Raw genomic sequence first — 48896 nt, forward strand, 5'->3', positions numbered from 1 at the left:
TCTGGTAATTGGGAAGATTCTGTTTTAAGAAGACTATGAATACCTTTACGTTCTCCTACACAGACGAGTCTGTCACATTACGCTTGGCTTCTACTCAGAAAGGCTTTTTACAGCGTTTGCTGCCTTCGAAAACTACAGATTTAAATCAGCTTTCATCAATCGACAGAAGATTGGCCTTTGCAATCGCCGATCTACGAGCACTAGGAGAAGAGTTAAAACAGAATCCAATCATCGGTAGCCATACCATCGAAATGACACACCAGCTTGCAGCGGCAGTTGATGCGGAAACAGCTCAGATTCTCGGTTTGCCTCCATTAACCGACTTAACACTACGCACTGACGTTGAAGGTGTGCTTGGCACGCCTAGCTTTCGATTACGTGCGCAATGGTTTAGAGATGGTCGTGCTCGTTCCCCAGCACGAACAGGCTCGATACTGGCCACAGATAAAGGTGCACAACGTTTACCTTTATGGATGTTGGATGCTGTTGAATTGGTCGATAATTTTCATCAATCAAACGATGACACCGCCCACTGGGAAGCACTCGCCAGATTTCGTAAGGCATTAGAACCTGGTGTCGAATTAGTTGGACAAACTCAGTCCGCACGTCTGTCTATGACTGATTTTCTTTCTGGACTTGAGGTTTCTCTGGCAGACAGTCTCTCAATTTCGATCGCAGAATCAGGTCAAGATTTTGAAATATTGCCTTTTTCTTCAGACGATCTAAACGAGCAAATTCATCCTTCAGAAACAATGGCGGAATTAAGAGGCACTGATCTTCACACTTTTCAGCAACGTGTTCGTGAACGTGGCGCACTAAATGCCTATCGTTTAGGTCCTGGACGATTTCTTGTGATGGATCGTGCAGTCATACCTGCATTAAAGGCAATGACGAGAGCGCAAAAGTCTCCTCCTAATGAACGGCTTGCTTTTATGCGCAATCCACGACCTCACATTACTGAAGCAGTCGAAGAGCATCTTCGTCAACAGACAAATTTTGATGATTTACCACCAATCGTCCAAGAAGAAACTATCGACAATGCAGTTAAAAATCTTTTAATCGAAACTGAAGAATTCATGCAATTCTCAGATCGAGTCACAGGTTCCGAGGTTTATACAGGCAATCCTGTTGAAGAATTCACATCAAGCGGTACGACTTGGTTACCCGAAACTTTTACCCATGAAGTTAAAGAGCTCCTTGAGTCAAAATCTGTAGAAGAACTTGAAGCGATCCAAGAAAACATTGAGGACATGATCGGTGCTGGAACACAAACCGTATCGATTGATCAACATGAAGTACCTGCTACAACTGAAACCATCGATGCCATCGACGAAATCATACAAAGAAAACACATTGTAGATCTTCCGATTTCAAGCGAAGACGTAGCAGAAAACCCCGTATTTGCAGGTCCAGTGATTCTATCGACGGCAGACAATTACACCGAAGTGCTTTGGCGACCCAAACGAGGCCCACGAAATACCTCGCTTGCATCAACAATACCTTCCACGATTCGCACCCGACTCAAGGATCATCAAGTTGAAAGCTTAGACATCAAAATCAAGGCTTGGAAATTAGGCATGCCTGGCATTCTAAATGCTGATGAGCAAGGCCTTGGGAAGACATTACAGACGATCGCGTTTCTAGTCTGGCTTAATGAACATATGAAGCGTGACGCTAATGCGAAAAAAGGACCGTTCCTCATTGTGGCCCCAACGTCATTATTAGAGAACTGGGAGCAAGAGGTTAAACAGCATGTTGAACAACCGGGGCTCGGTCATTTAATCCGTCTATATGGCACATATACAGCTGGACGCCGATTTGCAGGCGCAGCAGGATGGGACACAAAAAACGGAGAGGCACGATTAGATTTCTCTGATATAGAGCGAGCACTCGCTTCGGGGGCAGGACATTTAACTTGGATTTTGACAACTTACCAAACACTGACAAATTATCAACACTCTCTTGGAAAAATCCCTTTTACTACAGCCGTTTTTGATGAGATCCAAAACATTAAAAACCCAGGCACACTGGCAGCCAATGCAGCCAGAGCAATGAACGCAGATTTTCGGATTGGTTTAACTGGCACTCCCATCGAAAACAAAACCACAGATCTCTGGGCAATCATGGATCAGCTCACACCCGGCGCACTTGGTTCAATGTCTGAGTTCCGCGAAAAGTATGGCACACCTAATGAACGCAATATGCTTGAGCTCTACAATCGCGTTTTTTGCGCACAAAATGATCTATCGCCATTGGCTTTCCGTCGATTAAAAGAAACCGTTGCAACTGATTTACCAGAAAAACGACGATACTTGCATCCCCGTTTGATGCCACAAGAGCAAGCCAAAAATTATGAAGAAGCAAGGATAAAACTTGAAAGTGGCGGCACAAGTGCTGCTCTAAAAATGCTACATCACATTAGAACAGTCTCACTTCACCCAGCACTTGACGGTCATATTAGCGATGATGCATTTATTCAAGCATCAGGTCGACTTGAGGCTACATTTGAGGTTTTGAGAAAAATTCAATCTTCTGGTGAACGAGCTTTGGTTTTCATTGAGAGTCGCCAAATGCAGCATCGTTTCATTGAACTCGTTAAAGGTGAGTTTGGGCTGGAGAATGTAGATTTAATTAATGGCGACACACCGATTTTAAAACGACAAGCAATTGTCAATCGATTTCAAAAACACTTGGAAGATGACCAAGGATTCGATCTTTTGGTACTTGGTCCCAAAGCTGCTGGTACAGGACTCACATTGACGGCCGCGACACACGTCATACATCTGTCACGCTGGTGGAATCCAGCTGTTGAAGAGCAATGTAATGACCGCGTACATCGTATTGGTCAAAAACGTGCTGTATCCGTGCATATACCACTTGCGATTCATTCGAACTATCAAGAACATTCTTTCGACATCCTTTTACAGAGCTTGATGCAACGTAAACGCCAATTAGCAACTTCCGCACTTTGGCCTATGGGTGATACTTCGGAGGATTCTGAACAGCTTCAAAAAATGTTGATATCTGAAGCACAAAAAGAAAGTGGCAACATCATAAGCTCAACAATGAAAGCACTTTTCGAACGAGATAAATTACTCGCGGAAGGACCAAACACTGATGGTTCTTGGAAATATCAATAATTTCTTATTTTAAAGCTCAATTATAAGGAAATTTATGCAACTCCTAATTTCCAGGCAGTAGTTTAGGATCCCCCCCTACATCTCACTAGTTGTCCGCTGTTTTAATTTCTCACTTACACTACTTGCAGGGGCGGTTGCTACGCGTTGGCCTCAGCGCGGCTGGCAAAGGACCCTCGTTGACCGCCTAACTTACCGGACAACTAGCCCGCAAATTTCACCACAAATAGGATCGGCGCAGTCATTTTTCCCGTAAAATCAAATTGTTAAGAAAAGATTTAGGGAGACTGCGCCGATGCCAAATTGTACCGTAAATAAACTCGACTTTGGTCGTCTGCAAAGACGTGTGATTGAAGCCGATTTTCAAGGAGGCGCCCTGAGTTCTGATGGTGGTGCCATACTGCTACGTCAGGTTGATCAACGCATCGGTCTATCAGCTGCAATTGCCGATGCACTTCGTGATCGCCGGGACCCCACCCGCATTACGCACACCCATCAAGATTTAGTCGCGCAGCGCCTGTATGCGCTGGCTCTAGGTCATGAAGACCTCAATGATCACGACCAGCTTCGCAATGATCCTCTGATACAAACCGCAGTTGGCCGGGTTGAACAATTAGCCAGTAGTCCAACGCTATGCCGCTTTGAAGCCAGCGTGACCCGTGAGGAGATCATTGCTTTGAACCAGGTGCTGGTAGAGCAGTTCATCGCTTCTTTCACCCAACGTCCAAATCAGTTGATTCTGGATATTGATGCATCTGACATTCCGTTACATGGGAATCAGGAAATGCGACAGTTTCACGGATACTACGATCACTACTGCTATTTGCCTCTGTATATTTATTGTGGTGATGCACTCCTGACTTGCGTGCTTAGAAACAGTCGCATCGATGGGGCCAAACATGCAGCCGCTATCATCAAACTACTGGTCACCCGTTTGCGTCAGCAATGGCCTGATGCACAAATCATTGTGCGAGGGGATTCCGGTTTCTGCCGGCAATTGCGGATCAATTGGTGTGAGCGCAATCAAGTACATTACGTCATTGGTCTGGCTCGTAATGCTCGGTTGCAAGAGGCCGTAAGCCATTGGGAGCGAAGATTAAGGATTCGTCACCAACATACAGGCTGTAAGCAACGTGTTATCTACGAGTTGACCTATGGCGCTCGGGCTTGGAAAAAAGAGTGCCGTGTCATTACACGTCTGGAATATGGTCATCAAGGCAATAATCCAAGATACATTGTGACGAACCTCAGAGCTTGCCCGGTCTGGATCTATGACACGCTGTACTGCAAACGAGGTGAGGCAGAAAACCGAATTAAAGAAACACAATTGGATCTGTTTGGCACACGCACCAGCTGCCACCGCTTCATCGCCAACTGGTTCCGAATCATGCTCTCTGCGCTTGCTTACACGCTGATGCAACGCCTAAAAGAGTTGGCGCTAACTGGCACAAAACTGACCAATGCGACAACCTCAACCATTCGGGTTCGACATCTCAAAATTGGTGCTGCCGTGGTTCGCAACACCCGTCGAATACGCATCATGTTTGCGTCACATCACCCGCTGCAAGACATTCTTGTGCGTGCTGTTCGAGCCCTGTCCCCCTAATCTCAAAAAGAGTGTTTCCCGGGCACGATGACGCTGCCGGGGTAAGGGGAAATTGCGCTTATAAATCGCGAAACTCAATCAAATAACACGCAAACAACACCGAAATACTGAATCGTACGAAAAGCTCAAAGCAAAGCACTACAAATCACAGATTCAGGCTACATGATGAAATTTGCGGGCTAGCCTGTGATAATGGGCTGCAATTGGGCTGTGACGAGTATCGTCGGCTCAATGAGAAGGGGCATTAAGCTCTGCATTACCTCCTTTAGCGACGCAACTCGACAGCGACACGCTCGCCATAAAACGCAACCACATCGGAAAAATGGATGGATGAATTGGCATTTTCTACAAGAGCGACGCAGGGCTTGAGGTTATTGGGCAATGAAAGCTTTGAGTGCTTTGCTACACATTATTTCAAACCACATGGTTCAGGCTTATGCCGACACACAGAGCCCTTAATCAAAGCTCTCGTCGACTAATCGCCAATACGTATCTGTTTTCTTGTTGTTTTTATTAAGAATTGAATTATAAAAATTATAGTGATCCAGAGCGGTTTTCCCAGCAGTATTTCGCAATCTTGGATTGGCTCCCATATCCAACAAATAGGCAACAACTGAATCTTGTCCTAACTTCGCAGCGATCATTAACGCACTATCGCCGTCTTTATTTCTTGCATCAAGTTCAGATCCAGCTTCAATTAATTTTTCAATGATTTCAATATTGGGGATAAGAGAAACAGCAAGCGTTAATGCACTATCGCCATCTTTATTTTTCGCATTAACTGTGGATCCCGCTTCAAGTAGCTTATTAATAATTTCAAGTCTTGGATTAAGATGCGCAGCAACCATCAGTGCTGTCCAGCCTTCTTCAGTTCTTGCATGAATATTTGCCCCCTCTTCCAATAATACATCGATAGGTTTTGAGCTATAGCCCCTCTCAGCTACCGTCATAAGTGGAGTTATCCCTGCACCACCGTAAAAACCAAAATCCTTTCTTGCATTAACACTAGCACCAGCAGATATAAGCTCTTTGGCAATATCGAAGTTTTCATTAATCAATGCTGTTTCGAGAACAGAATGTCCCGATGTTTCCTCAGCATGTATATCTGCTCCAGCAGCTATTAATGACTTTATTAATTGAGGAGGTGATCCAAAACGAGAAGCCAATAATAGTGGCGTCATATGATCTAAAGTTTTTTTATTGACATTTCCTCCTTCGGCAACATAACTTTTAATCAAATCGCTGTTAGGATTTGTTCTAATTGAAGCTAGAAAACTTACCCAAGCGCCGGCGCCCTCAGGTTTTGACTTGTTTTCGTATTTAATAAGCTCTTCAACAATATCGGAATTTCTATTAGAAACAATTGCACGTTCTAATGGTGTTTCATTATATTTATTTTTCCTATCAAAAATTGCACCAGCTTGCAATAACGCTCTAATCACATCTAAATTTTCATTTATTCTTGTCGCTTTTATTAAAGCTGAACTATCGTACTTATTAGTAGCATTAACTTCCGCTCCAGCTTCAAGTAAAACTTGAATAACTTCAGCACTACGATTATAAAACGCTGCCTCCATGAGTGGAGTACTTCCATCTTCTCTGGTGGCATTAACATTGGCACCAGCGTCGAGCAATGCTTTGATAACCTCTGGAAATTGTGCCTCGCGTACAGCGTGATGTAAGGGCGTCCAATTGAAACGATCTACAGCATTAACATCAGCGCCCGCTGCAATTCGCTCCTGAACATCGGATAAGGTCCACGACGAATCAAAGGGTAAGAGCGTGCTTGCGTACGCAATTGCCCACATTACGCTAGCAACCAACATGAGCAGCAGTCTTTTCGCAAAACCGAACACTTTCATCACTATTTTCACCGTAGGAAAACTTTGCGTTTACAGTCTAGCATCAGGCGTAATACGTTTCTTATCTTTGATTCAGGTGATAGTCGTGAATAAAGAGGTCACTCCGTGTTCATTACCACTTACATGCCTCACGCAGCGGTTTAACTGCCTCGTTGAGACCACTAATATCAAAAGTAACTGTTATTGGTGACTCACTAAATGGCGTCGCTTGTACCAACAGTGTTTTTCCATCGAGGAGACGTTTAATGAAAGGAATGGCCCTGTTGCCTCGCCACAGTCCAAGTGCCTTGCTATCTGTGGAAGCGTTCGTATTTTGAGTGAATGCCTTTTGCTTGTCCACCCGAAACGTAACCCGTCCATAACCTTGTATATCGGCCATGTGATGTCCATTAAAAACGATGAATGCCGCTGTAGTATTTTGCATACAACGTAGAATGAGGACTGGTTTGTATGAATCACGGAAACGGCCGCTGATTGGCTCTAATGCATTTGTTAAAAGAGTAACGAAAGGTGAATCATCGATCTCTGATTTAGAAATATCAATTCTCCAATTCGACGGAGTCGGCTCATAATCAACTCCTTCGTCCCCGCTGTCTTGATTAAGTTTTTCCTGTAGATCAGACCCTAAGCGATCAAAGCATTCAAGACGTTGCTGACCATCACTAATCTGCGAACAAGACAGAACCTCTTTTTGTAGCGGATTCGCCACCACCAGCACCGGGAACAATGATATACAGGCCAAAAAAGTAGATATTTTCATCACATCTTCCAACAATCATCAGGCTACGAATTTCATTTTTTTTAAAATCGAAATTGCTTTATTCAAAACCCTTTCCAATCACTTTACTTCAAAGTTTTACGCGTATCGCTTAGCCACCATTTTTCATGAAACTCATTGAAGTCCTTCAATTGCTTTTCAAGAACACCCAGAAATCCTCCTCTCCATGTACTGAAAGCAGATGTGCCATCTAGATTTTTGATGTTTGATGGCATGTTATTGATTGTGTAGTTTGGATTCTGAATACCGTATTCTTGACCAAGGGTTTTAAAATAATCACCCTCCATATAAAACCTTTGATCACCTTTAAAAGCCAAAACAACTCGTGACAATGATCTATCTTTCATCTCTGATGCAAAGGTTAATAAAACACGGGTGACATCAAGCATGCTGTTATTGCCACCGACTTCACGAATATCAAATACGACGGTTGTCGGATTGACAAGCCATTGATGATACGCAACAACATCAACGCCTTTGTTTCTCGGTGTTGTCTGAATTGCTTTTGCTACATATTTATATGCAGAAAAATAATTAAAAGCAATAAGCGATACAACAACCACCACAACAATCGCCAAACTTCGTTTATATTTCATCATCACTTCTCAAGCTTCGGCAACCCATCAATAATTTTCACCGTCTCCACACTTACAGTCACGATACGTTTAATCAAATCCACGATATAACGGGGATCGTCAGACCATTCATTAGGGTCGTTGATGATCCCGGTGTCACGATCTTTAGTGTACTGATAACGCTCTAAAATCCATTCAAGTGCCGACTTCCCATTAACAATGTAACGATGCGCTTCTTCCGGAATGCCCTCAAGGCGTAGATGGCTGTTCACCTGAATAATAGAGCGATCGGGGTCTCTGGCAGATCCTGCAAAACGCATCTTCTCGACGGTATAGAAGTTTTCCATCATGTCGAACTGATCACTGAATTCTTCAAGATCATAAGGCTTGACGGTCTCGAATCCCGTATGCAGCTGACCCAAACGCTTACCTGCTTCAGAAAACACCCAAAAGTCCTTCGTGAAAGGAACACGTGGCCAGTCTTTCTTTAAATCCGCCGCATAGCGCTTGCGGTAGTCTTTTGAGTGCAACACACCGTAGACGTAATAGAAGATGTCCTCTTTTCCAATACGCTTGTCACTGTAATGTTGACGGAAATCCGCCAAGGCCTCGTCTGTAATGGCATCACGTCGTACGTATCCGTCCTGAACATGCTGATCATCCATCACATCAAGAAGGCTTGCGTGAGCAGACTCAGGAAGCTTTTCGTAAAAATAGAGCGGATAACATTGACCGCCGGTCAATATATTAAGATCAGGGATGACATTAGACATCAGACATACAAATGGTGCAGTTGCGCCAGTTGTAATTGTTTGAATCACCAAGTTTTGGTGTGCAGGTGTCGGCCAAAGACGTGCTTTGTAATACTCGTTAAATTCTGTGGAATAGTACAGATAAGAGCCGGAAAACGGTCTGTAAAGAGATTTGACAATGTTGGCTCCATCAAAGACTGCATGCTGCTGTCTTGCTAACTGTTTGTAGAGCCCACGTGTCCACTTTATACGTGTTTTATCAGTGGATGCTTTTTTCTTAGCAATGTCTTCTCGTTGTGCGGATTTCAGGCTTGGCGAACTGAGTTCAGGACTAATCCTATCCACCTCGGCGTTATAAAACGCCACCATCTTTTCAATTCGTTTAGTCAGTGCCGTTTTATTGAAATCGTAGACCCACGGATCACGACTTGTTTCAACACCTCGTTGGCGCAATGAAAAAACCTCACCCTCTCCACCATGCAAAGGCTTCAACTCATAAAAATCTTCACTGCGCTGATTGATCCAGTCGTAATGCTTGTTCGGCTCGAGCTGTTCCCAATCGAGCTTTCTATAACTACCCGCCTTGTCGATGATGTCAAGCTTTTCACGGGTGGATAAATAGTCCCCAATGTCGTGATAGTAGATCTTGCCCGGGCCTTGGTGATCAGCAGATTTAACGAGTAATGTAATCGCAATTGGAGCGCGTGATCCACTACCAAAAACCTTGCCACCTTCCATTCGAGACAATTCACCCGAAGTGCGTTGATTCCCCCGCAAGTTAAATACATAAACCGCAGAAAACTCTTCCTCAAAGCACTTGCGAACACCGGCGGCCACGTTACTGTCGAGCCAGCCGCCGTTCGTAACATAAGCCACTACACCTTGTTCAGCAATACGATCAGATGCCCAACGGATTGCTCGGATGTAAGAGTCGTACAGACTGTTTTTGTTGGTTGACTCTGAGAAGTGTGCGTAGGTGTCACTAATACGACCATCCAACCTAGGATACTTAGCACCACCTTGTGCCACGGAATACGGTGGGTTGCCCACAATGACCCGAATCGGTGCTTTTGCCTGTCGCTCAATACGTTCGGTATTACCCACTAATAAGAACTCATTGGCCACTGGCCGATCTTCCAAGAGCATGAAGGTGTCTGTCAGCACAATACCGGGGAACTCAGCTTCTTGTGGCGGCGTTTCAAAACGGGCGCGGTATGCGCTCTCAATATTGACGGACGCAACGTAATAGGCGAGTAACACAATCTCGTTAGCATGCAGCTCCGATTCATACTTTCGCTTGAGGTCTTTCTGAGTGATCAGTTCTTCGTTTTGTAGTAAGCGTGTGATGAAAGTCCCTGTGCCAGTAAAGGGGTCGAGCAAATGCACATTCTCGGCACTCAAGTTGGTCTCAAAGTGTTCCTGCAGGATGTCGTTTGCCGATTGCAAGATGAAGTCAACGATCTCAACGGGTGTATAGACAATCCCAAGGTCTTTGGCCACATCTTCAAAGGCGGTCGCAAAGAAGCTGTCGTATAGGCTGCGAATCAGCTCTTGACGGGACTTCTCGCTTTTAGCCAGATCTGCGCGTCGTGCAATGCTTTCATAAAACTCAGACAGCCCTTCGGTTTCCGAATCCACGCCAAAGCGATCTAATTGTGTCAGGATGGCATCCATGGCCTGAGACACGGGATTGCGCTCCTGTAAGGCATCAACCGGGAACAATGAGTCAAAGACAGGCTTGGTAATCAAATGTTGCGCCAGCAGCTCAACGGCTTGTTTCTCATCGACCGCAGGGCTGATATTGTTTTGCAGACTCTTTAAGAAAGTCGCAAATGTTTCTTTGGCATGTGGATCATCCAATAATGCGTGAATACGCTCCACAACGCGTTTGGCGATGCGTGCAACGTCTTTTGCCCAATCGTGCCAATAAGCCGTGTCACCAAGCTTTTTCGGGATTGCGGTATACACCGCTTCAGAAATCTCACCGATTGGAAGCGGCGGTAGATCCAGTTCGAGCTGAACACCTGTGGGCTTTTCATCTCCGCTACCGCCTGAATCGCCTCCTCCGTCAATAACTTGAATCTTGTTACGAAACTCAGCTTCATCAACCAATGATTCATCGTGAGCACGCAAGGCTTTGATGATTTTCCAGATACCTTGAAACTGAGGATCGCTGTTAATGTAATTGTCGTAATCCGTCAGTTTGTCTTGTGGAATGCCAACCGGCAGGATGATGTAACCGTATTGTTTGTCGCTACCACTACCAGCAGGCGGTTTGCGCATCACGCGACCCACCGACTGTACGATGTCGACCACCGAGTTTCGAGTGTCAAAAAAGATCACGCCATCTAGCGCAGGAACGTCGATTCCTTCTGAGAGACAACGAGCGTTTGACAGCACCCGGCAATAATCATCGGTATCTTCTTTCAGCCAAGCGAGTTTGCGTTGACGGATTAAGGCGTTCATACCACCATCGACGTGATCAAACTCACACGTCAGCAATGACTTTTGTTTGGTTTCTTCTTTGTACAGATCGACGATCTTTGGAAATGTGTCGGTCAGCGTTTTAGAGTTTTTAATTGAACTAGAAAACGCGATTGCCCGACGCATAGGCTGCTGATCAAAGAGAGGTGCATCTTCTTCACCTTCGTCACTAATGAGTTTGACGTCGGTCTTTGAAAGTCCTTTGTAAGAACCAAAGATCTTAGAGATAAATCGTGTATCGACAGCCTTGGGCAATCCGTCATCGAGTTGTGCACCGTACACGTTGGCTGTATGCGCCATACGTGACTCATTGACGGCAACGAGCAACACCCGGTAATCACACAACAGGCCATCACGCACTGCCTGACCAAACCCTAAGCGGTGAAACTGCGGACCATACCGAGTTTCATCGTCCATGGAATACAAAACAGCATCTTTGTCGGCTGCTTTCGTTTTAGAAGCATCTGCAAAGATTCGTGGGGTTGCAGTCATGTACAAGCGCTTTTGTGCTCGAACATGCTCATTGGAGTGCACTTTAACAAACTCGGAATCTTCTTCGCCGTCAAGCGTCAGCCCCGTTGTACGGTGTGCCTCGTCACAGATGATGAGATCAAATTCATCAAGACCAAGTTCCTGTGCTTTCCCAACCTGACTAATCGATTGGTACGTACAGAAAATCACCGTTCGTTTTGTGCTGTCATACTCGTGTAGTTTTGCCACAGCTCGCATGATGGCATCTGGATCGGTCGTCGCAGGAAATGGCAGATCGTGCGTGCGAGAGTCTTCGTTGTCACGCCCAACCTTGGTGTCAGAGCAGACAACAATGGGGTTAAAGGGAGACCGAGCGTCAATCGTCCATTCGCGCAGTGATTGCGCCACCAGCGAGATTGAAGGTGCTAAAAACAGCACCCGACCACCTTCAGGTACCAACTCTTCCATGATGCGCAGTGCAGTGTAGGTCTTACCTGTTCCGCAGGCCATAATCAGTTTGCCGCGATCATGAGTCTCAAAGCCATCTATGACATCATCAAGCGCAGAAACCTGATGGGGACGAAGCTCTTTCTTATACGACCGAAGTTTCATGCCTTCCGGTTCTCTGATCACATACTGCGACCAGTCAATCGGACTTTCTTGCAAATCGAATTCAGACAGCTTCTCAACAGGAATGACTTGATTGTCGAGCGTATCTTCCGCGTGCTTGCTCCAACGGTCAGTTGTCGTGACGATGATTCTGTTCGCAAAGGACTTCTGCCCTTCATCCGTCTCAAAACGTCTGCCTGATGCCGCAAGAAATGAATCAATGTCTGCTCTAGATACTGAATGCTCAGGCAGGTAGAACTTGCATTGAAAAGCCCAATAATCGCCCGTTCCTGCGACCCGAGCGACCAAATCAATTCCTGTATCGGCTCCCCACCGATCCGGCCACTCTGACCACAACCAAACATCGCTAAAGTTGTACTGAGGATCTGTACGTAAAAAGTTAGCAATCAGTCGCTCAAACAGATCCCCTAAATCACGGTTGTTATGTGCAGCATCACGAAACGACTGGAGGACATCTTGAAGGGTTTTATTTGACGTGGTGTGCTCTGACATAACAAGTTTCCGTGGGCATAAATCGATTCAAATCGCCCCACAACCTGCACTCCGACGAAGCACAAGCCTTGGCATTCAAGCTAACCATCAATAGGTAACTGGCAAATGGTGTGGCGCTGGGTCAGTTTACATTCAGATAGGTCTTATTAGGAGCGCCCAAGGGATACTTTGATCAAACCCTCTCAGCCGATACGTTCAAACCGACGTCAACTTCGGATGTCACTGCCGAAAACAAGTGGAACAACTCAGTCGCTGGCATATCTGAGATAGATCTTTTATGGTGATACAGACCACCATCTACCACCTGGTTGAACACCTTACCTCCGGCGTATATCTATTGCCAACGACGGCCACAATGAATGTGAGTGGAATGTTAGAGAAACTCGCCAATTTTCCCGCAGTTCAGCGCAAACATTGGGCAACATTCACCGATTGTCACGTGAGCTGCGGTTGAAAGATAAGCGCCGAGTGAGTGGAACAATTCGCCCACCGGTATATCTCGGCATGATCTTTTCCGACGATTCAGATCACCTGCTACCACCTGGCCGAATACCCTACCTCCGGCCAGTATCTTTATCCCCACCAGCCCGTTGTGAATGTGAGTGAAGTATTGCCGAAACTCGAGCTATTTCCCGCAGTTTCAGGTGAGTATTGGTCAGCATTCAACGTGTTTCACGTGAGCATGCGGTGAAACATGAGCGCCGAGGGAGTGGAACAATTCGCCCGTCGGTGTATCTGGCCATGATCTTTTCAGGCCATACAGACCACCTGCCATCACCTGACTGAACGCCCTACCTACGACGAGTATCTTTTATCCCCGTCGGTCCATTGGGAGTATGAGTGAAGTGTCGCCGATGTTCGCGCAGTTTCCCGCAGTTCTGCGCAAACATTGGGCAACATTCACCGATTGTCACGTGAGCTGCGGTTGAAAGATAAGCGCCGAGTGAGTGGAATAGTTCTGCCGACGGTGTATCTGCCCATAATCATTCCGGGCGGTACGAACCACGTGCCATCACCTGGTCGAACACCCTACCTACAACCAGTATATTTTCCCGACGGCACATCCAAGCGGTCAACTTTATCCCGTTCAAAAACCGGTCAATACAACTCAAAATAATTAAGGTAGCAAGGTTCATAAAAGAGTTTTAATCCCGTTCGTAAAGCCCGGTCAGTACCGCATGTCCGAGTTTATCTTACAATCACCACAGAAAACAGGCACGCCCACGGTGAATTGATTCTACCGACGCTGTATCTAGGCATAATCTTTTCTGATGATCCAGATCACCAATCATCACTTGGTCGAATCCCTTACCGCCGGCGAGTATCTTTTGCGCCGTCGGCCTGTTGTGAGTGTGAGTGAAGTGCCGCCGAGACTCGCGCAGTTTCCCGCAGTTCTGCGTGAGTATTGGCCGGCACTCACCGAGTTTCACATGAGTATCCGGTGAAAGTTGAGCATCAAATGAGTGGAATAATTCTGCCGCCGGTGTATCTGACGATGATCTTTTCGGACGATACAGGTCACCTGCCATCACTATCGCCTTCAAAATCCAATGGATGTAACTGAAGTTTAAAACTTAAACTTCAAAACACCTTAATCTTGTTCGTAAAAACTGGCAATGTAATGTCCTAAGGTTTATATTATAAACACTAAGAAAATAAGGATATCTGAAGCGAATCAGCTTTAGCAGCGATAGATCAGGCGATGATATTTTGAAAAATTCTATAATGCCCAGTAATTAATTCGATCAGAGCAACCTAGTTGGAGTCACACTACAAAGACACTACTGAACGTCAATCTCTTTTGAGAGAGTTACCCGATGTATCAAAACAGATTAAAAATCTGAGTATGTCTTTGCAATAATTTCAAAAAATCGAGCGTGGGTTGTTTATTTTTCTGGTGAACAAATTTGAAAACGAAAAGAAAAACGCAAAAGGTGAATGAAATGATGACAAATGAGCAAGTCAGAGAGCATCTGAACATCGTGAACGCAGAACTTGAACGTATCAAGCAAATGGCAGCAGCAAACAAAAATGACAAAACAATGCTCAGTCAAATTCTTAACCCAATTGAAGCACTAGAAAAGCACTACAAACTTCCCTTTGATCTATACCCATATCAAATGGAAAATCTTGAGTTTTACACCAATAATCGCAAGGCTGGCATGTTTTGGGAGCCGGGCACAGGTAAGACCGCACAAGCTGTTGCTTCAGCCCTAATCTGGCTCGGTGAGCGAGAATACGACAAGGTGGTGGTGATTATGCCCCCAATCCTGATCGACCAATGGAGAGTGTTTTTAGAGTCGGTAGAAGGGATTGAACCTGAAGATATTTTGATGTATCGAGGAACAGTTAAACAACGTGAGAATTTGAAGCTAGGCAAACACAAATTTACCTTAGTAAGTTCAGCAATCTTCAGAATCGAAAACGAAAAATTCAACGCCGCTTTCGATTCAAATACTTATGTGATTCGGGATGAAGCTCATGACATTAAGAATATGCAAACGCAGAACTTCAAGAAGTTTAAAGCCTTTGTTGCGGACAAAGCTGTGAACCTTTTAACAGGTACACCTTTGTCCGACCCCGAAGATGCTTATGCTTACATGAATTTATTAGCGCCAGAAATTTACAGAACCAAGTCCAGATTTATGAACGTTCACGCAGGACGCAGAGACTTTTTTAATAAGGTTTTGGAATGGGATAATTTGGATATGCTTAGAGACAATATGGGTATGGTTTCAACTCGGGTTTTGTTCAAGGACGTACACGATATTAAGGAAGTGTTCACACCAATTCCTTACACCTTGAATAATAAACACTGGGAACTATATCGTCGAGTAGCAGAAGATGAACTCTTGAGAATTGATGAATCCAAAATTGATGCAACTTCGACTCAGGCTTTGTACCACACGTTGCAGCAGATTATTTGTAATTTTGAATACTTTGGAAATGGTAAGTCCACATGCTTTGATGTGATTGATCAAGTCTTAGATGAAATCAATGGGCGCAAACTCGTGATTTTCGGGTATTATCGTCGAACCAACGAAGCACTGCTAGAGCATTTAAAGAAGTACAACGCCGTTGCCGCTTATGGGGCGCAAACACCTGTGCAGAACAGAACTGCGGCTGAAACTTTCCAGAAAGACCCTGATTGCCGTATTATGATTGTTCAGCCATCATCAGGGGGTGTAGGACTTGATGGTTTACAAACCGTCTGTCATGACGGACTCTTTCTTGAATTTCCTTCCATGCGGGAATTCAAACAAGCTTATGCGAGATTACTAAGAACCGGTCAGAAAAACGTGGTTAATATTCGGATTGCTTATGCGCTGGGAACCTTACAGGTGACTCAGTTTGCTAACCTGATGCACAAGGATAGGGTTGTTAATCTAGTAGTACGCAGCAAGGAGGACTTACGTAAGGCTATTTTTGGTGAACTACTGGATACCGCAAAAAGCAAATCCGAATAAGATTCTTAATTCAGAAATTAAAGTTTGTTTGAAAAGCTTTACAACTACAGTAAATCCACACTGACCTTTTCTAGCAACACAGACCATCTGCCACTATCTGGCTAGATCCCCTATCGCCACCGAGTATCTTTTGGCCTGCGACGGTCACTACGAATGTGAGTGGAGTATGACCGAAACTCGATCTATTTCCCGCAGTTTCAGGTGAATGTTGGCCAGCGGTCATCGATTTTCACTTGAGTTCCGGTCGAAGGTTGAGCGCGGAGGGAGTGGAACTATTCTGCCGCCGGTGTATCTGGCGTTGATCTTTTCCGGCCATACAGACCACCTGCCTTCACCTGGTTGAATCTGCAACCACCGGCGAGTATCTTTTGCCGCCGACGGCAAGCCCAACCAGCCACCCAATCCCGTTCGTGAAATCCGGTCAATACAACACCGCACATGGTGGGGAAATCCTTCCCCAATTTCACCCAATCCCGTTCGTGAAATCCGGTCAATACAACACCGCACATGGTGGGGAAATCCTTCCCCAATTTCACCCAATCCCGTTCGTGAAATCCGGTCAATACAACTCTATCCTCTGAGACCCGCATCCTGTAAGGCTTTGCAGGGCCATTATCGGCGCTGATGGCCGTTTGTGCAACATTGCACTGCAACATAGGTGCGATTTTGGCATTTTTCCCTTTAAAATCAATGAGCGGCGCTCTTGCTGTATCTTTATCCAGTGTTTTTGCCAATTTCGGTATGAAATATCCCTTCCGAGTTGGCCGCTGGCCACCGACCAATGATACCCGAGGGTTGAGAATTGAGTGCAGTGCCGCCAAAACTCGAGCTATTTCCCGCAGTCCCAGGTGAGTATTGACCAGCATTCACTGATTTTCACATGAGTATGGGTTGAAAGATGAGCACCGAGTGAGTGGAATGATTCTGCCGGCGGTGTATCTGACGATGATCTTTTCCGGCCATACAGATCACCTGCTACCACTTGGTCGAACAGCCTATCTACGACGAGTATCTTTATTCCCGCCAGTCCGCTGCGAATGTGAGTGAAGTATTGCCGAAACTCGAGCTATTCCCCGCAGTTTTAGGTGAATATTGACCAGCACTCATCAACTTTCGCGTGAGTTTCGGTTGAAAGATGAGTGCCTAGTGAGTGGAACTATTCAACCGTTGGTGTATCTGGCGATGATCTTTTCTGAAGGTCCAGACCACCGGCAACCACCTGGCCGAACACCCTATCTACAACCAGTATATTTTCCCGACGGCAAATCCAAGCAGTCAACCCTATCCCGTTCAAAATCCGGTCAGTACAACAATAAGCATTTACTAAAATAAATAACGCGCTTAAGTCTTAATCCCGTTCGTACTATCCGGTCAATACAGCTCCATCATTCATGATGATACTTGCCCATGAGATGTCTTAATCCCGTTCATACAACCCGGTCAGTACTACGCCCCTGAGTTTATAGAAAAACGAGTACAGCCGCAACGTAATAGCTATGCCGCCGGTGTCGACGTTGATACTTTTTCCGATTGACACCGACCGGTACCCACTACAGAACTAAACCTTAGACACCGGCAAGAACCCTTGGCAAACACCGGCGCTGTTTATGGCCATGAATGTGAGTGAAGTGTTGCCGATTTCCAAGTATTTCCCCGCAGTACCAGGTGAGTATTGACCAGTGCTCACCGAGTTTCACGCGAGTGCTTGGTGAAAGTTGAGTGCGGTGAAGTGGATCAATCCCACCGCTGGCTTATCTGCGGTAGCCATTTTTGACCACACAAACCAGCTCACATGTCCGACTTACGCCCCCCACCCTCGGCATGTATCTGTGTCCCTCAATGACCTTCATCGACCTCGGCAGATATGCGCATCAACACCCCGCAAAGCCAATGCCCTATTCGTTTTGACGTGTTTGGGCAGTCACTCGATTTCATTCAACGCAGAAAGTGTTTATCTGTCGCATTGGTAACCGGTCTTGGGTATAAATTTCATCTTTTTACAAAACCGTCTTTTACTTTAAAATCAATAGGTTATGCCGGTGCCAATGAGCGCAATTTTGGTTATCTCGCGAAAGAAAGAGAGGCGAAAGAGGTTCAAACTCTCGACACCGGCATAAATAATAAATTTGTCGACACCGGCGCAAACCTGTAAAGGCCGCATACACTGGGTCTTACGGGGGTAGTGAAAATGGAAAGGGCACAGCATTTTTTAGGGCTGGTGGAGCCGGGGAGGATCGAACTCCCGGCCTCGTCGTTGCGAACGACGCGCTCTCCCAACTGAGCTACGACCCCACAGTGAAGAACGCAATTCTAGACGAATTAATATGAAATTGCAGCAAAATTTTTTTCAGTTATTAGCTGAACCTGTAATTGGATTCAGATCAGCATCTGGAATGTAACATTCTTGGTGTTCATGATCATTGATACTTGGTATCAAGCACGCTCTGTCGCCAGCTCCATACCAACTGGGAAGATATAGTCATACGCCCAGTTAAAGCAGAACGCAAAAATCAGATAGAAAGCAACAATGTACAAATCCATGATGAACGTATCCCACAGACTCATATTCAGGTACCAGGCGATTGGCGGCAAAAGCCACACCATCAAACCTGCTTCAAACAAAATGGCATGTGCGACTCGCATACGGACGGTTTTGACCGTACTGCCTAATTTGTAGAGCATCACCTTGTCGAACCCAAGGTTGTAAACAAAGTTCCACAAAGTCGCAATCATCGCGGACATGACGCCTACGACACCCATGTCACTCGGTGTCTGACCGAGTGCAAAAGCAAACAGCGGAATAAAAATAGCGAGACCTACGATCTCAAACAGCAAAGCGTGCCGGACACGATCCCAAGCACTGCGCATAAAAACAACTCCATCTATCTAATTGAACGCTGATTGGATGGTGACTCACAACAAAACTTCTCACTGTGCATCACGGATACACCTCAAGCCACCACCCTAACCTATTCGTCTGAAACTGTTGAGCTAATTTCAGGCGAGCTTAAAAACCTCAGGTTTTCTGCGATTAAGGTAACAATCATATCGCACACAGGCATATTTCGACTAATACCAAAGTCAAACGTATTGCTGCCAGCCAACATTCAGGTATGCGGCTCAGCGCTGAACTCAGGCATTCAGCTCAGATGCGCCGCTCAGATATTCAGCGCCAATGTTCAACCCAGATGTCCACACATCTCTGTGCACATTCGATGCAGATCTGTATTAGTTCAACTTTGCATGTGTGCCACTTTTACTTGACCCATGCTGACATGGTTGTATGGCATTAGTTGTGCAACGCTGACCGTACGACATTGAGTGATACGGCATTGGGTGGTACGGTATTTAGTTGCACGACATTTGGCTGAGTCTCAAGCCAGAGGCTGTTCAAAATCTTGCAGCAAATGCTGAATCTTGTCATCAATCTCATCTGCCTGCTTGCGATATCGTTGTTGCTTTTCTCGTGTGTTTTTGATGATAATCCACAGATCATCACACTCTTTCATTCGGTTCTTCTCTTTCAATAGATTCGCATTTTCGACCATTTTGGGAATGGCGTTTTCCATATAAGCGATCTCAGAAGCCAGATAGTTCAAACGTGCCGTAAAGGCTGTGAGCTGATTAGAAGCGTTTTGTTGGGCAATTTGTAGGGTGAGTGCTTTGGCCTGCAAGGTCTGCGCATCTGTGGAGGTTTTGAGCTCACTGCCTTGAAAGAAAATAGCCACCAATCCTAGGACGATTGCAATCGAGCTAAACAACCCATCAAGCGTGCCCATGGCTTCACCGAGCAGTGCAAAGCTGGCTGGTTGTTCAAGCTTTGACATAAAAGCAGGCAACACATCCTGTGAAACCGCCCCTGAAAACACAGCAATGGCTGCAAGCCACAGCGCCACAAACGCAATCAAGACGACAATCACATAGGTTTTGATGGACTTCATTGTGTAATTCCTCTTTCTTTTCTTCAGATATTTTTAATTTGATTCTTAGCGTCAACCGCTAACTCGCAGACCAATAACGTTCAAGCTAAGACATCCAGAGCGAACCAGCGCCCTTCTCCTTTTGTGAGATCAGATTCAGTGATCTGTGAATATTGCTGGGCTACAAAATCAGGCCAAGACTATAGGCCGAAGTCTGTCGAAAAACCTGTGCTTCCATCAATCCCATACGTTCTCTTGGGTTAGGTCGTAATGCATTGGATTGGGTTGGCGGGCTGGGTTGATTTGAATTAAACCGGACATTTCTATTTAGTCTTAACGGCTTGCGCTATCTGGACGTTTAGAAATACTCAGACGATCCCAGCAATTCTTAGGGAAATGATTGACATTAATCGCTGGCCTCACTACCTTAGAGATTCGGGACACAAGGCACGATCGCCTTTTATCAGTTCAATCGAACAGGTCAATTTGGGTCATTCAATTAAGTTGCTCACTTGGCTTGATCTCAGTTGATTTGATCTTGGTTGACATGATGAATGAAGCGATCAACAAAATGCATCCGTCCTGCATTCATTAAAACGCACTTACAGCACGTCGTTTTAATGCGGATTCACACCCGAATCCGATTCAATCCACCCAATCAAGGAGACACCTATGGGACTGAAGGATCTAAAACAATTCGGTATCAACATCGACTTCCCTTTCAAAAAACGCTACGACAACTACATTGGCGGCAAGTGGGTTGCCCCAGTCAGTGGCGAGTATTTTGAGAATGTCTCTCCGATTACTGGAGAGGTCTTTAGTGAAGCAGCTCGATCCAATGCTGATGACGTCAATCTTGCACTCGATGCTGCTCATGCCATCCAAGCGCAATGGGGCAGCACACCCGCTGCAGAACGCTCCAATGTGCTTTTGCGCATTGCCGACCGCATGCAAGCCAATCTTGAATTGCTGGCTGTGGCTGAATCCATCGACAACGGTAAACCACTACGGGAAACCTTAAACGCTGACTTGCCGCTGGCCATTGATCACTTTCGCTACTTTGCCGGTTGCATTCGTGCACAGGAAGGTGCCATTTCGGACATTGACAGCACCACCGTGGCTTATCACTTTAATGAGCCCATCGGTGTGGTTGGGCAGATCATTCCCTGGAACTTCCCACTCTTAATGGCCGCTTGGAAGCTTGCGCCTGCATTGGCAGCTGGTTGCGCCATTGTGATGAAACCCGCTGAGCAAACCCCTGCCTCCATCATGGTGCTCATGGAGGTCATTGGCGATCTATTGCCACCTGGTACCGTCAACATCGTCACAGGCTTTGGTCAAGAAGCCGGTGCTGCTCTGGCATCAAGTACCCGAATCGCAAAAGTCGCGTTTACAGGTTCAACACCTGTCGGTAAGCAAATCCTGCGCAATGCGGCAGACACACTGATTCCAGCCACTGTTGAGCTTGGTGGTAAAAGTCCCAACGTTTTCTTTGCCGACATCATGGATCACGATGACGCCATGCTGAACAAAGCCCTGGAAGGCGCCACGATGTTTGCGCTCAACCAAGGTGAAGTTTGTACCGCTCCCACGCGAATGCTTGTTCAGGAATCGATCTACGATCAATTCATCGAGAAAGTGGTTGCTCGTGTGAAGGCCATTCAAACAGGTCACCCACTGAAGGGTGACACCATGGTTGGTGCGCAAGTCTCTGAGGCTCAGATGAACCGCATTTTGGGTTACATCGATCTGGGTCGTGAAGAAGGTGCAACTTGCCTAACGGGTGGTGAACGAGCACAACTCGGCTCTGGACTGGATGCTGGTTTTTACGTGACACCCACGATTCTGCAAGGTAAGAACGACATGCGGGTCTTCCAGGAAGAAATCTTTGGTCCTGTTTTAGCCGTCACAACCTTTAAGGACGAAGAAGAAGCCATCGCCATTGCTAACGACACGGATTACGGTCTAGGTGCTGGTGTGTGGAGTCGTAACGGATCAATCGCCTATCGAGTTGGCCGCGGTATCAAAGCTGGTCGAGTCTGGACTAACTGCTACCACCTCTACCCTGCGCACGCAGCGTTTGGTGGCTACAAGCAGTCAGGTATCGGACGTGAAACGCACAAGATGGCGCTTGGCAACTACCAGCAGACCAAGTGCATTCTCGTAAGCTACAGTGACGATGCTTTGGGCTTTTTCTGAGTAATTTTTAAGTCAATAACCGAAACCAACTGACGAATCACGTCGTTTGGTTCATTTAGCAAAATGAAGCCACCCTAACCTGCACAGCGCGAGTTACGGTGGCTTTTGATCTTCATGGCGCTGTTGCAACTGAAAACGTCAACGATATTCCCAAACAATTAAAAACAATGACAATTAATTCTAAATATTCAGAAAGTATTTATAAATAGTAATGAGAATCAGTTACAATTAGGAATTGTTCAAATAGTTACCAATCTAGGAGTATTCATTGAAGGGACACAAATATCGCATCACGGTTGATTATGTTGAAGACGTTCGCGGCAATCCCATTGAGGATCAAACGCTGACTTTCATGGCTGCAAACCATGACGAAATACTAAAAATTGTTGAACGTATTCGTCAAAGTGAACAATTTGATGCTGAGGAAGCTGTCTCCTTCGCCATTGGGCTCAAGCTCTTTAGTGAAGTGATGATCAAAAACCGTGATCACGTTTTGTTTACAGAATTTAGACCACATTTCATGGATTTCATGAAACATCTGAAGGCCACTGTCAGTGCGAGTCAGACCGCTGAAAGCGCACAGTCAGCAACGGTTTGATATCGTCAGTTCGGAATAACCTCGAACTCATTGCCCCACTGCTACACGACTAGAATTTGGGGATTTTTTATGCCTGTCTTTTACAAAGTTGTGAATAGCCATTTAAATTGACCCACCTGTGGCCAATAGTTTTGACCCACCTTCTGAGACTCGCATATGTAATTCGGCAACCCAAAATGGTCTCATCTGCTGGTTTTCAACAGGTCGATGCTCAGTGATTCCCTATATAGAATCGATTGAAGCCCTTTACCAATGACATCGTGAGAAAAACTATGAATAAGCCTTTGATCGCATTAATTTTGAGTGTTGGGTTGCTGATGACGGGTCAGGCGGATGCGCAACCAACCTCCAAACGAGCAATCGCAGCCTTTTAACATTACGAAAAAAAGGCACAACAAGGCACGCCACAGGCGCAATTTGAGTTTGGTCTGGTGTTTTCTAACGGCAAAATCGTCCCAAAAGATAATGCCAAAGCGGCGCAGTGGTTTACAAAGGCTGCCCAACAAGGGCATGAGAAAGCGCAATTACATCTAGCCATCCTTTATGGGAACTTCGAATAACCCCTGGTTTTCAAGAAACAGCTTTCGTAACCAATTGATTTCATGAGACCCAATTTTCATAAAATGAGGTTTTTCGAGGTGCCCTTATGAGAACGGCTATGGTGTGGCCCAAGACCATGCCCAAGCGGCCTATTGGTATGAAAAAGCCGCTCAGCAAGGCAATGCGCCCGCCCAAACGTTTCTGGGAATCATGTACGAACAGGGTCGTGGTGGCTTAAAACAAAATTTCGCTTCAGCCAAAAAACTTTATCGCGCGGCCTGTGACCAAGGTCAACAAAATGGCTGTAATTTTCTCCAAAAATTAGAAGCGCGAGGACACTAGATGGCAGATGAGTCGGTTTAAGTGAACTACTCGCAGCTAAAGCAACGAGCTTCCAAAACAACAACAACAACTAGGCTGCTATTTTTTCTTTTTTTGACGCTTCTTTGGATGCGGCTAACATTGCTTTGCGCTTTGTTAGTCTGACGCTTTCCTCCACGCCCAGTATCAGAGAACGGAATTAGAACCCCCCTTCTCTGACAACACCGTTCCAGTGTACTTAAATAACCTGATTACTCTTTTCTTAATTACCATCGATGCGTTGTTATCTGCACTGTTAGCGTATTCAGAGTTATCTGGGTGAGTGTAGCCGCACTGAACGCACTCCTAACTGGTTTAGTTGAGAGCAATCTTAATTTACTAAGCATAATTTTATCAGAATAAAACCCATCAGTTGAAAACCAACTCGCTTGCTTGACTCGCACATGAATGAACGAGATTGCGCAAGCAGTTTGCTCAACGGTGTAGACGATTGCACCGTTTCCACAGAGAACCCCATGGGTGTCGATCGATGTTGATGGGTGATTTATTTTACAGCGCACCAATAATCAATCTTCTATCACAATCCTTGTAACTCAATTTTAGTTCGAAATAACAAGGGTTTATCCCATCATTTTAAAGTCACTTTTTATGTCAAAATCACCATATCAGCAGTTGTTCGTTTTGTGACGCAGCCTGACGTCGGACTGCTGCAAACAACAGCCGGACTTCATCAGTTGCACAGGCAACCGGCTTGATTGGAGAAACTCAATGTTTAAGGTTTTGACACGTGCGTCCGTTCGGTTGGTAGAGCGTTACCTACCTGATCCGTACATATTTGTGCTGTTACTAACCCTGGTTGCTGCGATTGCAGCGATGGCGTTTGAAGGTCGATCCCCGATGGAAGTTGTTGTCATGTGGGGTGATGGTTTTTGGAGTTTGCTGACATTTGCCATGCAGATGCTGCTGGTGTTGATCACTGGGCACATGCTGGCCAACACGCCTCTCGTCAAAGGTTGGCTCAATGCCTTAGCTCGCCAAGCTAAAACGGCTGGCTCAGCTATTTTACTGGTGACATTTGTGTCATTGATTGCGAGCTGGCTGAACTGGGGTTTTGGTTTGGTTGTCGGTGCACTCTTTGCCAAGGCGTTGGCACGTGAGGTTCGTGTTGACTACCGACTACTGGTTGCTAGTGCGTATTCCGGGTTTTTGGTCTGGCACGGCGGTCTGGCTGGTTCCGTACCGCTCACGATTGCCACCGAAGGTCACTTCCAAGCTGAACAAATGGGGGTCATTTCAACATCAGACACGATTTTCTCGATGTTTAATCTGCTGATTGTGTTGGCACTCTTCATCGCGGTTCCGCTCGTCAACCGTCTCATGCTGCCTTCTGAAGAAGAAAGTGTTTACGTCGATCCTAAATTGCTCGAAGAAGACGATGACAAAATCAGTGCTAGTGTCACACGTCCAGCCGATCGACTTGAAACCAGCCGTGTCATTTCCTGGCTCATTGGTGCAGCTGGCCTGGCCTTTATGTGGGACTACTACGTTGTACGTGGCGCGAGTCTCAACCTCAACATCATTAACTTCACCTTCTTGATTCTGGCCATTATTCTTCATGGCACACCAAGACGCTTACTGCGTAGCCTCGATGAAGCCATCAAAGGTGGTGCTGGGATTGTGATCCAGTTCCCTTTCTACGCCGGCATCATGGCTATCATGATCAAATCTGGATTAGCTGCAAGCCTTTCAGAATGGTTTATCTCTTTTGCAACAGCACAAAGTCTGCCCTTCTGGACCTTCCTGAGTGCTGGCTTAGTAAACGTCTTTGTGCCTTCGGGTGGTGGACAGTGGGCTGTGCAAAGTCCTATCGTGATTGCTGCAGTTCAAGGACTGGATGCTGACATGGCACGGGCTGCGATGGCTGTGGCTTGGGGTGATGCTTGGACCAACATGCTGCAACCTTTCTGGGCTTTGCCGATGCTGGCTATTGCTGGTTTGAAAGCAAAAGACATTATGGGTTATTGCCTAATCCAACTCTTTGTGTCTGGGATCCTAATTTCGATTGGGCTCACATGGTTCTAGAACCTTTGCACATACACGGTTCAGCAACCTAGACGAGGACAACCATCCTGAACAATTGTTCTGAGCCGCCACACCAAAGCTCTATCCCAGCCGGGTAATCTGAATTAAAGGGTTGCCCGGTTTTTTACGGCAAATGCGATTCGTACATCGACCTGAGGTGGACCCCTTGAGTCGGAAATGTGTTTCTTCACTGATCGCTTCACGACTGGCAGGTACCCAGAATATTTTTTCGCCTGATGACAAACCAGAAGCCATCCATCCGCTTGTGCTGGATAGACCCAGTGACGTGTTCCATTAATGGTGACTCTTTCACCTTCTTGTTTGATCATCAAATCATCATGATCGATTTGGCTGGTCGCACTCAAGGATGTTTGCCAAGCAACACCAATCACTTTTTCACCAGATGCGATCATTCTGAGTAAATCATCGCGCAATGATGAAGCTTCTAGTGAATTCAACAACAAACTCGCTTGTACTGCGCCAGCCAAGTAAGGCTCAGGCATCGGATTTCGACCAATTTCCTGTGCAATCGCGCAAGCTGCTTCTAAGCCAAGAGATAACCCATCTAGATCTTCAGAAATGAGCGTAGATGTCCATCCAGCATCTGCGATTTCTTGCCACATGCTGCGATCAAAGTTGGGTAATTGATGACGAAATTGACGCATACGTGTCACAGGCGAGCGACTATGCAACAGGCTGCGCGCGCTATCTGAAAAAGCAATGAGCAATTCATCGTTCAAATCTGATTGTTGTTTCACGGGTTTCTCACAAAAATCCAACTGTACGGACTGAGTGTAGACCTTACAAAAAAATGCGGTGAAGCAATTTCAGCAAACCAGAATTACATTTTCAACAAGCCATGGCGACATAACAAAACCAACATTTCTGCTTTGCAAACACTGATCAATCGAAGCTGATCTTTTGTTTTAGACTCGTACTCATTTGAAAAACAAAAAACTTTTAGCAGCACGGATAAAACAAGGAAAGCACAGATGCAGGCACCGCTAGCACACATTCGAGTTTTAGATTTAAGCCGAGTACTTGCAGGTCCATGGGCTAGTCAAATACTTGCTGATCTTGGTGCAGAAGTTATCAAGGTGGAACGCCCTGGATATGGTGATGACACGCGTCTTTGGGGTCCTCCTTTTTTAAAATCTTCAACCGACGACACACAAAAAGACGGTGGCTACTTTATGGCCGCCAATCGCGGAAAAAAATCAATCACTGTTGACTTACAAACTGCCCAAGGACAACAGATTATCCGTCAGCTTGCCGCGGAATCAGATATTGTTCTGGAGAACTATAAAGTTGGCACACTTGAGCGACTTGGGCTTGGCTACAACGACCTGACTAAGGTCAATCCAAAACTTATTTATTGCTCTGTGACTGGATTTGGTCAAACTGGTCCAAGAGCGAAACAGCCCGCTTATGATTTTTTGATTCAAGCCATGGGTGGCTTAATGAGCGTCACTGGTGAAAGAGACGACTCACCTGGCGGCGGCCCGCAAAAAGTGGGTGTCCCTATTATTGATTTAGTCACCGGAGTGTATGCGTCTGCTGCCATGCTCGCGGCGATCGTCAGTCGTTATGAAACTGGAGAAGGTCAATACATTGATCTGGCCATGCTTGATGTCCAAATCGGACTTCTGGCTAATCAGGCCATGAATTACCTTATTTCAGGACAGAACCCAAAGCGTACTGGCACAGCACATCCAAACATTCAACCACAACGAATTTTCAAATGCGCCGATGCCGATATCGTCATTGTGGTTGGTAACGATGGTCAGTTTCGTGCATTTTGTGATGTGATCGGACACCCAGAACTCAAAACAGACGTACGTTTCATGACAAATGGTCAAAGGGTTATCAATCAAGACATACTCAATCCAATTCTGGATAGAGAGCTTGCTAAAAAACCCCGTAGCTATTGGCTGGAGCAATTGTTACTAGCAAACATACCGGCTGGCCCCATCAACACGATTTCTGAAGTTTTTGAAGAACCTCAAGTTCAGCATCGTGAAATGCTTGCGCACTATGAGCACCCTGCTTACGGTCTCGTTCCTCAGGTCCTAAGCCCATTTCGGTTTAATGGCTTACCATCCCAGAACAAGATGCCTCCGCCCATGCTTGGGGAGCATACTGAAAGCATTTTACAAAGTTTGAATTACTCTACAGATCAAATTCAAACATTCAAAAAAAACAATGTCATCTGACTAGATAACCATTCTATAAACGGAGATCAAAACATCATGCAAAATCCCTACACAGCCATCAAAGTCGAAATGATTGGTCATGTTGCCTTAATCAAACTCGCCAATCCTCCGGTCAATGCGCTTAGTAAAGCCATGATGGAAGAACTCACATTTGAGTTAGATCGAATCTCTGAAGATGACAACGTACGTGCGGTTGTTCTGACGGCAGAAGGTCGGGTTTTCTGTGCCGGTGCAGACTTAAAGTCACGCGGTGAAGTTATTAAGGGGCCTGGTGATTTACCCCAACACTCCCGACGAACTCGGGAGTGTTTTCATGCAATCCGGGAATGTGCTAAACCTGTGGTCGTCGCTGTCAATGGCGCTGCTCTGGGTGCTGGTCTGGCGATCATGGCATCTTGCGACATTTTGGTGTGTGCATCCACAGCCGAAGTCGGTTTACCAGAGATCAATGTGGGTCTGCTCGGTGGAGGTCGTCACGCCATGCGTTTATTTGGCCACTCACGAACCCGACACATGATGCTCACAGGGTTGCGTGTCAATGGCGATGAGCTCTATCGCTTAGGCATTGTGGAAGCCAGTGTGCCCGTTGAAGAAGTTGTCGGCACCGCCATGATAATTGCTCAGACCATCGCAGAAAAAAGCCCACTATCCACGCGTCTGGCAAAAAGCACTTTGAATGTCATTGAAGAACTGAGTCTGCGTGACGGCTACCGTTACGAGCAAGACATGACAGCCGCCATTGCTAAAACAGAAGATGCACGTGAAGCACAGACCGCTTTCCTAGAAAAACGACAGCCTGTTTTTAAGGGTCGCTAGGCGATTGCATATTAAATGCGCCTACGAATATGGTTTGAAGTGGTCTTTTTGGCTGCAAATTCAGGAGGTGCTAAACACCAGTCTGTAGTTTGCAGTCGACCAATCTCTTGTCTCCGTTCAGATCGCAAACCATCACACCGAAGGATCAGTTTAGCGAGACCACAGCTTTATTCGAGGCGCCCTTGGGTCCAGTACTTAAGTAGCTGGGTAAATGCTTCACGAACTCCTCCCATCAGGTATTTCATGAAACAGAATAGCGGCCTCATGCGACATAAGCTGTCGTATGTATTTTGGGTGGATTTTCAAATGAATGAAGCGAATCCCGAAGATGCCAACAATCGGTTCAGTGGATGCAAAGTATCTCTAATGGAGATTTGATCAACAAAATAATACTAAAAATATATTTAGCATATAGAATAACAGATGCAACATTCAATCACTATTCAGTCGTCAAAATAACGTATCTGTTGGTTTGAAGTAACGATTATCGAGTCGATAAAAGCATCACCCCCACAGCCCGCTATGTATCATTCAGCATGCGTTGCCTTGTAACCTGTTGATGCATATAACGTTTCCCGAAAAGTATGCATTGCTGGCGTCCAGAATGTATTTTTTCGATATACAAGACCAATATCTCGTTGAATATTTAGCTCTGGAATTTTTAAGGCTGTCAGTGATGACGGTAATGTTGAATTCCAACCACCAGGCACATAAAGAATGTAGTCCGTGTTGGCCACAATATTCAAGACGGCAGGACCAGCGTGATTGATTTCCAAATGCGCTTTCGGCATGACTAATCCAGCCCGATGAAAAGTCGCTTCAAACCATTTATAGGCATGCGCATTCGGTTTCGGCAAAATCCAGCGACAGTTGTGCAACGCTTGTAAAGAGATTAAAGAGTGCGAAAGAATTGGATGTCCTACCCGTACAATCGCTGAAACATTATCACTCCCCAGCACATCCACCTGAAGATAAGGTGGCAATTCAGTTCTAACCGGGACAATTGCCATATCCAAGTGTCCAGACTCTAAGCTCGCCAACAAAAAATCAGCTGCATCCAGATCAAACTGAAAGCGAATCAGTGGTGCAACATTCTCTATTTGTATCAACGCACTTGAAACAATCGCATCAAAAGCAGGTCGAGTGACTCCGATTTTAAGTAGGCCAGTTTTCCCTTCCCGACAACTCACTGCATAGCGCATCACTTCGTCATGCTCACGAACAACTCGTTGTGCGTGACGACGGAATTCAGATCCAGCACCCGTCAAGACAACGCCACCACTTGTACGCAGAAACAATTCCTGATTCAAGGTGGATTCAAGACGTACCAGCGACTTAGAAATCGCTGGTTGGGTGACATGGCATTGTCTGGCTGCTTGACTTAGAGATCCGATTTCAGCAACAGATAAAAAATAGCTTAAATCTCGAATAGTAATAGTCATAACTATTTTTCATGGGTCAGGCAAAAATTATTCAATTGCTCTAATGATAGCTGCTCAGTAGACTGGATACACAACAAATAAGTTGGGAAGACAAAAATGACGACAAAGATCACAGAACTTAACATAGATGAACTCAGGTCACTTCTTGGTGGCGACCAAGAACTTGCGCTGTTAGATGTTCGAGAAAACGGCATCTATTCACGAGGTCATCTGTTTTGGGCTATATCGGCACCCTTGTCACAGCTAGAGATGCGACTAGGTGTTCTAGTACCCAGAAAAACTGTTCGTGTCGTTTTGATTGACGAAGGTGAGGCATCGTCAGAGGCACAATTAGCAGCTCAAAAAATGAGCAAATGGGGATATACCGATGTGCATATTCTGAAAGGCGGTATGAAAGCTTGGGCAGAAGCTGGATTAGCCATATTTTCAGGTGTATTTGTACCCAGCAAAGCTTTTGGGGAATATGTAGAACAGACTTGCCACACGCCAACGGTTGACTCACAAACGTTATCCCAATGGCTTTCCGAAAAACGTGATGTGGTTATTTTGGACAGCCGACCCTATGAAGAGTATCAACGTTATGCCATGCCTGGCGGAATCTGTTGTCCTGGGGCTGAATTGCCATACCGAGTTTTTGAAAACGTTAAAAATTCGCAGACAACCATTGTCATCAATTGTGCTGGCAGAACACGTGGCATCATTGGCACTCAATCATTGGTCAATACCGAAATTCCCAACCCCATTTTCTATCTAGATAATGGAACCGCAGGCTGGTACTTATCAGGTCGACAAATGGTCGCAGGACAAACTCAGTTTGCCTCACCACCTAGTCTAGAAAGTCTTAAAAAATCTAATGATGCAGCCCTACGAATTGCCAATCAATACAACATCAAAAAGATTGATGGAACAACACTGCAAGAATTTCTGGCGGACGATCAAAAAACCTTATTCCTGCTCGATGTCAGGCAATCGTATGAATATGAGGCAGGTCATATTAAAGGTTCAAGGAACGCCCCAGGTGGTCAGCTCATTCAATCAACCGATTTTTATGTTGGCGTTAAAAATGCACGTTTGGTCCTAATCGACGACAACGGAATACGCGCTCGTTTTACAGCCGCATGGTTGCGTCAAATGGGATGGCAAGATCTGAGTGTCTGTCTGTTGGGCGATGCAGCTGAACGCCTTGAACTGGTCGCAGAACCTGAAAAAGCGCCTTTGATCACAAGTCAGCCAACGAATACACCCATGATTGACGCTGCGGAATTAAAAAACTTGCAGAACAATGATGCACCTATCGTTATTTTTGATCTAGCCAATAGTTTGACCTATCGGGATGGACATATCCCAGGCGCTATTTTTGTGATGAGACAACGACTTCAGAAAGAATTAGGTGCGTTGCCAGATCACACCGAACTAATCTTGACTTCTCCCGATGGAGAGCTTGCAAACTGGGCATTTGAAGACCTCACTCCATCTTGGAAAAAACACACTCGAGTTTTGAAAGGTGGCACTCAAGCCTGGATCGCCAGTGGTCAGACTTTACACGCTAATCGTGACAGCATTCCTGAGCCTTGTGACGATGTCTATTACGGTCCCTATCAGGTCAGTGATCGAATCCAGGGCATGCGTGATTACCTGAAGTGGGAAATTGACTTGTTTGAAGATATTCGTCACGAAGAACACATTCAATTCAATTGTAGGCCAGAGGAATAAAACACAAATCACGATCTTTAAAAACCAATCAAGACATTCGATTCATTTTCATCTCATGAATCACCACCAACAAACTCTCTAAAAAAGCATCAAAAGCAAATGAGAAACAAATAATACATATAAAACAGGAGAAACTACGATGTCCTCAATGAAACTCAACCGCGTCGGTTTCACGCGCACCGCCCAAAGCGTCGCCTTCAGTGTTTTATTACTTTGTACGCAATCTGTTTTGGCTGACAACAGCAAAGATGCTATCGGACAATATCCGGAAAAACCCATTAAATTCATCGTGCCAATTGCAGCGGGTGGGAGCATAGATACGATTACACGCTCTGTTGCAGATAAGCTTCGCGAAAAATGGAACAATCCCGTGACAGTCGAGAACATGCCTGGCGGCAGCGGATTGATTGGAATGGCTCGTTTCCTAAAATCTGATCCAGATGGTTACACTTTTCTCGCGCATGGTGATACGGTTGTGCTCAATCCTCTGCTTCGAAAAAATGCTGATTACGTTCTGGAAGACTTAGTTGGCGTCAATCGATTTACGGTAACTCCACAGGTTCTTGTCGTGAATCCAGACTTCGCACCCAGGACACTCAAGGAGTATGTGGAATACGCCAAAGAGAATCCATCAAAAATTCGACTAGCACTCCCTGTACAAGCAGGGATCGGGCATTTAGCTCACGCTAAATTAGAAACAGAAGCAGGTATACAGGTGACACACGTTCCATACAAAGGTGGTGCGCCAGCCGCGGTGGATGCCCTCGGCGGGCATGTAGACGCACTCATCATTACCCTGCCAGCTATTTCTGAACATATTAAAAGCGGAAAGCTAATTCCATTAGCTGTTTCAACTCCTGAGCGTTCATCGTCATTCCAGGACATTCCAACCATGGCTGAATCGGGTTATCCAAAAGCAGTCACTGAAAGCTGGGCTGGGTTATTTGCCGCAAAAGATGCACCCATACTGATCGTTGAAAAGCTTCATGCAGATATTACTGAGATCATGAATGATCCAGATCTGGTTAAGAAGGCCGAATCTCTAGGGTTTACCGTTTCACCCATGAGTTCACTGGAGAATTTCAATAAGTGGCTACAAAGCGAAAGAGAGAAACATAAAGAAACGATTGAAAACGCTAAAATTCAAATCAATTAACTAAACTTCACTACACCCATACTAGAGTCTCGAAAAATATTGATTGAGAGGCCTGCATGGGCAAAAGTTTGTGTAAACCTTACCTAATTCTCTGAGCGCAACCTATTGTTTATTTTCCAATTCACTGGTATAGTGAGCGTGCATCAAGAGTTCAAGCATTTCAAATGAATGTTTGATACCAACCTGCCTCCAAGCAAGGTGGTCTGACGATGGGGTCTTTAATGGCAACAACTTGGAAACGCAGACCCGCTTGTTGCGGGTTTTTTTATGGGCGCTTTTCACCGAATTGCTCGCCCGGCATTTTGCCAAACAGCTAAAGAGGAAAAATCATGGCTTACCAATTCACACTCGACCATAGTGTATACACAGGTCACACGGTCCCCGGCTCATCTTGGATGCGGATTTTTGACCACAACATCAATGACTATATTGGCACCTACATTCCGCTAACCTACCAAACTAGGGATGGAAACGCTAAAGGCGTCTGGAAAGATATTGTTTCGGTCTCCTATTTGGAGACACTCACAAAACTGCAGTCTCAGGTCATCGATGCCTGCGAACGACGATATATCCATTTTCAGACACCCAAATGTCAAAATTACAATCTAGGCTCAACTTAATCCGCCAAGGTAAGGCGCGAAAGGTTCATCCTAGTCACAGCGATCACCGATAGTGCCACTCACTGGTTATGTGTGGTCGCACCAACTATTTTCGGCAGGCAACATGTACAAAATTGGATTACAACGGATGCTCGTGGTACTCGGTTTATTGGTTGCACCATTTGCCTGTGCAGAAGCCTTGTTGGTGCAGTTCAATGACCTGTCGAGCGACAAAGGTGTGATTCGTTGTGGCTTATTTCAGGATGAAGCGAATTGGCGCAAAGAGGATCAAGCCATCCGTGGAGTGATTGCCACCATCCATCAAGGTAGAGCAATTTGTGATTTTGGTGACGTACCGGCAGGTGTCTATGCCGTTGCCGCCTATCACGCTGAGAATATTGAAGATCGTTTGCGGTTTGGTTTTCTGGGCCGCCCCAAACAAGCTGTCGGATTTTCCATGAATCCATCTAGGCTGTTTGGGGCGCCCAGTTTTGACGCGGCGATGTTCAAGATGGGTCAAGAGCCGCGTGTCTTGGTGATCGAGTTAGATTGAAACGGTTCAACGACTCGAATACGCACTGGCTCCTGCAAATTTCTGACAAGTCCTGTTGATGCTGATGGCTTGTACTTACGGCATATCGGTGACTGAGATCAACTTTGTGTGTGACAAGCAGTGAGCAGAAATCTTGTACAGGAACACGAAGTATCCAAGACCCAAGGTCACAAGGCTAATCAGAACCCACAACAGCACATTGCCAATGATGCTAGCCAAATCGATGGTACAAATCAATTGTCCAACCCGCTGCCCCTGCGCATTAAACGCAAACGTTCTACCAATGGTATAGCGCTGCATATAGTAAGGAAACACAAACATCGCCAATCCAAATGTGACGATCGACAGTAAAAGCCAAATGATTAGGTGACCAATCACCTCCAGCACACCCAGCTCGGATTTGAACTGCAAGTTTTGAAAATCCGGATGGGTACTAAGCGCTTGTTGCATAACTTTTAACCTCTTGGCTTTTTAGAAAAGTCGTAGTTTAACTTTAATTAAAAACTCACTCATCACACCAATCCATCTGTGCCACCGAGGACAGATTTCAAAAAATCGAGTGTCAAGCGCGACTGTTCGACAAAATACTCATCGAAGCGTATAGACTGAGCAACATGCAGTCGCATGAATGACTGCACCAAACGACTGCACCAAACGACTGCACCAAACGACTGCAATAAAATGCCTCATATAGGATCCACGTGATGAAAAAACTTTTCTTGTTAAGCACTTTATCCATGGCACTGGTGGGCACCCAGGCTGTAGCCAGTGAAATCATTCACGACAAATTTAATTCCGACATTCTTGGGCGTGACATCTCCATGTATGTCTATCTGCCCGATGGCTATAACGAAGCCACGGAACCCTATCCTGTCATCTATATGCTTCATGGTGCAAACTCCGATGAGTCCTCGTGGGTCGAGCGTGGCGGCATTAAAGTGACTGCAGACAATCAGATTCTGCGCGGTGAAGTGCGTCCTTCCGTGATTGTGATGCCCACGACAGGCCCTTCCACCTGGTATGCCGATGCCAATGCGGATAAAGCCGAAACCGCCATTTTGGAAGAATTGCTGCCATACGTTGAAAAGAACTACAAAACCCGAACCGACCGTGCAGGCCGTTCGGTGGCTGGGCTCTCTATGGGGGGTTATGGTGCATTGAACCTAAGCCTATCTCATCCGGAACTCTTTTGTGCTGCAGGTATTTTTAGTCCCGCTATTTACGTCCCGCTTCCCCCAGAAACTTCAGCGGCGCGCTCCACGCCACAGTTTGTCGACTCATCCGGTGCTTTTGATGAAAAAACTTGGCGTGATACGTTGTATACCTCCAGACTCGACGGTTATCGCCAAAATGGCACAGTCGTACCCATGTGGATTGAATCGGGTGACCATGATCCTTTAGGCATTGTGGTTGCCGCAGCCAATCTTTACTGGAACATTAACCAGACCCAGCCAGATGCGGTTGAATATCGTGTTGTAGACGGTGGTCATGACTGGATGGTGTTTCGCGACTCTTCCATTCGTGCCTTGCCATGGATGAGTAATCGTTGCGTACAACTTGATCAGAAAAAATAAGGTTTGATCAAATGATTTAACTGCGCAGATACAGGCAGCATCGTTTTTCGCAGTCAAATTTTTAATTCATGACACAAGCCAACGATGTTAAATTGCATCGAGGACCATTAACCAGAAAGGAGCGGCTCATGAAGAAAACTATCTTGACAGCACTTAGCGTAGCCGCACTGTCAGGTTGTGCAAGCCATCTGGATCACACAGCCAAACAAACACAAATCTGTGAGCCTATCACTGAAAGTCAGGTGATCGGATTGTTTGATCGGTGGAATAATTCGCTTCAAACGGGTGATCCAAAAGCCGTTGTGGCAAATTACGCACCACGCTCCATTCTCTTACCCACCGTTTCTGATCAAAACCGTCTGACCTCAGCAGAAAAAGAGGACTACTTCATACATTTCCTCAAAGACCAACCTTTTGGGGAAGTCACAGCGCGTCAAATCGACATCGGGTGTAATACGGTTACCGATTCAGGCTATTACACGTTCAACATGAAACGCACCGGCAAACCCGTTCATGGACGTTACACGTACACCTACCATTGGCAAAACGGCCAATGGTTAATTACTCACCACCACTCTTCCAAACTGCCTTAATTTGGGCTAGCGCATTTTCTGAAAGACCACCCTTGACAAAGAATCAAAAACCAAACTGGAACAATGCCCCTGAAGATTGGGACTGGCTGGCCCAAGATGCCGATGGACGCTGGTTTTGGTATGCAGTCGAACCCATCCCTGGGGTGGGGGGTGGTGTCTGGCGCTCTCCGCGTCTGAAACAAGAATTTGCGCTTCAGGGCGAACCCAATGAGCAGTGGTTAGAAACGCGTCAGAAACGTCCAGACGCTACTGACTAACTCATCGACTTATTTTTAATGACATCCTCCTCGCCCTAAAGGACGAGGCTTTCCGCCCATTTCTGTAAATATGGGCCCTACATCTTACGGGATGCATCGCATCCAAAGACTTGATACTCTGACCTACTCCCAAGATTTAGGCACAAGTCGTTGTAGAGTTTGTGGCTAAGTCAATGTGACGAGCAGCAAACTCGCACGGGGTTAAATTATTTAGGGAACTGTGTGAGCGAGTTTGATTGTAATCTTGGCGACACGATCGTGTCCTTAAAATGCTGTAGCTTCCCAAGCGATGGAGGTAGCCACCGCGACACTCAGTAGGCTGATATTTCCGGCAAGAAACATCACCTAGGAATGCGAAGCGATGATTGATGTACAAGATTAACGTCAGTCAGAACGCAGCAGCAGGTTTGTTTGACTCACGTGACAGACTGGGCAAGTTGGTGGAGGACGTTTTGAACCAGATTCTGGATGCACAGACGACTGAAGTTTATATTGGCTCTGATAGAAATGGTTGTTTAAGGGGTCTCCACACGCAAAGTGACAACCATCACCAAAGAGCTCTGCGGTGTGAGCTTCTCCAAGAGCCTCGTGAGCAGCTTGTGACCAACCTTGAGCCTCGATTCAGGACCCTACCGGCAAAGTACCGCAAACGTTTGAGAACGACCAACATGATGGAACGCTTCAAAAGAGAAATCAGGGCAAAGCCTACCGACGTTTAATGCCAATGTGCCAGCGCGTGCGTCCCCAATGGGATCTGGGTGCATTAGTCGATGTGGGTTTTGATAGGATTGAATGCAATACCGACATCAACACACGGATTTACAACGAACTCGAACAGACGCTCTATCGCAGCGCACCCATGTTCCGTATTGTTGCCAAACGTGCGAAATAAACGAGCTATGTGACGGTTTGCAAATGATCTGGATACCGTAACACACGGTATCCAGAGGTTTTTCCACATCATCGTGACTTTTTTATTTTAAAAACAAACAGTAAAAAATATTTACACCTTAGTGAAACTTATTGATAACCTAAGTCTTGTCGTTCAGAGGTTTTTAGTTAAAACGGCATCAACAGTTGCATTCTTTTTACGTACCAACCTTGCAATTCAGTTTCAATTTTTAAAATCGGATGAAGGAGTACCTCGTGAAATTATCGATTTTGCATTCTGTTCTGACCATTGGCCTCGTGACCGCCACTGGGGCTGTACTCGCGCAAGACTTTGAAGTTGAGCTACCCAGCACCATTGCTTGGAGCACGTATGACGTCGGTTCCGGTGGCTACAATCAGGCCGCTGCCATCGGCAACGCCCTGAAACACAAATACGGTGTGAACTTACGTGTGCTGCCGGGTAAGAATGACGTTTCGCGCGCCATGCCACTTAACCGTGGACAAGTGCAGTTTGCGGCAACTGGGATTGCGGGCACCTACCATGCACAAGAAGGCCTCGATGATTTTGCAGGACCACTCTGGGGCCCTCAACCTATTCGCGCTGTTCTACAAAACAACTCCGATCAACTCGTGGCCGTGGTGGTGGCTGCAGACGCTGGCATTGTGGAACCTAAAGACTTGAAAGGCAAACGCGTTTCTTGGCTGATTGCCGCACCTTCTGTGAATGCCGGGATCACTGGTGCATTACGGTTTGGCGATCTGACTTGGGATGATGTTGAAAAAGTCGAGTTTGGCGGCTTTGGCGCCTCCATGGATGGCATCATGCAAAACCGCGTCGATGCTGCAATTTCTTCCTCGATTTCCGGTAAAGCCTATGAATTGGCAAAATCGCCTCGTGGACTGAAATACCTGTACATGCCTGCTGAAGACACTGAAGGCTGGGCACGTCTGCATGAAGTCGCACCGTTTGTAACACCTGTTGTGGCCACTGAAGGTGCGAACCTGAGTAAAGACAATCCGGCGATTTCCGGTACCTACCCCTATCCTGTTCTGGCCACACTCACCACTGCAGACAACAAACTCGTGCGCAGCATGCTAAAAGCCATGGATGACACCTTTGACGAATACCGCGATGTCGCCCCAGGCAACAATGGCTGGGAATTGGCCCGCCAAAACCTCTCATGGGTCGTTCCTTACCATGATGGTGCGATCGAATTTTTTAAATCAAAAGGCAAATGGACTGACAAAGACCAAGCCAATAACGATGCACTCATTGCCCGTCAGGAACTACTCATTAAAACGTGGGATGAAGTCAAAAAGCGCAATCATGCGAACGAAGAGGCTTTTATTCAGGATTGGCTTAAAACCCGCTACGAAACACTGGAAGCGGCTGGCCTAGACACCGGTGCACCCAAATCCTGGTAAGACAATTAATTGTTTCTGTCTAAAAACATACAACCCAGGATGAAGCCCACAAACTTCACCCTGGATTGTTTAATAAATCGGTCGAAGACAGCCTTATTCACGCCCCTTCATCGATGTCACTTCATTTACACTGCTGGACTTTTTAAACCCATTCGATGACAAGCAGATTCAAATCAACGGTGGCACGTTGGGCACTATAGGAACCTCAATCACAGTGGGTCCTTTGCGTTTGAGGGCCGCTTCACATGCAGCCCGCACTTCATCAGCCGTTTTAGCCACCACACTCGCACAACCATAGCCTTTGCCAAGCGCTGCAATGTCTAAGCCGGGTAGATCTAAACCTGGTACGTTCGGCGTGTTTTCTAATTGCGCAAAGGATTTCAGGATGGCGTATTCATCATTTCGCAGCACCACAAAAATTATCTGCAAATCATGTTGCGCCGCAGTCCAAAGCCCTTGAACTGAGTACTGAAACGAACCATCGCCAATCACAGTCAACACGGGTCGATTTCTCTGACTGTCACGCTCAGAAAGGGCTAAACCCACGCTGGCAGGCAAATTCCAACCTAAGCTGCCACTGGCAAACGTATAAAACGTATCCGGCGTTTCAATCGGCCAGGCACGATGCAGTTGCGCGACATTCGAAGGGGATTCTTCAACCAAAACCGTCTCTGCCGGCATCACCTCATGCAACACGTCAAACAACAATAATGCGGACAATTGACCATCGGCTGCTTCAGGCTCTTCAGGTGCAGGATGCGGCGCCATCCGATGTGCTTGTGATGCGACGGTTAGAGTTTTTGCATGACGAGATGCAACAAGCGGTGTGAGCGATTGAACCGCTAAAAGCGCATCAGACAATAAGCTGTCTCCAACCGGTGCTCGGGCAGCCTCTTCTGGATCATCCGTAATGTGTAGAAGACGCAGACCTTGTGGAATATAGTCACCAGCCACATACGGGTAATAGCGAAACACGGGTGCACCAATCACGACCGCTAAGTCATGGCCTTGTAGCTTGTCGCACAAAGGTCCGATCGCAAACGGCAAACCACCGACGTACAAAGGATGTGTTTCTGGAAATGGTGCACGCTCTGAAGCCGGTGCTGCCCAAACCGGAACGTTGAGTTTTTCTGCTAAGGCAATGGCTGCTTGCCAGCCTTCGCGCCCGCCTTCTCCACCGGCGCGACAAAGGTCTGAACCAAAGATCAGCACTGGATCTTTGGCTTTTGAGATGGCTTGGGCAAAATCTGCAATGCGTGTGGGATCAGGTCCCACACGGCGTGTGACTTCCCTTGCTACTGCTTGTCCATTGGCAGTCTGATCCCAGTCATCCAAAGGCAACGATAAAAAGACAGGTCCAGCAGGAGGTTGTAGTGCGGCGGCATAGGCACGCATGATTGCACCCGGAACATCTTGAGCACGCACAGGTTCATACGACCACTTCACCCAAGGACGAGGCAGCATAGTTGGATCCACGTTGCTCAACCAAGGGTCCATTAGCAACATGTTACGCGTTTGGTTCCCTGCAGTGATAATGAGCGGCGTCTTATTCATACGGGCTGTCATGATGTTGCTCATGGCATTACTTAAACCGGCGGCGGTATGCACGTTCACTAGCACAGGGCGACGGGTTGCTTGTGCGTACCCATCTGCAGCGCCGACAGCTGAGGATTCATGCAGGGTCTGGATATATCGAAAGTCCTTCGGAAAATCTTTCAGAAACGTTTCTTCTGTGGACCCAGGATTCCCAAACACAGTGGTTAATCCAAGCTCACGCATCAGCGCAAAAGTCACATCCCGCACAGTGCTTGACGACATCACGATCTCCTTTAGACAACAGCCAGTAAAGAATGTTTTAAACAACGCCATTGTTTCGTTTTTAATCGTATCTGATCATTGTAGAACCTAAAAAACGCTTTAACTCAACAATCGGAAGATTTTTTTAAATATCGTAACCTTTCAAACCAATGGTTGCCGCTCGCAACCTCCTGAATCGTGGCGTGTCCTTGAAGATTTTGGATAGCAGGTTCATGGTTTAACACCTCATCACCGATTTCAAAACGCGTAATGCATTAGTTGTCAGAAATTGATAGGATCGACTCCGGCAACTCTCGATTGTTGATTGGCATAGACCGCATTAACAGGCTGATCTAAATATTGACTTGACATCCTCCTTCCCATTCAAGCCACCTCCCAATTCGTCTTTAAAATTTCTCTCAAAATCAGCTTGCGAGTCTGAATTTAGACATGGTTGCAGTATTCAATACTCCTTTTAGTTATATAGAAATAAGAAATCAGTAGTTTTACTTAATAAGAACAACCTATAGAATCTCTCTAATCGTGTCAGATATGCATTACACGGCACACACACTCCACCTCAAAACACACCATACCTTTCATCAAGGTGTTTTATTTCATTACCCAAGGATCGCAACCATGCTTAAGAAGTTTTTGCTCGCATCAACCCTCACACTCGCTTCACTCGGTGTAACCACTGCGCAGGCACAACAAACCGAATTATTGAATGCCTCGTACGACATTGCTCGTGAACTGTTCGGTGCCTATAACCCTAAGTTTGCTGAGCACTGGAAAGCCACAACCGGTAATGATGTTCAAATCAATCAGTCGCACGCTGGCTCATCACGCCAAGCCCAAGATATTCTCAAAGGTAAGCAAGCTGATCTGATTACATTCAATCAAGTGACCGATGTCGAAATCTTGGCAAAGAATGATTTCATTGCCAAAGACTGGGCAAGCCGCTTTCCACACAATAGCTCCCCTTACTACAGCACCATCGCTTTTCTGGTGAGAAAAGACAATCCTAAAAACATTCAGAACTGGGACGATCTGATCCGAGACGATGTTCGCCTTGTTTTCCCCAACCCTAAAACATCTGGTAATGCGCGCTACACCTACTTAGCAGCTTGGTTGTTTGCCAATGAACTCTACGAGGGCGATGAAGAAAAAACCAAAGCCTTTATGAAGAAGTTTCTCAACAACGTGGATAGCTTTCCCACAGGTGGACGTGCCGCCACCACGGCATTTTCACAAGGCGAACAAGGTGACGTTTTGCTGACCTTCGAATCAGAAGTCATCAACATCGCCAATAGCGATGAGTTTGCGCAATATGAATTTGGCACCGTTGTACCACCCGTCAGCATTCTGGCTGAGTTCCCAGTGTCGGTCGTTGACCGCGTGGCAGATCGTCGGGGTACACGCGACATTTCTGAGGCCTATCTTAACTATCTCTATGCGCCAGAGATTCAAGAACTTCTCACCACATTCAACTACCGCGTCCGTGACCCTCAAGTGGTGGCTGCGACCAAAGCACAATTTCCGGAGCTGCGTTTATTCAATCCGAATGAATCATTAGGCACTTGGGATGACATTCAAGCGCAACACTTTGGCAGCGGCGGTGTTCTGGATCAATTGCTTGCGGATCGCAGCACGAAATAAACCAATAAATAACTCAACCGACTTTAAACGTCATGACAAATCTCTCGAACGGATCAAAAACCGTCTCACTCTCGGAGCTTTCAAGGCAGTCCATCCAGGGCGTGAAGTTCACCTCATCAAATCAAATTAAAGAGGTGAAACCAAAGTCCTGGCTGCTTGAAAGCCACCCAGTTTTACCGGGGTTTGGGTTGAGTTTTGGGTTCAGTACCTTTTATCTGTCCTTGGTTGTTTTACTGCCAATTTCGGTCTTGCTGATTCATGCCAGTCAGATGAGTTGGCAGGATTACTGGCAAGCCATTACAGACCCACGAGTGCTGAGCAGTTACTGGGTCACCATCAGCGCGGCCCTCTACTCCACTGTATTGGCTCTGCTGATTGGTCTGTTACTGGCCTGGATCATTGGTCGTTACGATTTTCCAGGCCGCCGGTTGGTGGATGCGTTAATTGATTTGCCATTTGCCTTGCCCACTGCAGTGGCTGGATTGACACTGGCATTTCTATTGGCACCCAGCGGTTGGTTTGGGCAATGGTTGGCACCTTTTGGTCTCAAAATTGCCTACGCCTATCCCGGCATCATCGTAGCCATGACGTTTACCAGCTTGCCATTTGTTGTGCGCACTGTACAACCCGTGCTGCAAGGTTTAAGCACAGAGTACGAAGAAGCGGCCATGACATTGGGTGCCAGCAGACCCCAAACGTTTGTCCGAGTCGTTTTACCGGCTTTGGCACCCGCTCTGGTGACAGGAGCTTCGCAAGCGTTCATCCGAAGCTTGGGTGAATATGGTGCAGTCATCATGATTGCCGGCAACATTCCCTTCAAAACCGAAGTGACTTCATTGATGATCTTTATGCGTCAGCAGGAATTTGAATATGAAGCGGCGAGCGCCATTGCATCGGTCGTTCTGATCGTGTCACTCGGGCTGCTGTTTACGCTTCAGTACTTGCAGACTCGCCTCTTTCAGGCTCGGAGCTAATATGAGAAAGCCACAAGATGCTTTACAGTGGGCTTTGGTCAGCCTAGGCCTATTTTTTGTCCTGATTTTACTGGTCGCGCCACTTGCCTTTATCTTCACTCAAGCCTTATCCGGAGGATGGGCACTCTTGCGCGATAACTTGAGCGAAGGTTATTTGCAACACGCCTTGGGTTTGACGATTTTAGCGGCCGCCATCTCTGTGCCACTCAATCTCGTATTTGGCATTCTTTTAGCCTGGTGTGTCACGCAATATCGCTTCAAAGGTCGACGACTTCTTCTGTCACTGGTCGACATTCCCTATGCGGTATCACCCGTTGTGGCTGGCTTGTGCTATTTAATCGTCTATGGCGGCGAAGGCTTGCTTGGTCACTGGTTTGCCGAACACGACATTCAACTGATGTTTGCTTGGCCAGGTATTGTGCTGGTGACGATCTTTGTGACCTCCCCTTATGTCGCTAGAATCCTCATCCCAACCTTGCAAGCACAGGGCAATCAGGAAGAATGCGCAGCCCTCACGCTCGGCGCCAATGGCTGGCAAGTGTTTTATCAAATTACTTTACCCAAACTGAAGTGGGCGCTGCTTTATGGGGTGGTCGTTAGCAACGCCAGAGCCGTGGGTGAATTTGGTGCGGTGTCCGTTGTCTCTGGAACCATTATGAATCAAACCCTGACTCTGCCACTACTCGTTGAACAGCTCAACAATGATTACAAAACGGCCGCAGCATTTACCGCTGCCGCGATTCTTGCCTGCATGGCCATGCTGACGCTTTTTCTTAAAACACTCATGGAATACCGACAACGTTTAGTCATGCGTGCCACCAACTCCATTCATCCATAAGGTCTACCGTCATGAGTATCGAGATTAAAAACCTGTCACGCCGCTTTGGTCAGTTTCAAGCGCTCAATGATGTTTCGTTAAAGATTCAAGCGGGCGAGCTTGTGGCTTTGCTTGGACCTTCGGGCTGTGGCAAAACCACCTTATTAAGAATCATCGCAGGCTTAGAATCATCGGATCGTGGGCAGGTGTTGTTTTCAGGTGAAGATGCCACGCACGTACCCGTGCGTAACCGACAGGTCGGTTTTGTCTTTCAACACTATGCTTTGTTCCAACACATGTCTGTTTTTGAAAACGTCGCATTTGGCTTGCGAGTCAGACCACGTGCTGAGCGTCTACCAGAAAAGCAAATTAAAAAGCGCGTCACGGAGTTATTGGAGCTTGTGCAATTAGGCTGGGTTTCAGATCGTTATCCCGCTCAGTTATCTGGTGGGCAACGCCAACGCATCGCATTGGCTCGTGCGCTCGCAGTCGACCCCAAAGTTTTACTGTTGGACGAGCCTTTTGGAGCACTCGATGCCCAAGTGCGTAAAGAGCTGCGACGCTGGTTGCGCGAATTACACAATGAGCTCAATGTTGCCAGTGTGTTTGTCACCCACGATCAGCAAGAAGCACTCGAAGTGGCCGATCGAATTGTCATCATGAACCGAGGACAAATCGAACAGATTGGCACACCTGATGAAGTGTGGACGTCACCTGCCACACCTTTTGTTTATGACTTCCTCGGCAATGCAAACCGCTTTAACGGTCAATTGCAACAGGGCGAACTCATTAGCGAGGGTATCCGATTTCCTGCGCAGTCCGTTCAAGGTGCTTCACACGGCCAAGCCGCTGCTTATGTGCGATCTCATGATTTTGAGCTCTCCCGAACTCACTTCGATTCAGATGGCTTACCTGCGTTTGCCGCACGCATACAACGTACCTATCTCAGTGGCTCAACGGCACATCTCGAGTTGCTTCGTGAAGATGTCGGCCAACGTATTGAGGTAGAGCTGCCAGAACCTGTGTTTCGGGATTTGAACCTTCAGGAAGGTGAGGGTATCCATGCACGCGCGCGCAATGTGCAAATCTTCAACTTAGAGGCGCAAACGCATTGAGTAATCTCTTCATTAAATTCTGAAGAATAAAAAATGAAGAATAAAGTGCCGATTTCAACAGATGATGTCGAAATCGGCACTTTTCATTCAATGACTGAGTACTGAACCCTAAGCACTCAGAAGCTAATTTAAGTTAAGGATGTTGCTGGTTTTCTGATTTTTGAATAGATAAAGTACGCAACCAGAATTCCGATACCAACGTAGTTACTGAGTGCGTCCGGCAGCAACAGACCAAAACCCGCCACGAGCAACATGATTCGCTCAAACTTTTGTTGCTCAGTGGCCGAACCAACTTGGGCGTTATCATCACCACAACCCATTAAGGTGGCGGCAACAGCCGTTGTCACCAAGACTTTTGATAAGCTAGAAAACTTCACAACAGATCTCCTCAAATTTAATTTCAATTAACTTTCTTTGCGCCAGTTGGGCGTGCGTTTTTCAATAAATGAACTGATGCCTTCGTATGCATCGGGATTCACGCTGATGGCAGTGAAGTCGTTCGCAGCGTACTGCACATTGGCAAGATAGTTAGGTTCTGCAGCATATCTAAATGCTTTGCGACCAATTCTCATAACATCTGGACTGTGCTGTGCAAAAACATTGGCCAATTCCAGCGCTTTCTCACGCAACTGCCCTTCTGGATAGACATGCACGGCCAAACCGATTTCTTTTGCTTCGGTTGCACCAAAGCTTCGACCCGTAAACAGCAGCTCAAAAGCGCGATGTTTACCAATGATCTTGTGAAGGTGATAAAAGTGGATGGATGGCAGAATGCCAGACACAATTTCTGGATAACCAAATGTGGCGTTCTCTGAACACAGCACGACGTCACAACCGATTGCCAGTGTCATACCACCGCCTCGGGCGGTTCCGTTTACAGCGGCAATCGACGGTTTACCCAACTTATGCTGCATCTCTGAGACGCGGACATACAGTCTTTCCACCAGATCGGCACCTGTTTTTTCTTTTCTGTACAGTGCATTGAGATCTAAACCCGCACAAAAACGGCCAGGCACATCACTGGTGATGACCACCGCACGAACATTGTCATCGACCCGTGCTCGGTCCAACAAGCCGATGTATTCATCGAGCATTTCTTCTGTCAGGACATTGAGTGGCGGTTTGTTAAACGCAATGATGGCAATTTGGTTTTCAACCGAATATTGAATATGTTCACTAACCATAACGATGCACAACTCCTTTTTGTTCTAATAAATCAATCTTTTCATCTGAATAGCCAATTTCTTTCAGAATTTCCGCAGTATGTTCACCCAGCAAAGGTGGGGAACGACGCGGCTTTCTATCAGCGCCATCAAAATGAATTGGAAATGAAACTTTGTTTAGCATCCCAAGTGTCGGGTGCATGATTTGAGTGACCGAGTCTCTCGCCAGAACCTGTGGATGGGCCAAAGCTTGCGATAAATGATGGATCGGTCCACACGGAACCGCTTGCGCTTCCAGCGCTTCTAACCAGTATGCAGTGGATTTTTCAACCAAACGGGCCTGAACCAATGACACGGTTTTGACCATATTCTTGACGCGCAAATCGTTGCTGAGCAAATCTGGATCCGACAACAAATGCTCAAGATCTGCGACCTGACAAAACTTTTTCCACTGACTATCATTGCCGGCACCAAGCACCATCATACCGTCAGCTGTTTTAAACGCCTGATAGGGACACATACTGGGATGGGCGGTGCCCCATGGCTTCGGGTCCTTGTCAGTCGCCCAATACGATTGCGCCAGATAGCCCATGTAGGTCAAAGCCGTGTCTAACAGGCTTGCCTCGACATAGACGCTTTTTCCGGTTTTTTGACGCTCAATCACAGCAGCCAACACGCCGCTCAGCGCATTCTGGCCGGTGCCAATATCTACTGGCGAAAAACTGGCTCTGGCGTACTCGCCTTCTTCAACCCCCATAGTACTCAACATGCCACTAAACGCTTGCAGCATGACATCGTATCCAGGGTGGTCTCCCAACGGACCTTGGCGACCATAGCCAGAGATTTCGCAATAAATCACATTGGGATTAATTTTTAAAATATCGTCGTAGGTAATTTTTAATTTCTCGGCAGTGGCTTTTTTAAATCCCTGCAGCACCACGTCACACTGACTGATTAAATCGTGAAGAACACTTAATCCTTCTGATCTCTTTAAATCAATCACAATACTTTTTTTATTAAAGTTAACTGCCAAAAAGAATGTCGATTGATCGTCAGTCTTTGGAATCCAATGTCTGGTGTCATCACCATTCATGGCTTCTACTTTAATAATCTCGGCGCCTAAATCACCTAAAAACTGACTACAGATCGGTCCTGCAAGAACTTTAGTCAAATCAACAACTTTAATTCCTTCCAGAGGAGAAAACTTCATTCCTTAACCCTTCGACATTTATAAAACTTGAATTCCACCCATCAAACAAAAAAACACTTCGTAAAGGAAACTTTACCCCGGAGTGTTTATGAGCTATTTATTTAAGATTTCTCAAGTGAAATCACGGTTCTAACTGAGCGGATTGTATTCATGTCGATACCTACCGTGGTAATATTATTTAGGTATAGGGAGGATACAAATTTTCTATGGCACGCCACGTCGATATTCGTACATTAAGGAATTTCATCACTATTGCCAACACTGGCTCTATTAGCCAAGCCGCTGAAATTTGCTTCACATCGCAACCCTCTCTTAGTCTACAAATGAAAAACCTCGAACAAAACTTGGACGTTCAGCTCTTTGAACGCACCAATCGAGGGGTGTTTTTAACAAGCGCGGGTGAGATACTGTTTGAGCATTCCAAAACCATCTTAGAAAATCTTCAAGAGGCCATTGATGCCGTCAAAGGGCAGGAATTGGTGCCTCAAGGTCCTGTTTCTATTGGCATTCCGCTGTCGATCGCACGATTAATTTCTGCCCCATTGATCAAACAGACTATGGAGAGATACCCAGACATCAAATTAACCATTCTTGAAATGGGCTCGGCTTATGTTCCGGAGATGATGGCGCGCGGTGAAATTGATCTTGGAGTGACCTTTCGCAACGATTTTCGTAAAGGGGTTCGATATACAAAGCTAATGGAAGAAAAGCTTGGAATCTTGGTCAGAAAGGATTTAATTAAAGAGGAAGGCACTGGTTTAGAGATTATTAAAAACAATCCAGAGTTGCCATTTGTTTTACCACCAAAAAATCATGGATTGCGTGATGCCATCACATCGATTGAAGAAGAAAATAATATTCGCTTAAATACTATTGCAGAAATCAATGCCATTTCATTAATGATTAATTTATCCTTAAAAGGCATTTGCGCATCCATTCTGTCATACACATCTATTAAAGGAACCTCTGAACTACTCGTGTTTTTGACGCAGAAAATAGATTTCGATCAAATGTA

At 46.2% G+C, this 48896-nt stretch carries 37 protein-coding genes, 1 tRNA gene, 3 pseudogenes and 1 riboswitch (1 of these 42 running past the window's edge); of the genes and pseudogenes, 26 read left to right on the top strand and 15 right to left on the bottom strand.

The window, feature by feature from the left end:
• The 3 genes from ACOI06_RS01400 to ACOI06_RS01410 form a co-directional block, all read left to right on the top strand.
• Positions 1 to 39, top strand: partial view of an EH signature domain-containing protein gene (locus tag ACOI06_RS01400; RefSeq protein ID WP_420660660.1) — the final stretch only. It extends 1287 nt beyond the left edge of the window; 39 of the gene's 1326 nt are visible here — the last part of the coding sequence; the start codon falls outside the window, past its left edge; the stop codon is at positions 37 to 39.
• Entirely contained in the window at positions 36 to 3140 is a 3105-nt protein-coding gene (locus ACOI06_RS01405) for a DEAD/DEAH box helicase (protein ID WP_420660661.1), read from the top strand. Before ACOI06_RS01400 ends, ACOI06_RS01405 begins: the two co-directional genes overlap by 4 nt.
• Positions 3141 to 3432: 292 nt before the next feature.
• A complete protein-coding gene (locus tag ACOI06_RS01410; RefSeq protein ID WP_420660662.1) occupies positions 3433 to 4743 on the top strand; it encodes an IS1380 family transposase in 1311 nt (436 codons plus the stop codon).
• A 455-nt stretch (positions 4744 to 5198) separates the two neighbouring features.
• Here the strand turns inward: ACOI06_RS01410 and ACOI06_RS01415 are convergent, their stop codons facing one another.
• The 4 genes from ACOI06_RS01415 to ACOI06_RS01430 all read right to left on the bottom strand — a co-directional run bounded on the left by ACOI06_RS01415 (position 5199) and on the right by ACOI06_RS01430 (position 12787).
• Positions 5199 to 6605: an ankyrin repeat domain-containing protein gene (locus ACOI06_RS01415; RefSeq protein WP_420660730.1), complete on the bottom strand. Its 1407-nt coding sequence runs from the start codon at positions 6603 to 6605 to the stop codon at positions 5199 to 5201.
• A gap of 112 nt (positions 6606 to 6717) precedes the next feature.
• Entirely contained in the window at positions 6718 to 7365 is a 648-nt protein-coding gene (locus tag ACOI06_RS01420; protein WP_420660663.1) for a type VI secretion system-associated protein TagO, read from the bottom strand.
• An 83-nt stretch (positions 7366 to 7448) separates the two neighbouring features.
• Positions 7449 to 7982 carry a hypothetical protein gene (locus tag ACOI06_RS01425; protein WP_420660664.1) on the bottom strand — a complete coding sequence of 178 codons (534 nt, stop codon included), beginning with the start codon at positions 7980 to 7982 and terminating at the stop codon, positions 7449 to 7451.
• Positions 7982 to 12787, bottom strand: a complete 4806-nt coding sequence (locus ACOI06_RS01430; protein ID WP_420660666.1) for a DEAD/DEAH box helicase — start codon at positions 12785 to 12787, stop codon at positions 7982 to 7984. Before ACOI06_RS01430 ends, ACOI06_RS01425 begins: the two co-directional genes overlap by 1 nt.
• Positions 12788 to 14730: 1943 nt before the next feature.
• Here ACOI06_RS01430 and ACOI06_RS01435 point away from each other — a divergent pair.
• Positions 14731 to 16254, top strand: coding sequence for an SNF2-related protein (locus ACOI06_RS01435; RefSeq protein ID WP_420660668.1), 1524 nt, complete (start codon positions 14731 to 14733; stop codon positions 16252 to 16254).
• A 272-nt stretch (positions 16255 to 16526) separates the two neighbouring features.
• Here the strand turns inward: ACOI06_RS01435 and ACOI06_RS01440 are convergent, their stop codons facing one another.
• The gene (locus ACOI06_RS01440; RefSeq protein ID WP_420660670.1) at positions 16527 to 16988 is read right to left on the bottom strand and encodes a hypothetical protein; all 462 of its coding nucleotides are present in this window, start codon (positions 16986 to 16988) and stop codon (positions 16527 to 16529) included.
• 1130 nt (positions 16989 to 18118) lie between these two features.
• Here ACOI06_RS01440 and ACOI06_RS01445 point away from each other — a divergent pair.
• Positions 18119 to 18406 (top strand): hypothetical protein, encoded by a 288-nt coding sequence (locus ACOI06_RS01445; protein ID WP_420660671.1) that lies wholly within the window; start codon positions 18119 to 18121, stop codon positions 18404 to 18406.
• Between the two features lie 64 nt (positions 18407 to 18470).
• Here ACOI06_RS01445 and ACOI06_RS01450 read toward each other — a convergent pair.
• The 3 genes from ACOI06_RS01450 to ACOI06_RS01460 all read right to left on the bottom strand — a co-directional run bounded on the left by ACOI06_RS01450 (position 18471) and on the right by ACOI06_RS01460 (position 20195).
• Positions 18471 to 18546: transfer RNA gene (locus ACOI06_RS01450), tRNA-Ala, on the bottom strand.
• 141 nt (positions 18547 to 18687) lie between these two features.
• Complete coding sequence (locus ACOI06_RS01455) at positions 18688 to 19122, bottom strand: PACE efflux transporter (protein ID WP_420660672.1); 435 nt, start codon at positions 19120 to 19122, stop codon at positions 18688 to 18690.
• 506 nt (positions 19123 to 19628) lie between these two features.
• Positions 19629 to 20195, bottom strand: coding sequence for a hypothetical protein (locus ACOI06_RS01460; protein ID WP_420660674.1), 567 nt, complete (start codon positions 20193 to 20195; stop codon positions 19629 to 19631).
• A 651-nt stretch (positions 20196 to 20846) separates the two neighbouring features.
• Between ACOI06_RS01460 and ACOI06_RS01465 the strand changes: the two genes are divergently transcribed.
• The 5 genes and pseudogenes from ACOI06_RS01465 (at position 20847) to ACOI06_RS01485 (ending at position 25914) form a co-directional block, all read left to right on the top strand.
• Positions 20847 to 22373, top strand: a complete 1527-nt coding sequence (locus tag ACOI06_RS01465) for an aldehyde dehydrogenase family protein (protein WP_420660675.1) — start codon at positions 20847 to 20849, stop codon at positions 22371 to 22373.
• A 268-nt stretch (positions 22374 to 22641) separates the two neighbouring features.
• Positions 22642 to 22971: a DUF3861 domain-containing protein gene (locus ACOI06_RS01470; protein ID WP_420660676.1), complete on the top strand. Its 330-nt coding sequence runs from the start codon at positions 22642 to 22644 to the stop codon at positions 22969 to 22971.
• 416 nt (positions 22972 to 23387) lie between these two features.
• Positions 23388 to 23531: pseudogene (locus tag ACOI06_RS01475) on the top strand (sel1 repeat family protein); the annotation flags it as partial.
• A 97-nt stretch (positions 23532 to 23628) separates the two neighbouring features.
• Positions 23629 to 23853: pseudogene (locus tag ACOI06_RS01480) on the top strand (tetratricopeptide repeat protein); the annotation flags it as partial.
• A 747-nt stretch (positions 23854 to 24600) separates the two neighbouring features.
• On the top strand, positions 24601 to 25914 hold the full coding sequence (locus ACOI06_RS01485; RefSeq protein WP_420660677.1) for a short-chain fatty acid transporter: 1314 nt from the start codon (positions 24601 to 24603) through the stop codon (positions 25912 to 25914).
• A gap of 104 nt (positions 25915 to 26018) precedes the next feature.
• Here the strand turns inward: ACOI06_RS01485 and ACOI06_RS01490 are convergent, their stop codons facing one another.
• Positions 26019 to 26672 carry an acyl-CoA dehydrogenase family protein gene (locus ACOI06_RS01490; RefSeq protein ID WP_420660678.1) on the bottom strand — a complete coding sequence of 218 codons (654 nt, stop codon included), beginning with the start codon at positions 26670 to 26672 and terminating at the stop codon, positions 26019 to 26021.
• A 234-nt stretch (positions 26673 to 26906) separates the two neighbouring features.
• Between ACOI06_RS01490 and ACOI06_RS01495 the strand changes: the two genes are divergently transcribed.
• The gene (locus ACOI06_RS01495) at positions 26907 to 28127 is read left to right on the top strand and encodes a CaiB/BaiF CoA transferase family protein (protein ID WP_420660680.1); all 1221 of its coding nucleotides are present in this window, start codon (positions 26907 to 26909) and stop codon (positions 28125 to 28127) included.
• A gap of 36 nt (positions 28128 to 28163) precedes the next feature.
• Positions 28164 to 28943: an enoyl-CoA hydratase/isomerase family protein gene (locus ACOI06_RS01500; RefSeq protein ID WP_420660681.1), complete on the top strand. Its 780-nt coding sequence runs from the start codon at positions 28164 to 28166 to the stop codon at positions 28941 to 28943.
• 527 nt (positions 28944 to 29470) lie between these two features.
• On the opposite strand, the gene ACOI06_RS01505 is transcribed toward ACOI06_RS01500, so the two are convergent.
• On the bottom strand, positions 29471 to 30385 hold the full coding sequence (locus tag ACOI06_RS01505) for a LysR family transcriptional regulator (protein ID WP_420660683.1): 915 nt from the start codon (positions 30383 to 30385) through the stop codon (positions 29471 to 29473).
• Between the two features lie 96 nt (positions 30386 to 30481).
• Here ACOI06_RS01505 and ACOI06_RS01510 point away from each other — a divergent pair, with 96 nt between their 5' ends.
• The 3 genes from ACOI06_RS01510 to ACOI06_RS01520 all read left to right on the top strand — a co-directional run bounded on the left by ACOI06_RS01510 (position 30482) and on the right by ACOI06_RS01520 (position 34406).
• On the top strand, positions 30482 to 32098 hold the full coding sequence (locus ACOI06_RS01510; RefSeq protein WP_420660684.1) for a rhodanese-like domain-containing protein: 1617 nt from the start codon (positions 30482 to 30484) through the stop codon (positions 32096 to 32098).
• A 139-nt stretch (positions 32099 to 32237) separates the two neighbouring features.
• Positions 32238 to 33254, top strand: a complete 1017-nt coding sequence (locus tag ACOI06_RS01515; protein WP_420660685.1) for a Bug family tripartite tricarboxylate transporter substrate binding protein — start codon at positions 32238 to 32240, stop codon at positions 33252 to 33254.
• 135 nt (positions 33255 to 33389) lie between these two features.
• Positions 33390 to 33496: riboswitch (SAM-I-IV-variant riboswitch) on the top strand.
• Positions 33497 to 33977: 481 nt separating this feature from the next.
• Positions 33978 to 34406 (top strand): DUF2141 domain-containing protein, encoded by a 429-nt coding sequence (locus ACOI06_RS01520; protein WP_420660686.1) that lies wholly within the window; start codon positions 33978 to 33980, stop codon positions 34404 to 34406.
• A 75-nt stretch (positions 34407 to 34481) separates the two neighbouring features.
• Here the strand turns inward: ACOI06_RS01520 and ACOI06_RS01525 are convergent, their stop codons facing one another.
• Positions 34482 to 34856, bottom strand: coding sequence for a DUF6693 family protein (locus ACOI06_RS01525; protein WP_420660687.1), 375 nt, complete (start codon positions 34854 to 34856; stop codon positions 34482 to 34484).
• A gap of 254 nt (positions 34857 to 35110) precedes the next feature.
• Between ACOI06_RS01525 and ACOI06_RS01530 the strand changes: the two genes are divergently transcribed.
• The 6 genes and pseudogenes from ACOI06_RS01530 to ACOI06_RS01555 all read left to right on the top strand — a co-directional run bounded on the left by ACOI06_RS01530 (position 35111) and on the right by ACOI06_RS01555 (position 39146).
• On the top strand, positions 35111 to 35980 hold the full coding sequence (locus ACOI06_RS01530) for an alpha/beta hydrolase (RefSeq protein WP_420660688.1): 870 nt from the start codon (positions 35111 to 35113) through the stop codon (positions 35978 to 35980).
• 128 nt (positions 35981 to 36108) lie between these two features.
• The gene (locus tag ACOI06_RS01535; protein ID WP_420660690.1) at positions 36109 to 36573 is read left to right on the top strand and encodes a DUF4440 domain-containing protein; all 465 of its coding nucleotides are present in this window, start codon (positions 36109 to 36111) and stop codon (positions 36571 to 36573) included.
• Positions 36574 to 36605: 32 nt separating this feature from the next.
• On the top strand, positions 36606 to 36830 hold the full coding sequence (locus tag ACOI06_RS01540) for a hypothetical protein (protein ID WP_420660691.1): 225 nt from the start codon (positions 36606 to 36608) through the stop codon (positions 36828 to 36830).
• 489 nt (positions 36831 to 37319) lie between these two features.
• Positions 37320 to 37430 (top strand): annotated as a pseudogene (locus ACOI06_RS01545) (transposase); the annotation flags it as partial.
• Between the two features lie 136 nt (positions 37431 to 37566).
• Complete coding sequence (locus tag ACOI06_RS01550) at positions 37567 to 37722, top strand: hypothetical protein (RefSeq protein ID WP_420660692.1); 156 nt, start codon at positions 37567 to 37569, stop codon at positions 37720 to 37722.
• Positions 37723 to 37976: 254 nt separating this feature from the next.
• Complete coding sequence (locus tag ACOI06_RS01555; RefSeq protein ID WP_420660694.1) at positions 37977 to 39146, top strand: TAXI family TRAP transporter solute-binding subunit; 1170 nt, start codon at positions 37977 to 37979, stop codon at positions 39144 to 39146.
• Between the two features lie 168 nt (positions 39147 to 39314).
• Here ACOI06_RS01555 and mdlC read toward each other — a convergent pair whose 3' ends face one another.
• Positions 39315 to 40964, bottom strand: a complete 1650-nt coding sequence (gene mdlC, locus ACOI06_RS01560; RefSeq protein ID WP_420660696.1) for a benzoylformate decarboxylase — start codon at positions 40962 to 40964, stop codon at positions 39315 to 39317.
• Positions 40965 to 41582: 618 nt separating this feature from the next.
• Between mdlC and cysP the strand changes: the two genes are divergently transcribed.
• From cysP to ACOI06_RS01580, 4 genes are all read left to right on the top strand, one after another.
• Complete coding sequence (gene cysP / locus ACOI06_RS01565) at positions 41583 to 42602, top strand: thiosulfate ABC transporter substrate-binding protein CysP (RefSeq protein ID WP_420660698.1); 1020 nt, start codon at positions 41583 to 41585, stop codon at positions 42600 to 42602.
• A 134-nt stretch (positions 42603 to 42736) separates the two neighbouring features.
• On the top strand, positions 42737 to 43576 hold the full coding sequence (cysT, locus tag ACOI06_RS01570) for a sulfate ABC transporter permease subunit CysT (protein WP_420660700.1): 840 nt from the start codon (positions 42737 to 42739) through the stop codon (positions 43574 to 43576).
• Position 43577: 1 nt separating this feature from the next.
• Entirely contained in the window at positions 43578 to 44414 is an 837-nt protein-coding gene (gene cysW / locus ACOI06_RS01575) for a sulfate ABC transporter permease subunit CysW (RefSeq protein WP_420660702.1), read from the top strand.
• 11 nt (positions 44415 to 44425) lie between these two features.
• Positions 44426 to 45508: a sulfate/molybdate ABC transporter ATP-binding protein gene (locus ACOI06_RS01580; protein WP_420660704.1), complete on the top strand. Its 1083-nt coding sequence runs from the start codon at positions 44426 to 44428 to the stop codon at positions 45506 to 45508.
• A gap of 128 nt (positions 45509 to 45636) precedes the next feature.
• On the opposite strand, the gene ACOI06_RS01585 is transcribed toward ACOI06_RS01580, so the two are convergent.
• The 3 genes from ACOI06_RS01585 to ACOI06_RS01595 are packed head-to-tail and all read right to left on the bottom strand — an operon-like array spanning position 45637 to position 47881.
• On the bottom strand, positions 45637 to 45885 hold the full coding sequence (locus tag ACOI06_RS01585; protein WP_420660706.1) for a hypothetical protein: 249 nt from the start codon (positions 45883 to 45885) through the stop codon (positions 45637 to 45639).
• A 27-nt stretch (positions 45886 to 45912) separates the two neighbouring features.
• Positions 45913 to 46692, bottom strand: coding sequence for an enoyl-CoA hydratase/isomerase family protein (locus tag ACOI06_RS01590; protein ID WP_420660707.1), 780 nt, complete (start codon positions 46690 to 46692; stop codon positions 45913 to 45915).
• Positions 46685 to 47881, bottom strand: a complete 1197-nt coding sequence (locus ACOI06_RS01595; protein WP_420660708.1) for a CaiB/BaiF CoA transferase family protein — start codon at positions 47879 to 47881, stop codon at positions 46685 to 46687. The genes ACOI06_RS01590 and ACOI06_RS01595 overlap by 8 nt, the downstream gene beginning before the upstream one ends.
• Before the next feature lie 206 nt (positions 47882 to 48087).
• Here ACOI06_RS01595 and ACOI06_RS01600 point away from each other — a divergent pair.
• Positions 48088 to 48896, top strand: an 809-nt coding sequence (locus tag ACOI06_RS01600; RefSeq protein WP_420660709.1) for a LysR family transcriptional regulator, incomplete at its 3' end; no start/stop codon positions are given.

Source organism: Orrella sp. 11846, from assembly GCF_048820935.1.
Classification (GTDB): domain Bacteria; phylum Pseudomonadota; class Gammaproteobacteria; order Burkholderiales; family Burkholderiaceae_B; genus Algicoccus.

Coding starts and splice junctions, on each gene's coding strand:
- ACOI06_RS01435 (WP_420660668.1), top strand. CDS start 14,731: ATGATGACAAATGAGCAAGTCAGAGAGCATCTGAACATCGTGAACGCA.
- ACOI06_RS01525 (WP_420660687.1), bottom strand. CDS start 34,856: ATGCAACAAGCGCTTAGTACCCATCCGGATTTTCAAAACTTGCAGTTC.
- ACOI06_RS01420 (WP_420660663.1), bottom strand. CDS start 7,365: ATGAAAATATCTACTTTTTTGGCCTGTATATCATTGTTCCCGGTGCTG.
- cysP (WP_420660698.1), top strand. CDS start 41,583: ATGCTTAAGAAGTTTTTGCTCGCATCAACCCTCACACTCGCTTCACTC.
- ACOI06_RS01415 (WP_420660730.1), bottom strand. CDS start 6,605: ATGAAAGTGTTCGGTTTTGCGAAAAGACTGCTGCTCATGTTGGTTGCT.
- ACOI06_RS01405 (WP_420660661.1), top strand. CDS start 36: ATGAATACCTTTACGTTCTCCTACACAGACGAGTCTGTCACATTACGC.
- ACOI06_RS01485 (WP_420660677.1), top strand. CDS start 24,601: ATGTTTAAGGTTTTGACACGTGCGTCCGTTCGGTTGGTAGAGCGTTAC.
- ACOI06_RS01500 (WP_420660681.1), top strand. CDS start 28,164: ATGCAAAATCCCTACACAGCCATCAAAGTCGAAATGATTGGTCATGTT.
- ACOI06_RS01530 (WP_420660688.1), top strand. CDS start 35,111: ATGAAAAAACTTTTCTTGTTAAGCACTTTATCCATGGCACTGGTGGGC.
- ACOI06_RS01425 (WP_420660664.1), bottom strand. CDS start 7,982: ATGATGAAATATAAACGAAGTTTGGCGATTGTTGTGGTGGTTGTTGTA.
- ACOI06_RS01580 (WP_420660704.1), top strand. CDS start 44,426: ATGAGTATCGAGATTAAAAACCTGTCACGCCGCTTTGGTCAGTTTCAA.
- ACOI06_RS01505 (WP_420660683.1), bottom strand. CDS start 30,385: ATGACTATTACTATTCGAGATTTAAGCTATTTTTTATCTGTTGCTGAA.
- ACOI06_RS01535 (WP_420660690.1), top strand. CDS start 36,109: ATGAAGAAAACTATCTTGACAGCACTTAGCGTAGCCGCACTGTCAGGT.
- ACOI06_RS01515 (WP_420660685.1), top strand. CDS start 32,238: ATGTCCTCAATGAAACTCAACCGCGTCGGTTTCACGCGCACCGCCCAA.
- ACOI06_RS01495 (WP_420660680.1), top strand. CDS start 26,907: ATGCAGGCACCGCTAGCACACATTCGAGTTTTAGATTTAAGCCGAGTA.
- cysW (WP_420660702.1), top strand. CDS start 43,578: ATGAGAAAGCCACAAGATGCTTTACAGTGGGCTTTGGTCAGCCTAGGC.
- mdlC (WP_420660696.1), bottom strand. CDS start 40,964: ATGTCGTCAAGCACTGTGCGGGATGTGACTTTTGCGCTGATGCGTGAG.
- ACOI06_RS01455 (WP_420660672.1), bottom strand. CDS start 19,122: ATGCGCAGTGCTTGGGATCGTGTCCGGCACGCTTTGCTGTTTGAGATC.
- ACOI06_RS01430 (WP_420660666.1), bottom strand. CDS start 12,787: ATGTCAGAGCACACCACGTCAAATAAAACCCTTCAAGATGTCCTCCAG.
- ACOI06_RS01445 (WP_420660671.1), top strand. CDS start 18,119: ATGCGCATCAACACCCCGCAAAGCCAATGCCCTATTCGTTTTGACGTG.
- ACOI06_RS01465 (WP_420660675.1), top strand. CDS start 20,847: ATGGGACTGAAGGATCTAAAACAATTCGGTATCAACATCGACTTCCCT.
- ACOI06_RS01595 (WP_420660708.1), bottom strand. CDS start 47,881: ATGAAGTTTTCTCCTCTGGAAGGAATTAAAGTTGTTGATTTGACTAAA.
- ACOI06_RS01590 (WP_420660707.1), bottom strand. CDS start 46,692: ATGGTTAGTGAACATATTCAATATTCGGTTGAAAACCAAATTGCCATC.
- ACOI06_RS01510 (WP_420660684.1), top strand. CDS start 30,482: ATGACGACAAAGATCACAGAACTTAACATAGATGAACTCAGGTCACTT.
- ACOI06_RS01520 (WP_420660686.1), top strand. CDS start 33,978: ATGTACAAAATTGGATTACAACGGATGCTCGTGGTACTCGGTTTATTG.
- ACOI06_RS01410 (WP_420660662.1), top strand. CDS start 3,433: ATGCCAAATTGTACCGTAAATAAACTCGACTTTGGTCGTCTGCAAAGA.
- ACOI06_RS01460 (WP_420660674.1), bottom strand. CDS start 20,195: ATGAAGTCCATCAAAACCTATGTGATTGTCGTCTTGATTGCGTTTGTG.